The 41,388-nt window shown below is 36.1% G+C and carries 33 protein-coding genes and 1 pseudogene; 30 read left to right on the top strand and 4 right to left on the bottom strand.

Annotation, left to right across the window (positions count from 1 at the left end; genetic code table 11):
* The 3 genes and pseudogenes from RT261_RS16260 to RT261_RS16250 form a co-directional block, all read left to right on the top strand.
* Nucleotides 1–204: pseudogene (locus RT261_RS16260) on the top strand (carbohydrate ABC transporter permease); the annotation flags it as partial.
* Between the two features lie 228 nt (nucleotides 205–432).
* Entirely contained in the window at nucleotides 433–1,257 is an 825-nt protein-coding gene (locus RT261_RS16255; RefSeq protein ID WP_313134073.1) for a carbohydrate ABC transporter permease, read from the top strand.
* Nucleotides 1,258–1,607: 350 nt separating this feature from the next.
* Nucleotides 1,608–2,138, top strand: coding sequence for a peptidoglycan-binding protein (locus RT261_RS16250; protein ID WP_313134072.1), 531 nt, complete (start codon nucleotides 1,608–1,610; stop codon nucleotides 2,136–2,138).
* A 390-nt stretch (nucleotides 2,139–2,528) separates the two neighbouring features.
* Here the strand turns inward: RT261_RS16250 and RT261_RS16245 are convergent, their stop codons facing one another.
* Nucleotides 2,529–3,545: a LacI family DNA-binding transcriptional regulator gene (locus tag RT261_RS16245; RefSeq protein WP_313134070.1), complete on the bottom strand. Its 1,017-nt coding sequence runs from the start codon at nucleotides 3,543–3,545 to the stop codon at nucleotides 2,529–2,531.
* A 389-nt stretch (nucleotides 3,546–3,934) separates the two neighbouring features.
* On the opposite strand from RT261_RS16245, the gene RT261_RS16240 reads away from it, so the two are divergent.
* From RT261_RS16240 to RT261_RS16210, 7 genes are all read left to right on the top strand, one after another.
* Nucleotides 3,935–4,888, top strand: coding sequence for an ABC transporter permease (locus tag RT261_RS16240; protein WP_313134069.1), 954 nt, complete (start codon nucleotides 3,935–3,937; stop codon nucleotides 4,886–4,888).
* 16 nt (nucleotides 4,889–4,904) lie between these two features.
* Nucleotides 4,905–5,813 carry a carbohydrate ABC transporter permease gene (locus tag RT261_RS16235; protein ID WP_313134067.1) on the top strand — a complete coding sequence of 303 codons (909 nt, stop codon included), beginning with the start codon at nucleotides 4,905–4,907 and terminating at the stop codon, nucleotides 5,811–5,813.
* A 35-nt stretch (nucleotides 5,814–5,848) separates the two neighbouring features.
* Nucleotides 5,849–7,492: an extracellular solute-binding protein gene (locus tag RT261_RS16230; protein WP_313134066.1), complete on the top strand. Its 1,644-nt coding sequence runs from the start codon at nucleotides 5,849–5,851 to the stop codon at nucleotides 7,490–7,492.
* 81 nt (nucleotides 7,493–7,573) lie between these two features.
* On the top strand, nucleotides 7,574–9,610 hold the full coding sequence (locus tag RT261_RS16225; protein ID WP_313134065.1) for a glycoside hydrolase family 31 protein: 2,037 nt from the start codon (nucleotides 7,574–7,576) through the stop codon (nucleotides 9,608–9,610).
* A 37-nt stretch (nucleotides 9,611–9,647) separates the two neighbouring features.
* Nucleotides 9,648–9,902 carry a hypothetical protein gene (locus tag RT261_RS16220; protein ID WP_313134064.1) on the top strand — a complete coding sequence of 85 codons (255 nt, stop codon included), beginning with the start codon at nucleotides 9,648–9,650 and terminating at the stop codon, nucleotides 9,900–9,902.
* A 336-nt stretch (nucleotides 9,903–10,238) separates the two neighbouring features.
* Nucleotides 10,239–11,528: a LysM peptidoglycan-binding domain-containing protein gene (locus RT261_RS16215; protein ID WP_313134062.1), complete on the top strand. Its 1,290-nt coding sequence runs from the start codon at nucleotides 10,239–10,241 to the stop codon at nucleotides 11,526–11,528.
* A gap of 353 nt (nucleotides 11,529–11,881) precedes the next feature.
* Nucleotides 11,882–13,918, top strand: coding sequence for a methyl-accepting chemotaxis protein (locus tag RT261_RS16210; RefSeq protein ID WP_313134061.1), 2,037 nt, complete (start codon nucleotides 11,882–11,884; stop codon nucleotides 13,916–13,918).
* Here RT261_RS16210 and RT261_RS16205 read toward each other — a convergent pair.
* Together RT261_RS16205 and abc-f are read right to left on the bottom strand one after the other, a co-directional pair.
* On the bottom strand, nucleotides 13,886–14,518 hold the full coding sequence (locus RT261_RS16205) for an aspartate/glutamate racemase family protein (RefSeq protein ID WP_313134110.1): 633 nt from the start codon (nucleotides 14,516–14,518) through the stop codon (nucleotides 13,886–13,888). The genes RT261_RS16210 and RT261_RS16205 overlap by 33 nt on opposite strands.
* 140 nt (nucleotides 14,519–14,658) lie before the next feature.
* Entirely contained in the window at nucleotides 14,659–16,650 is a 1,992-nt protein-coding gene (gene abc-f, locus RT261_RS16200; RefSeq protein WP_313134109.1) for a ribosomal protection-like ABC-F family protein, read from the bottom strand.
* A gap of 234 nt (nucleotides 16,651–16,884) precedes the next feature.
* On the opposite strand from abc-f, the gene RT261_RS16195 reads away from it, so the two are divergent.
* From RT261_RS16195 to acpS, 3 genes are read left to right on the top strand one after another with little or no spacing between them, the layout of a single operon-like run.
* Entirely contained in the window at nucleotides 16,885–17,565 is a 681-nt protein-coding gene (locus RT261_RS16195) for a redox-sensing transcriptional repressor Rex (RefSeq protein WP_313134059.1), read from the top strand.
* A gap of 36 nt (nucleotides 17,566–17,601) precedes the next feature.
* Nucleotides 17,602–18,216, top strand: a complete 615-nt coding sequence (locus RT261_RS16190; RefSeq protein ID WP_313134058.1) for a hypothetical protein — start codon at nucleotides 17,602–17,604, stop codon at nucleotides 18,214–18,216.
* A gap of 11 nt (nucleotides 18,217–18,227) precedes the next feature.
* Nucleotides 18,228–18,596: a holo-ACP synthase gene (gene acpS / locus RT261_RS16185; RefSeq protein ID WP_313134056.1), complete on the top strand. Its 369-nt coding sequence runs from the start codon at nucleotides 18,228–18,230 to the stop codon at nucleotides 18,594–18,596.
* A gap of 174 nt (nucleotides 18,597–18,770) precedes the next feature.
* Here the strand turns inward: acpS and RT261_RS16180 are convergent, their stop codons facing one another.
* Nucleotides 18,771–20,969 carry an ABC transporter substrate-binding protein gene (locus RT261_RS16180; protein WP_313134054.1) on the bottom strand — a complete coding sequence of 733 codons (2,199 nt, stop codon included), beginning with the start codon at nucleotides 20,967–20,969 and terminating at the stop codon, nucleotides 18,771–18,773.
* Nucleotides 20,970–21,230: 261 nt separating this feature from the next.
* On the opposite strand from RT261_RS16180, the gene RT261_RS16175 reads away from it, so the two are divergent.
* The 17 genes from RT261_RS16175 (at nucleotide 21,231) to RT261_RS16095 (ending at nucleotide 40,951) form a co-directional block, all read left to right on the top strand.
* The gene (locus RT261_RS16175) at nucleotides 21,231–21,902 is read left to right on the top strand and encodes a response regulator transcription factor (protein WP_313134053.1); all 672 of its coding nucleotides are present in this window, start codon (nucleotides 21,231–21,233) and stop codon (nucleotides 21,900–21,902) included.
* Nucleotides 21,903–21,904: 2 nt separating this feature from the next.
* Nucleotides 21,905–23,203, top strand: coding sequence for a sensor histidine kinase (locus RT261_RS16170; RefSeq protein WP_313134051.1), 1,299 nt, complete (start codon nucleotides 21,905–21,907; stop codon nucleotides 23,201–23,203).
* Nucleotides 23,204–23,391: 188 nt separating this feature from the next.
* Nucleotides 23,392–24,273, top strand: a complete 882-nt coding sequence (locus tag RT261_RS16165) for a carbohydrate ABC transporter permease (protein ID WP_313134049.1) — start codon at nucleotides 23,392–23,394, stop codon at nucleotides 24,271–24,273.
* Complete coding sequence (locus tag RT261_RS16160) at nucleotides 24,270–25,115, top strand: carbohydrate ABC transporter permease (protein WP_313134047.1); 846 nt, start codon at nucleotides 24,270–24,272, stop codon at nucleotides 25,113–25,115. Before RT261_RS16165 ends, RT261_RS16160 begins: the two co-directional genes overlap by 4 nt.
* Nucleotides 25,116–25,144: 29 nt before the next feature.
* On the top strand, nucleotides 25,145–27,238 hold the full coding sequence (locus RT261_RS16155) for a hypothetical protein (RefSeq protein ID WP_313134045.1): 2,094 nt from the start codon (nucleotides 25,145–25,147) through the stop codon (nucleotides 27,236–27,238).
* Nucleotides 27,225–28,457, top strand: coding sequence for an ABC transporter permease (locus tag RT261_RS16150; protein ID WP_313134043.1), 1,233 nt, complete (start codon nucleotides 27,225–27,227; stop codon nucleotides 28,455–28,457). The genes RT261_RS16155 and RT261_RS16150 overlap by 14 nt, the downstream gene beginning before the upstream one ends.
* 87 nt (nucleotides 28,458–28,544) lie before the next feature.
* Nucleotides 28,545–30,086 carry an NAD(P)H-hydrate dehydratase gene (locus RT261_RS16145; protein ID WP_313134041.1) on the top strand — a complete coding sequence of 514 codons (1,542 nt, stop codon included), beginning with the start codon at nucleotides 28,545–28,547 and terminating at the stop codon, nucleotides 30,084–30,086.
* A gap of 97 nt (nucleotides 30,087–30,183) precedes the next feature.
* Nucleotides 30,184–31,380, top strand: coding sequence for an alanine racemase (alr, locus tag RT261_RS16140; RefSeq protein ID WP_313134039.1), 1,197 nt, complete (start codon nucleotides 30,184–30,186; stop codon nucleotides 31,378–31,380).
* A 98-nt stretch (nucleotides 31,381–31,478) separates the two neighbouring features.
* Nucleotides 31,479–31,832 carry a type II toxin-antitoxin system PemK/MazF family toxin gene (locus RT261_RS16135; protein WP_091689132.1) on the top strand — a complete coding sequence of 118 codons (354 nt, stop codon included), beginning with the start codon at nucleotides 31,479–31,481 and terminating at the stop codon, nucleotides 31,830–31,832.
* A gap of 512 nt (nucleotides 31,833–32,344) precedes the next feature.
* Nucleotides 32,345–33,229, top strand: coding sequence for a helix-turn-helix domain-containing protein (locus RT261_RS16130; RefSeq protein WP_313134013.1), 885 nt, complete (start codon nucleotides 32,345–32,347; stop codon nucleotides 33,227–33,229).
* 90 nt (nucleotides 33,230–33,319) lie between these two features.
* Nucleotides 33,320–34,354 carry an ABC transporter substrate-binding protein gene (locus RT261_RS16125; protein WP_313134012.1) on the top strand — a complete coding sequence of 345 codons (1,035 nt, stop codon included), beginning with the start codon at nucleotides 33,320–33,322 and terminating at the stop codon, nucleotides 34,352–34,354.
* An 84-nt stretch (nucleotides 34,355–34,438) separates the two neighbouring features.
* Nucleotides 34,439–35,470, top strand: a complete 1,032-nt coding sequence (locus tag RT261_RS16120; RefSeq protein WP_313134010.1) for a FecCD family ABC transporter permease — start codon at nucleotides 34,439–34,441, stop codon at nucleotides 35,468–35,470.
* A complete protein-coding gene (locus RT261_RS16115) occupies nucleotides 35,471–36,502 on the top strand; it encodes a FecCD family ABC transporter permease (protein ID WP_313134009.1) in 1,032 nt (343 codons plus the stop codon). It begins immediately after the preceding gene.
* A 16-nt stretch (nucleotides 36,503–36,518) separates the two neighbouring features.
* Complete coding sequence (locus tag RT261_RS16110; RefSeq protein WP_313134007.1) at nucleotides 36,519–37,334, top strand: ABC transporter ATP-binding protein; 816 nt, start codon at nucleotides 36,519–36,521, stop codon at nucleotides 37,332–37,334.
* 229 nt (nucleotides 37,335–37,563) lie between these two features.
* Nucleotides 37,564–38,307: a nitrogenase iron protein NifH gene (locus RT261_RS16105; protein ID WP_313134005.1), complete on the top strand. Its 744-nt coding sequence runs from the start codon at nucleotides 37,564–37,566 to the stop codon at nucleotides 38,305–38,307.
* 25 nt (nucleotides 38,308–38,332) lie between these two features.
* On the top strand, nucleotides 38,333–39,619 hold the full coding sequence (locus RT261_RS16100) for a nitrogenase component 1 (RefSeq protein WP_313134003.1): 1,287 nt from the start codon (nucleotides 38,333–38,335) through the stop codon (nucleotides 39,617–39,619).
* A 114-nt stretch (nucleotides 39,620–39,733) separates the two neighbouring features.
* The gene (locus RT261_RS16095) at nucleotides 39,734–40,951 is read left to right on the top strand and encodes a nitrogenase component 1 (RefSeq protein WP_313134002.1); all 1,218 of its coding nucleotides are present in this window, start codon (nucleotides 39,734–39,736) and stop codon (nucleotides 40,949–40,951) included.
* The last annotated feature ends 437 nt before the right edge of the window (nucleotides 40,952–41,388 follow it).

The following is a 41,388-nucleotide window of genomic DNA, read 5'->3' as shown; positions in this document are numbered from 1 at the left end:
GATTTAATCTACGTTATGACAGGGGGTGGCCCCAATCATGCAAGTGAAGTTCCCGGCACTTTGATGTACAGCAGTTTATTCCGGCGGGGGCTTTATGGTTATGGTAGTGCACAAGCTTTCTTCATTGTTATTGAATGTCTGGTATTTAGTTTTGTTATAAGCCGGATGTTTAAGAGGGCAGAAGAGAATGCTTCCGTGATATAGGAAGGTAGTGTGAATTATTGAAGAGCATAATTCCCGCACTGATTTGTGGTAATTCCTCATCTGCAAGCAGACGAGGCATGCGGTGGGAGCTAGTGTAAATTATTGAGAATACATAATTTTCACCCTATTTATGGCATGCAATGGAAGTAACGAATTGTGAAACAATTTGTTTTGCCAATATTGTTCTTGTGCTCAAGTTCGCAGGCATTGAAAGCATGGAGGATTAGTATGAAAAAAGTCAAAAAAAGAATACTATTTATTATTTTAATATTAATTGCAATTGCACAATTATTCCCGCTATACTGGCTAATTACATTTTCTTTAAAAAGCAATATAGAAATCTTTGGGGAAAATGTCCTTGGACTTCCCAAGGATTGGAGATGGATTAATTATGCAACAGCTTTATCCGATGGAGGAGTACTTAGATATTTTCTTAATTCCGTATTTTATTCCGGAACAACGGTAGCTGTAACAGGCATTATTACAGCTATGGCAGGATATGCAATAGCAAGAATGAAGTGGAAATTAAATAATTTTGTATTTGGTTTCTTTGCTTTGGGAATAATGATACCAACTCAGGCAGCCCTTCTTCCTTTATTTCAGGTTCTGGATAAACTTGGACTAAAAGGTGGATACATTGGATTGTTAATTCCTTACATATCATTTGCAATTCCCATGAGTTTAATGATTCTGGTAAGCTTTTACAAAGGAATACCTAAAGAGATGGAGGAAGCAGCATATATTGACGGCTGTGGGGTAATTCGTTGTTTCGGAACCATCATACTGCCAATTATAAAACCTGCTTTGGCAACTGCTTCCATTTTTACTTTCCTTGGTTCCTGGAATGAGCTCATGTTTGCCAATACATTGGTGGACAGCTCGGACTTTAGAACTTTACCGGTTGGTATTATGTCCTTCTCCGGTCAATATTCTACGGATTGGGGGCTAATTGGGGCGGCTATGGTAATTGCAACTTTGCCCACAATCATTGTTTATTTCTTCTTAAGTAATCAAGTGCAGGAGAGTTTAGTAATGGGGGCGGTAAAAGGTTGATGAGAAAATATTGTATTTATGAGAAATTTTATCCTTAATCTTAAAAAATCACCTTTTACATTCGTGGATTAAATGCACTATTTGTTAAGTAGAGATAAAATTATAAAACATGTAATAAGAATAGATTAGTGGAAAGGAACTTGATAAGTAATCAGGTTCCTTTTTGAATATATTGGAATCTCCATTGCTTTTAAGCTTCCAAAGTGTTACAATTATAGATATACTTTTTAAGTAATGTGAGACTTCTGAGATGGCTAATTGTAAAGAAGTATTTACAGAAAAACTTTTAGAGAAATAAAATGGATTACATTTTATTTAATATAACTAAAATAAAAGAAAGAGGGAACTGTATGAGTAAATTATTTAAAAAAATTATGATTTGTTTATTAGCATCAACTCTTTTGTTTAATACTGTTGATATGGTGTTTAGTACATCAATAGTATCTGTCACATCTGAGGCCCATTCCGGAAGAACGGATTCAAATGGTGGGCATAAGGATAATAAGAATAAAAGTGGACTAGGTTCATACCACTATCATTGTGGAGGATATCCCGCTCATTTACATAGCAATGGAGAGTGTCCGTATACAACGACCTCCAGTAAGATGACGACCTCCAGTAAGACCACAACTTCCAGTACGTCTACAACTTCTGGAAAAACCACAACATCTACGAAAAGCAAATCAAACAATAGTGCCAGTAAGTCTGTAATAAAGAAAGTTCAAAAGAAATTAAATGAATTAGGCTATGATTGTGGAACTCCGGATGGAATTATGGGGAAAAAGACAAAGAAAGCTTTAAAGGAATACCAGGAAGATTATGATTTAACGGTAGATGGTGTTATTGGTAAAGAAGTAAAAAAATCATTGGGTATAGATTAGGTACATATTAATAATTCGAAATATTTTAGACTTCAGATTTGAAGAAAAATCACTTTTATAATGTAAGTTTTAAAGGTGATTTTTTTATAAAGATCAATTTTAATAATCTTAGACCAGCAATAATAAACGGTAAGGATGGAACCTGCCGGAGATGGAAGTACATTCATAAAGCCGACAATAATATGAACAATATAAATCTATCCGATAGAGTATAAATCCATGTGAATGGAAACGAATTTCCTAAATAGTAGAGTACTCTGTACAGGCTTCGTCCATTCATAAGACCTTGTACAGAGTCAGATGCTTAAGCATTTTGAAATCTGTTATAGCGGATTCTATTCCAATAATAAATCTCAAGACGAAAATAGTCATGCAAATCAACGAATTACTTTATGAATTTACGGAATTTATTGAACTTCTCTTATCCAGCACGGATTCCCGCTTTATAAGTTCAACGTCCAGTACAATATTCTGGGTCGGTAAGGAGGGATTTTTTAAATGCTGGAATAAAGCATCCAATGCAAATTGTGCTTTCTGATTAATATCCTGCGAAATCGTGGTCAGCCTTGGGGACACATATTGGGATATCGGAAGATTATCAAAGCCGATAATGGAAAAATCCTCTGGGATCTGGTAGCCTCTGCGTTTTAATATGTCCATCAGCTCGATGGCACTGTTATCAGCGGCGATAAAGATGGCACTGACGGGTTTTTCAAAAGAGCAGAGTTCGGTTACGGTTTCCTCCATATTCAGCGGCTCTAAGATGTGTTCCGGAGCCAGGTTTAAACCAGCTGCTTCTATGGTATCTTTAAACCCCTCTAGCCGTTGTCTGATTAGCTGACTGACACTGGTATGTGGTGTAATAAAGGCAAAATCCCGATGCCCGTTCTCGATAAAATGCCTGGCAGCCAATGCGCCGCCCTTATAATCATCGATTCCGATATTGATCAATTGACGTATACTGCTATAGCTGTCTGTAAATACCAATGGAATTTTATTATCCGCCTGGATCTGCTGAATGTTTTTATCAAAGGTTCCAAGAAACAGGGCACCCTCCGCGTTCCAGGACTGGAGGTGTCTGGTAACATCGGAATATTCATTTATAAAATGCACCATAGCATTATAACCATACTCCTGAACGAGCTGTATGATATACCCCAGCATCGTAGCATTGTAAGGTGATTCAAGTACATTGTCTGAACCTTGTATGATGATGGAGATGATTTTAGAGGATTTGGAGGATAGACTCCGTGCTGATGAATTCGGAACATAACCAAGCCTTTCAATAATGGATTGTATCTTCGCTATATTCTCATCCGATACTTCGGAATATCGCTTATTCACAACGCGGGATACCGTCATTACACTTACCCCTGCCTCTTTTGCAATATCTTTTAATGTTACCATGTACCATATACACTCCTTCTTTTGATAACGATAACAGTATCGCCTCATTATAATAAACTTATTATAGCTAATCAAAGAGGATAATGCAATATAAATTGGTGAAAATATGTGGCAGCCTTCCGCAAATTCTTTAAAATTTCTTAATTTTAGTTAATTTATAGATAATTTTTCGAATAAAATGATAACGGTAACAACCATAAATCAATATGATAAAATAAACAAGCAATTTGTGTTGTGCATTTGGTATAGTTTTAAGCAAATAAAGCGAGGGATAATAGATAAAATTCTATATTTTCTATTGACATACTTGCCGACAAATGTTAATATTATTGTGTTAACGATAACAGTAAAATGCTTTTTAGGGAAACAATAACGAGATAAATTAAGAAATGAGGGAAAAGCAAATGAAGGCTTCCAAACAACAGAAATGCAATACAAAAAACTTGTGGCTCCGAATTCGCAGAAATTGGGGTTTGTACCTTTTGCTGCTGCCGGCGGTAATTCTTCTGATCTGTTTTACTTACCGGCCAATGTACGGCGTATTGATTGCGTTTAAGGAATATCGTCCGGCCAGCGGGATATGGGGCAGTGCATGGTCGACACCATGGTATAAGCATTTTAAGAAGTTTTTCAATTCGTATCAATTTGTAAATACGATTAAGAATACCTTGACCATCACAATCTACAGTATGCTTGTATTTCCAATTCCGATTATCCTTGCGCTAAGCATAAATCAGATGAAAAACAAAAGGTTTCGAAAGATTTTCCAAACAGTAACCTATATGCCACATTTTATATCGACAGTCGTAATGGTAGGGTTGATTACACTGCTGTTATCCCCGGGAAGCGGTGTGTTTGGAGCAATCTGTGACGTGATTGGTGTAGAAGCACCGAATCTAATGGGGAAAGCGGGAGCCTTTAAGCATCTGTATGTATGGAGCGATGTCTGGCAGCATGCAGGATGGGACAGCATTATATACATAGCTGCACTTTCCGGAATTGATCCCAGCCTCTATGAGGCGGCAACCGTAGACGGTGCAACGAAAATGCAAAAGATAAAATATATCGATATCCCAATGCTTATTCCTACGGCAGTGATTATGCTGATCCTGCGAATGGGCGGCTTATTAAGCCTGGGATTTGAGAAGGTTTATCTGATGCAGAACGATCTTAACCTGGTAAGCAGTGAGGTGATATCTACCTATGTATACAAGATCGGGGTAATTAATACACAGTACAGCTATTCAGCAGCCATCAACCTGTTCAGTACCATAGTTAACTTTATTCTTTTGATATCCGTCAATAAAATCTCAAAGAAAATAAGTAAGAATAGCTTATGGTAGAAAGGAGGAGATATACATGTCTGAGAATAGAAAAAAGGAAAGTAAGATAAAAAGCAGCCTTTCCGATAGAATCTTTCAGTTGATTCTATATGTAATGGCAGCGATTGTTTTGGTCATTGTTCTGTATCCGCTTTATTTTGTAGTGATTGCCTCTTTCAGTGATCCGTCTGCAGTTGCCGGTGGTAAGGTGTGGCTGCTTCCAAAAGAATTTACCTTAGATGGCTATAAGGAGTTGTTCCGGCACAGTGAAATCTGGACCGGCTATGCTAATACCATCCTTTATACTGTCGTTGGAACGTTGATTGGCTTAATTGTCAATTTATTTGCAGCCTATGCCCTGTCCAGAAAAGACCTGGTTGGAAGAAAGTTCTTTAACTTTTTGTTTATCTTTACCATGTTTTTTAACGGAGGGTTGATCCCCACCTTTTTAACAATCAAGGATTTTAACCTGTACAATACCTTTGCGGTCATGGTGCTTCCGTTTTCCGTTTCGGTTTATAACATTATCGTAGCGAGAACCTTTTTTCAAAATAATATACCTACGGATTTAAATGATGCGGCTAAGATTGATGGCTGCGGGAATTTAGGGTACTTTTTTAAAATCGTGCTGCCACTATCAAAAGCAATTATATCGGTGATTGCGCTGTGGACAGCGGTAGGTATGTGGAACTCCTATTTTAATGCTTTGATCTATTTGAAGGATGCTTCCAGGTATCCGCTGCAGTTGATACTAAGAAATATATTAATTACGAATAACCTGCAGATGTCCTTTGGAAGCGGGGAAGCAATGCAGATCGCACTCCGGTTGTCGAATCTAATGCGGTATTCAGTGATTATTGTTTCTACCGTTCCGATTATGTGTTTTTATCCATTCGTTCAGAAATATTTTAACAAAGGTGTTATGATTGGTGCCGTCAAAGGTTAGGCGTCAATGATTACATATAATGAAGGAGGATGATTATGAAAAAAGAAATGAAAGCAAGTCTGAAAAAAATCACAAGTTTGCTGCTGGTATTCGTAATGACCCTTTCCTTAGCCGGATGCGCTAAGGAAAAGCAGGATACCACCAGTACGAATCTGGATTCTGCAAAGACAGCAGAAGGAGAGAGTAACCTTAATGCCACCGGAATGCCCATCGTAAAAGAACCCATAACCCTGACAGTATTGACAACCCGCTGGGGCAACATGGGAGACAGCTTTACAAACAATGAATTTCTTAAGGAACTGGAAGAAAAGTCAAATGTTAAGATTATATGGCAGGTACAATCTTTAAACGATTGGGGCGAGCAAAAGGGTATTATGCTTGCCGGCGGTGAACTGCCGGATATCGTTATGGGATTTCAGACCTTTAATGATTCCGATATCATGAGTAACCTGGATCTGTTTTTACCGCTGGATGATCTGATTGAAAATTATATGCCGAATTACTACAAGGCAATGGAAGAAATACCGGATCTTAGAAAGATCACAACCTTCCCCGACGGGAAAATGTATTCCATGGGTAAGAACCTGCCCCTGCGTCCGATTTCCTGCAATCAGCCGATTATCAACAAGGTATGGCTGGATAACCTGGGTCTGGAAGTCCCTACCACGATTGATGAGTTGTATACCGTATTGAAGGCCTTTAAAGAGCAGGATGCGAATGGCAACGGGGATCCAAAAGATGAGATCCCGATCACTGGTGCAAAAGGGATTTCCATGGATTTTCTGAATCCGTTTGGCATTACGGACATTAACGGGTATAAGATCATGGTAAATGAGGATAAAACACTTACCTATTACCCAACCTCTGAGGCATACAAGGAAGGTATCAAATGGCTTCATAAATTATATTCCGAAGGAATTATTGATCCGGAAACTTTCACACAGGATGATTCCATGCTGTCGGCAAAGCGCCAGGATCCAAATGTGGCAAGAGTTGGCCTAGAATATGCGTGGACGCCGGATTCTAACTTTGGAAAATGGTCCCCGGAGTATGAAGTAATCGCGCCCATTAAAGGGTATGATGGAAAGCAATACACTGGGGGAGATCCCAACGGAGTATCAAGTATCATGCGTAATGAAGTGATGATTACGAAATTCTGTAAGAATCCGGAAGCTGCTGCAAGATGGATTGATGAATTCTATACCGGAGAGGCAAGTATTCAGAATTTCTGGGGAGGCATTGGAACGGTAATCACAAAGCATGAGGATAGTACCTATACATTGAATGATCCCCCGGAAGGCACGAGTGCGGATGCCTGGTACTGGGATTCCAGCTTACGTGATTTCGGACCGAAGTATATCGACAAGGAATTCGAGAAGAAAATTAAGCTGTCTCCTGTAAGCGGTGACGGATTAAAGGCAGAGCTGAGTAAAATCGCAGAAAGTACCGTGACCATCCCTTATCCGAATGTTATGTTTACAAACGAAGAGAACGAAGAACGTCCTGCTTTAACAACGGATATCGATAAGTACGTAGAGAGCACCCGTGCACTTTGGATTACGGAAGGCGGTATTGATGAGGGCTGGGAGGAATATGTAGAACAGTTAAATACTATGGGGCTTGAACGGCTGATGGAGATTTACACCACTGCCTATGAGCGATATATCAATAATAATTAATCATACAATGGGAACCGAATAATAAATAATCTAGATCATTAGAATTCATTTTTCGGTTCCCATTTCATAATTGGAGGTTTTATGGCAAAGGTATATGAATTTAATTTAAACGAAGAGCTTGCAATCGCAGCTTCAAAAATATATATTCAAAAGGATTGTTTATCGATTAGAAATGTCACGATAACGGAAGATGAGAATTCCTGTACCGTTGTTTTAGCCCATAGCTACGGGGCTGTGTATGGATTGGGAGAAAGATTTGACCGGATCAATCAGAAGAATTCTACGGTGAGAGCAGAGGTTATCGAGCAGTTTTGTAATCAGGGAAATATCAGCTATTGTCCGATTCCGTTCTTCTTTACGGATAACAAGTTGGGCGTGTTTATTGATACCTTTACCGTAACGGAATATAAATTTGGTGATACGATTGAAATTAAGATAACGAGAGACAGCAAAGGACAACTGCCTGTAATTTATTTTTTTCACGGAGAGCCCAAAGCGATTCTTACCGCTTTTTCGGAAGTATCCGGAAAACCGACGATGATACCGAAGTGGAGTTTTGGCCCATGGATGTCAGCCAATCGCTGGAGTACGGAGAAAGAAATAAAAAGGCAATTGGATTGTATGAAGAAATATAAAATGCCCCACAGCGTTATGGTAATCGAAGCATGGAGCGATGAAGCCACTTTTTATCGTTTTAACGAGAATGGAGAGTGGGAGGATCCGGAAGGACTTATAAAATTATTGTCGGAAAATGACGTGCATGTAATCCTTTGGCAGATACCAGTCCTTAAGCGAATGGAAAAGGATGAGAGGCATGGAGTATTAGAGCAGGACCGGGATTATGCCATCCAAAACAAGTTCTGTATTTTAAATGCAGACGGTACCCCCTATACCATACCGGAGGACCATTGGTTCGCTGGATCCCTTCTCTTGGATTTTACCAATCCGGAGGCGGAGGACTGGTGGTTTGCGAAAAGAAAATATCTCCTTACGATGGGAGTTGACGGATTTAAAACCGATGGCGGAGAATTTATATTAAGTGATGATGTTGTCGCGGCAAACGGCTGTACCGGGTTAGAAATGAGAAACGGATATGCAGCAAGCTATGTAAAAGCCTATAGCCGCTTTGTCGGAAAAGACCGGGTTTTATTCAGCAGAGCCGGATATAAGGGGCAGCAGAAGTACCCAATCCAATGGGCAGGGGATCAGATGTCGACCTGGGAGGAATTTCAGCATATACTTTCTGCAGGTTTAAGCATCGGCTTGAGCGGAGTACCCTTCTGGAGTTTTGATATTGCAGGATTTGCGGGTCCGATGCCAAGTCTTGAATTGTACGAGCGTGCTACGCAAATGGCGGTATTTGCACCGGTTATGCAATGGCATTCCGAGCCGGTAGGAGGCCAATATAGCGATATCCTCTCGACAAAGCAGGGAGTCAATGACCGAAGTCCTTGGAATATGAGTCTGTTGTACGGGGAGGAAGAAGTCTTAGACCGACTACGTTTTCATTATAATTTAAGAATGAACCTTTTGCCTTATCTGTATAATCTGGCTTTCGATTCTACGATGACCGGACTTCCTCTGATGAAGCATCTGATACTTGAATATCCGGAGGATGAACGGGTGCATAATATCGAAGACTGCTATATGCTTGGTGACATCCTGGTCGCTCCGATTTTAGAGGAAGGCAGGATGGAAAGAGAACTTTATCTTCCAGAGGGACACTGGATCGGGTTGTGGCCCATGGAGGCAGAATTATTAGAAGAAAAGGACCATGCATCAGCAGAGGAAGGACGGATACAGAAAAGAGAGGATGCATCTCTTCGATTAGAGGGAGGATCTTATTATAGAATCAAAAGCGGAAAGAATCGTATTCCTGCTTTTATCCGTGAAGGGGGATGTATTGCATTAAATCTCAACGATACCCTTCAGCTTGGTTCGGATGTCGGCAGCAAAACAAGGGGTTATAAGAACCTTTGCTTTTATATAACTGGTCTGGAGGGAGAGTATCATTTTCAGGATGAAGAGGAGAATGAAGTATTTATCCAGTGGGGAAATGGCTCCTATCAGGTAAAACAGATGGCAGGCAGACTAGACATAAAAATTATAGAGAAATAAGAAAGAAAACGGAGGAATAGTGTGAATTATTCCAGCATTGGGAAAAGCGGGAGCGATCCTGCCGACTGAGAAGGTTTCTATTGACAACGGAGTGATAATCCTAGAGATATGTAGCTGGTGCGTGTTTGCTGGAGCAAACGGAGAACAGGTAATGTATGAGGATGACGTAAGCAGTATGGAGTTTGAGGAGAGCTGCTATTCCGAGAACCAAATAAACAAGGGAGCTGTTGCAAGGCCGACGGGTAGTCGGTTATGCGAGAGCTCCCTTGTTTATGAAATTTTTTTATTATAATTTCATTTTTATGATAAAATAAGTAATAAAACTTAATATTGTGGTTATAGCAAGTATAGCAGCAATTATAGCCAAGATAATAATAACTAGAAAAAGTATTTTATTAGTAATTTGTAATTGATATCTCAATCGGCCAATAGCATAGGGTATTCCTCTGTCATAAATTATAACACAAAATAGCCTTTGTATTTTAAATTGTTGAATTTAGTGCAAAATGATTAGAAAAAACAATGAACTTTCTTTATTAATAACTAATCTTTATTTCAGATTGTAGTCTATCATTGTTACAAGCCAACATATAATTATTATAAATAAATCAATCATTCGAGGTCATATATGATTATACATGTTGTACAATCTGGAGATACCGTGAATTCCATTGCAGCTAAATATGGTATATCAGCAACGAGGTTAATTCAGGAAAATGAATTAAGAAGACCTTACGACTTAGTAGTAGGGGATGCTTTAGTGATTCTTTATCCGGAAGTAACCTATACGGTTGAAGAGGGGGATACACTGGAAGGAATAGCTGCAACACATGGGATTTCTTTAATGGAATTATTGCGTAATAATTTTTTCCTTTCAGATAGAGAATATATATACCCGGGAGAGGAATTAGTAATTCGATATAAAGATCAGAAGATAGGCGATATATCAACCAATGGGTATGCTTATCCTTTTATCAATAGAGATATATTAAGAAAGACACTGCCTTTTCTAACATATTTAACAATCTTTAATTATAGAATAACTTCACAAGGTGAATTAATTGATATAAATGATAGGGAAGTAATAGAAATAGCAAAAGCCTATGGTGTAGCACCTATAATGTTAATCTCCACCGTATCAGATCGAGGAGGACAACAACTATCAATTGAACAAAGTATATTGAATGATGAAGAAATACAGGAAAACCTAATTAATAATATTCTTTTTATGATGGACTCAAAGGGTTATTATGGATTAAATATTGACTTTCAATACATTCATCCTTCTAACAGAGAACGTTTTGTAGATTTTATAAAACGAATAACCAGGGAGTTAAATGAAAAAGGATATCAAGTGTATATAACCATCACACCTAGTTCCTTTGAAGTAGAAACAGGAATCCTTTATCAGGGTGTCGATTATAAAGGCCTTGGAGAAGCAGCAAATGGTGTTGTTCTACTATCCTATGCATGGGGATTTTCTTATGGATTGCCAATCGGTATTCTGCCATTTGTCACAGTAAGAAAGTTAATAGACTATGCAGCTGCTCAAATTCCTAATAATAAAATTACCATGGGAATACCAGTTATAGGATATATATGGCAGCTTCCTTATATTGAGGGTGAAACGATGGCTAACGCTATCAGCCACGAGAATGCGGTAGAGCTGGCAGCAGAGGTAGGTGCAACGATTCAATATGATGAAGTCTCCCAAACCTCTTTTTTCCATTTTGTAAATATATATGAATACATGGTATTATTTAAAGATGCCAGGGGTATTGAGGGCATGCTTAATTTAATGGATGAATACAAATTTAGTGGTATGGCAGCCTGGAATATCATGAGCTTTTTTGCACAAATGTGGTTAATAATTAACGCGAAGTACAACATTAATAAAATAGAGTTATTGGAAAAATAAGGATTTTTAATACAGCTTTTATAGACTATATTTAAGTGCCATAAAACTTACGAGGGGGGATTAATACCGAATGTTGCATTTTTCAAAATAAAATGTAAATATGGTTTCAGCTCTTGTTTTAGAAGGTTTATGGCACTTAAATTAATATATAATGAATTTTTTTATTGAAAAAATAAAAATTTCCATATATAATCTCATTATTATTAAACAGTAATGAATATTTAGTTACATGGTAAAAGAGCTACTCTAGATTTATTGCTTTACAGCAGTTCAAAATTTTTATAATTATTTTTATAATTATGCAATATTGCCTTGGGCTTAATGTAGCCGGCATAAAACTAAGGAGGAATACTATGCCAATGAAAAAGAAACCTTTAAAAAACAAGTTTGGATTAAAATCCATTCGTACAAAACTTATGGTAATTCTATCTTGTATGTCTATTTTATCCGTAGGAGCAGTGGGGATAGCTAATTACATAAATTCTTATAACATGTTGTACGAGGAATTAAAAATTACAAGCACTCAATCCATTGAACAAGTGGACAAGATAGTGAGTAATTATTTTATTGGGCTGGAAAGACAAGCAGGTATTCTTGCAAGCCTTCCAGTAGCAAGAGCAATATCATATAAAACCAATTTTGCAACCCAGGAGATAAATCCAGAAGACAATCTATTAGAATCATTGGAACAGGTAAAAGAACAAGATTCAGATATTTTGTCTGTATACTTTTCTACACCGGATAAAAGAACAATTACTTTTCCTGTGGAAGACTTGTCCGGATTTGATCCAACAACCAGACAATGGTATACTGCTGCTGCAGAAAATAAGGGCAAGGCAGTATGGTCAGAACCATATATTGATCAATCAACTAAAGATATGACAATAACTGTTTCAAAAGCAGTTGTTGATAATGATAATATTATTGGTATTTTTGGTATAGATATCAATCTGGGTCAATTTTCAGAAACTCTGGCCAATTTTCATATAGGAAATAATGGACATGTTTTTCTGGTTCATCCCAGTGGTACTGTAATAAGTCATCCGGATACTGCTTTTATAGGAACGGATACAATTACAAAACTTAGTATATGGGAGGATATTTCAACAAAGGAAAAAGGTTTTGCAGATTACATAGAAGATGGGGAGAGATATTTTGGCGTATTCCAGACAAACAATATAACAGGATGGAAAAGCATTGCATCTTTACCGGAAGACGAATTGCTGACCAATTTAAGAGATGTTAAGTATAGTACCATATCAATAGGACTAGCTATCATTATTCTTACAATAATGATTTCTTTTGCTATAAGCAAATATATTTCTAAAAATGTGAAAAAATTAGAAAATGGATTCAGTAAGGCATCAGATGGAGATTTAACTGCTAACATTATCATTACTTCTAAAGATGAATTTGGAGAATTAGCAAATAACTTTAATTTTATGATGAAAAAGATAAGTGAATTAATGAAAAAAGTAAAAGATTCTTCACTTATTATGGATGAAACCTCCGAATCCATCTTCCAGATGACAAAAGAAACAAGTAATGCGATAAATGAAATTGCAGCCACTGTACAAGAAGTAGCAAAGGGTAGTCAGGAGCAAGCTGTAGATATTGACAGCAATTCACAAAATATTGGTGAACTGGCCAATTTACTGGAAGCTGTTACAAATTCCACGGTAGAAGTAGGTAATTTATCAAATAGTACGAAAGAGCTAGGAAACCAAGGACTGGAACAGGTTAAGATTCTTGTTGATAAAACGGAAAGAACAGGTCAATCCTCTAATAAGGTAAATGAAATCATCTTTCATATGAAAGAATCTGCTGAGGAAATTAATATAATTACCGATACCATAAATCAAATTGCTTCCCAAACAAATCTTCTGGCATTAAATGCTGCCATTGAGGCTGCAAGAGCAGGGGAGGCTGGCAGAGGTTTTTCCGTTGTTGCAGATGAAATAAGAATACTGGCAGAGCAATCTTCCAAAGCAACACAAAATATTAGTAATCTAATATCCAATATGAACAATAAAACCAATGAAGCGGTTTCAGCAATGAATGATACAAGACAGGTAGTCGAGGAGCAGATTTTATCCGTTGGATCTACAAAAAATATTTTTGATGAAATTCTTAGTTCTCTAGGTAATTTAAATGATAGAGTTCAGGAAATTGAAGCATCTACAATGAAAATCAATCGTCAAAAAGATAGCATAGTAGACCATACACAGAATATATCCTCTGTTTCTGAAGAAATCAGTGCAAGCACTGAAGAAGTTTCGGCTTCTACCGAAGAGGTAACAGCAACGACTACTACATTTGTAGAATATTCTGAAAATTTAAAAGAACTCTCACAAGATCTAGTAAAACAAATTAATCAATTTAAATTTTAAAGAGAGACTGGAGTTTTTCAAGGATTTGGTGAAGTTAGTTTCTTTATATTGAGGATGTAGCCAGAGATTAATTCTAAATAAGAGGCTGCTGCAAAAGAGAATAGGATAATATTGTGATTCATATCCGAAACAATCATTTTGCAGCAGCCCCTGCTTATTTATTAAAACCTCTATACCTTTGGTAATTAACTTGGATTTGTAAAAGTCCTGCTCCACTGTATATTTAGTGCCCAGCAAAGCAGCCTTATGAATATTCTGTTTAATCAGTTCATCTGCTGTTACTTCTGCGATATGTAAAATGGGAATGTGAACCTCGACTTGAATCTGGTCGATTACCTTGTGCATAGTATTTGTACATATAATAATAAAATCTGCACCGGCTTTTGCTAAACTTTTTCCTGCTTCGGCTAGAATCCTGCCGCTTTTATCCCAATCATCTTTTGCTTGACATTCCCCTATTTCTGCAAAGTCTACACTGTATAACAAACATTTTGCAGAGTGTAACCCTCCAAGTTTCTCTTTGATAACCGTATTTATTATCTGATAATAAGTAGTGGTGCTTTCCCAGCTCATTCCACCAATTAGGCCTATTGTTTTCATCATACTTCCTCCAATCATTTGTATAGTTTACAATTATAATATATATAACCTTCCACCGGATAACATTTAATTAAAGCTTATGATCATATAGAATAAAGAACTGGAGGTGATTTTACGCTCCAGTTCCTTTATCATTAACTTTAATCCGCCAGTTCTTCCCATAGAACCAGCAATTCTTCCAGCCTGTTTTCAAGTTCTTTCTTTTCCTTATTCAATTCCATCAATTTTGATACATTAGTATAAACTTCTTCCTTGGTAAGAAGCACATCAATTTCTTCATTTCGTGTCTCTAACTGATGAATTTCATCTTCGGTTTTCTTTAATTCATTTTGACGTTTACGAATTCTAGCTTGTTCTTCCTTTTGCTGCTTCCAGTCTAATTTGCCTTCAGATTCTTCTGCAGCTGGGGGAGCAGCAGATGCCTTTGCACTCGTCAGATTGCCCTGTATTAAATCAATGCCACGGATATTGTTTGTTATAGTACTATTTAAGGAAGAATTGAAATTACCAAGTTGTGCTCTTTCAACTTCCTCTTTTTTCTCCAAATAATAATCGTAATTCCCGATATAGTTTAACAAGTTTTGTTTTGTTAAGTCTAAAATTCTTGTAGCTGTTTTATTAATGAAATAACGGTCATGGGACACATATAAAACAGTGCCGGTATAACTGTTAAGAGCATTCTCAAGTATTTCTTTTGACATAATATCCAGATGGTTAGTGGGCTCGTCCAGGATTAGGAAATTGGCTTCCGATAGCATAAGTTTTGCAAGAGATACACGCCCCCGCTCTCCGCCGCTTAAATCCTTAATACGCTTGAACACATCGTCATTGGTGAATAGGAAAGCAGCTAACACATTACGAATGGAGGTGTTATCCATATGGGGATAGGTATCCTGCAATTCATCGAATAAGGTCTTATCGGAATCTAATACATTATGTTCCTGGTCGTAGTAACCGATTCTTACTTTGGCGCCTAATTTAATTTCACCGGCATCTGGCCCAAGAAGACGATTGATTATTTTTAATATGGTTGTCTTTCCAGTACCGTTATTACCGATAATAGCAACCCTTTCACCACGTTTGACTTCAAAGTTAATATGTTCGAATAAAGTAAGGGTATCAAAGGATTTACTTAAATCCTCTACCGTTAATACATCATTTCCGCTAATAACCCGTGGTTCAAGGCGAATAGACATCTGGGATTCCTGAAGTATTGGCTTATCTATACGTTCAATTTTGTCCAGCATTTTTTCTCGGCTTTCCGCTCTACGTATGGATTTCTCACGATTAAAGGATCTTAATTTGGTAATAACTTCTTCTTGATGTTTAATTTCTCTTTGCTGATTTAGGTAATGCTTTAAAAGGGTTTCCCTTTGGAAAGCCTTCTTCTCTGCATAGGCAGAATAGTTCCCTTCGAAGGTGGTTGCTTTTGTATTCTCTATTTCTACGATTTTGGATACCACTTTATTCAGGAAGTAACGGTCATGGGCAATGACTACAACTGCGCCATTATAATTTAATAAGAAATTTTCCAACCAAGCAATGGACTCCATATCCAAATGATTGGTGGGTTCGTCTAATAGAATCAAGTCCGGTGTGCTTAATAATAATTTACCAAGTGCCACTCTGGTCTTTTGACCCCCTGACAGAGTGGAAACTTTTTTACTAAAGTCTTCTTCTGTAAAACCAAGACCTTTTAATACACCAATCACTTCACTTTTATAGGAATAACCATTTTTTAATTCAAATTCATGTGTTAGCCGGGTATATGTATTTAATAATTGATTCAACTCATCTCCGGTAACATTTTTCATTTCCAGTTCAATTTTACGGATGGAATCATCCAGGTCAATTACATCCTGCTTTACAGTTAGGATTTCATCATAAATGGTATTCTCCGATGAAAATGCCTGATGCTGGGCAAGGTATCCCACGGAACAGCCTTTTGCAAATATGACTTCTCCGCTATCGGCAGCGGATTCACCCATAATAATTTTAAACAGGGTTGACTTGCCGGCTCCATTTATGCCCACAATAGCGGCTTTTTCACGGTCATTTATATGAAAAGAAACACTGTCTAAAACCTGAGTGGTTCCAAAACTTTTACTAATGTTGTTGCATGCTAATATCATAATTACACCCATTCTTTGTTATACTAAAAACAAGGTATTCTTACATAAAGAATTACCTGACATAAGATATATTGTAACATATGAAAAATGTTTCGTAAAGCAACTTGACGACAAAAAGCTACATCTAAAAAGGGAAAGTGTTTTCAATTTGACAATTTTATATCAATCCAATATAATATAATTTAGTAAAGTGGGATAGATATAAGATTTACACAGGTTAAGGAGGAACTGGCGGTGCAAGAGAAGGAAATTTCATTAGCGGTAATAAAAAGATTACCAAGGTACTATAGATATTTGGGTGAATTACTAGAGAATGACGTGGTTCGAATTTCTTCCAAAGAATTAAGTGAAAGAATGAAAGTAACTGCTTCACAAATCAGACAGGATTTAAATAATTTTGGTGGATTCGGGCAGCAGGGTTATGGGTATAATGTAGAATATTTATATACTGAGATCGGTAAGATTCTTGGGTTAGATAGAAAATATAATATTATTATCATTGGTGCCGGTAACTTAGGTCAGGCCTTATCAAATTATACTGATTTTGAAAGACGTGGCTTCTATGTTACTGGAATTTTTGATATTAACCCCAGATTAGAAGGAATCTCCATTCGTGGAATTGAAATCCAGATGATAGAGAAACTGGAGGAGTTTGTTAAAAGCAATCCGGTTCATATTGCAGTATTAACCTTACCAAGATTAAAGGCTCCGCAAGTAGCAAAAGAAGTAGTAGGGTTAGGAATTAAAGCAATATGGAACTTTGCACCGGTTGACTTAAATCTTCCCCCTGATGTCATTGTTGAAAATGTACATTTAGCAGAAAGTTTGATGAGATTATCATATGATTTAAAAGCTAGTGAAGATAATACTAAACCTTTTGAAAAAGAAGCCGATAATAAAGACAAAGGCAATTAAATTACATTAAGTAGGCAAAAGGGAAGGAAGTATGGAATGCGTTTGCGTGAAGGACTTAATTTTCACAAAGTATTTAAAGGGAAAAAGATTCCTATTCTAACATTAGATGAAAGATGGCATGAATTATTTCCGCAGTATGAAAAACCCAGTCATATCAAAGAAATAGAATATCAACTAAATGAATTGCTAAAACGACAGGGAAAGTTAGTTACTGATATGAAAGAACTAAAGGGCCTGAAGTCACAGCTTATGAAAGAAATCCTTGATAACATGGAAACCAGTGAAGAGGTTTCCAAGAATATAAGTTATAAGGTTTTAAATAAAAACCCCAAATATATTAAAGAGATTAGTGAGAAGATGGAGGATATGGAGGAAGAACTGGCAAACATTCCATATCTTATTAAAGAGACCAATGAAAAACTAATTATAGAAAGTGCTAAGATCTGGTATTACCTTTTAGAAAAAAATAATAAGGAAATTAATGAAATCAGTCAATGGATTGAAAAGGTCCGCAATGAACTGAAAGAAAAGATTTTACAAAAGCAGGATATGGAAACAGAGAATAGCCAAATCTATTCTTATATGCATGATTTACTTGGACCGGATTTGACAGAGATTTTAGACGATGCATTTAAGCCTGGCAATAAATAGATGGGAGTCATATGATTGTTGGTATCGGTACAGATTTAATAGAGATAGACCGTGTAGTAAAAGTATGTGAAAAAGAGGCATTTCAAATAAAATATTTCACAGGAAATGAAATAAACCTTTGCAAAGCGGATCCTAAGAAGTTCGCGGATAACTTTGCAGTAAAAGAAGCAGTTGCCAAGGTATTTGGAACAGGTTTTGGGAAAATTGTTCCTATTGAAATAGAAGTTTTACGAGATCCTTTAGGAAAGCCATATGTAAATCTGTATGGAAATGCAAAAGAAATGGCTTGTTCTATGAAGATGAATAGAATATGGGTTTCTATAACCAATACTAATAAATATGTAAGCGCATTTGCCGTAGGTGAAAGTATTTCAAATTGAACTTCATTGGATTTTGAGTTCTATTTGAACTATCGTTAGATTATCATAAGTGGAATATAAAAAAGATAGATTATTATATAGAACCATGTAAAAAAGGACTGAATTCCGATTGTAATATCGGGTTCAGTCCTTTCCTTATGTTTAATGAATGAAGATAAAACTTAATTTTAAAGCTTATTCAGAGAGATAAACATTGGCCTTTTTTATAATAAAATCTGCGGTTTCCTCTGCCGACATGCTTCCCTGGAAGAATTCTTTGCTTTCTTCCTTCAAGGTTTGTAATATGGGTTCATATGTAACGATACGATTCGATGCCTTCAAGCAGTTTTGAACCAATTGTTCCGTCTGTTCTTTATTGAGTGCTTCAAAGGTATACACCACTTCTTTTCCGTCTTCGGTTGTAATACCGGTAGCCATGCTATAATCACTTCGGTCTTCCTGGGCATTTAAGACTAATGCATTTTTGTTAACTGAAAAACCATCATAAAAATCATCTTTTTGTATTTTTTCGGATAATACTAAAGAAATAAATTCTTTGCAAAGTTCCTGGTTTTTACTGGTCTGATTGATTCCTAATTCACAGGATGAGGTAAAGGAATTTTCGAAAACCGTATAACTGCCTTTTAATAATTCTACGATTCCTAACGGATATATTGCATCATAAAAACCTCCGCATTTTTCCAAATTAAGTTCAATTTTATCGGTAAGGTTCAGTACATGATTCATATATCTTTCATCACCCTGATACTCATCCAGGATACCAATACTGTCACCAATGGATTTTAATGTCTCTAATTCAGAAACCAGATTTTCCTTATTGATTTTTCCATCATCATTTAATATTTTATTTGTTATGTATGGAGCAAAAGTGGAAATAAAATCCTCCAGTGTCATGCTGCCAAATAAAGTATTATCCATATGGGCTGCTGTATAATCAGCTAAGTCCTCAAGTGTAGCTAGGTTTTGTGCGTCAGAAGTTTTGCCGCATAAAAGCTGAAGGATAAAACGGGCAGGTACATAGTAGATCTTATCCTCCTTTATGTAGTTTTTCATAATATCAGGATACAACTCACCGCTATCAATCATGGGCTGAATGATATCAGTGATATCGGTCAGAACTCCTTTTTCTACGAAAGAATCTGCAGGAAGTTCATTTAATACCAGAATGTCAGGACCATTACCAGCCAGAAGTTCTGTGTTCAGTGTACGGATATAATCCTCTTTGGCGGTCAGGTCTGCAGCTCTGTATTCATCATCAGTCATGGCGATAGTAAAGTTGATTTTTACATCCGGATGTGTTTTATGGAATATAGCAGCGGCCTGCCTTAAGGTAGCGTTCTCCTTTAAGGAATAGATGGCTAATTCTGTTGCTGGTACCGCATCAACGGATTCATCAAAGGTGTACTTCATAAGAGAAGAACCATTTTTTGAATTATACAGGATATAATAATTATTATCAGAACCTGATATAAAACCATTAGTCCACATAGTGGACATGGATAGTGAAGTCAGTGTTCCATCCACTATGGTCTGCCATGTAGAAGTACCTTCCTCCAGAACATGGATACCTCCCGTATCACACAGAGCCATTTCTTTCTTATCGCTTATATCAAAATAAGTATAAGTGTAGCCCTTAAAGTCAGATTGATAAGGATAACTAGTCTTATTATAAGTAGTTGAGTCATAAGTATCGATACTTACTAATTTTTCATTGTTATCTGTCTGGCCAACGATGAGTGATTTATCAGTACCGGTCAATATGGTTTCAGCATAGTATTGTCCGGTAATACTTTTTTGTTTTGCGAAACTATCTTTATCGTAAAAACATATTTCTCCATCAAAGAAAAGAGCAGCTATAGTACCATCTTCCAATACAGTAACCTTTCTGGGGGTGTTGTAAGATCTACTTTCCGGATATAATTCATTCCAGCCTTCCGGAGAAAGGGATTCATAAGCAGCACCGTCGGTACTGCGAAAGAGCTTCGCTTTGAAGTTGTCTTCCTCTATCATAAGATAATACAGGAATTGATTTCCGTTGCCGTCTTCAAAAATCTCAGGCATATAAAAGGATGCATCCAGAAGAGAGTCTGATTTTAACCATTCAGGGGTATCCTCGGTCCAGCTTCCATCATTATTCATCTGATAGCCGGTAATGGTTAAGTTGTCTTCTGGAAAAAAAGCATATAGAAATGGCATACCATTTTTTTTGGTTAGCTGTAAGGTTACTCTTTTATCAAACTCTTCAGGCAATGTTACATCCATTTCTATATAACGTCCTTTGATGTTTGAAGTTGAAACCTTTTTTTCATCTTTTGTACTGCAGCCAGTAAGTAGAAGTACAAATACTAATAAGCCAGCAAATACTTTTTTCATTTTTACCTCGATTCCGGCGCTCTAGCGCCATTTTAATAATAAGCACATTTGTGCAACAGCACAAATTGCCGGTTGAAAAACTTGTTTTTCGACCTAACCTCGATTCCGGCGCATTAGCGCCATTTTAATAATAATACAACTTTAAGGGGTGTTGTAATTAGTCTATGAATATGTTATAACGTCCTTATCTCTAAACAATCTTAAATAAATTATATTTTATTTATTGTTTATTGTATATATTAAAAAGAAAGGGTGTAGGTAATGCGTATTTTGGTTATTGAAGATGACAAAGAATTATGTTCCATTCTGGAATATCAATTAAAAAAGTCAGGCATGGAAGCAGATTTTTGCCATGATGGAGAGGAAGCATTATTATATGGTACAAAGCAAACTTATGATGTGATTATGTTAGACCGGATGCTTCCTGGAATGGAGGGTATTACCGTTTTAGAAAAGCTTCGGGAAAAAAAAGTTACAACTCCGGTAATTATGGTAACAGCCATGGATCAATTGAAAAATCGCATTGAAGGTTTGGATTCCGGTGCGGATGATTATCTGATAAAACCCTTTGAAATTGGAGAATTGCTGGCCAGAATCAGGGCTTTGGCAAGAAGACCGGCAAGAATTGAGAGTATAGATGAATTATATTTTTCTGATTTTTATCTGGATTTAGGAAAAATGAAACTGTTCCGGGGAGAAGAAAATTGTAGTTTATCCAAAAGAGAGGGAGATCTTCTGGCTTTCTTTATTAAAAATAAAGGGCAGATTTTAACAAGAGAACTAATCCTAACAAGGGTATGGGGAGCAGACAGCTTTGTAACAGACGGCAATTTGGATAATTTTATTTATTTCTTGCGTAAAAGATTAAAAACAGTACATAGCCATGCTGCTATAAAAACTGTACGGTCTGTTGGATACAAGCTGGAGGAGTAGGTATGTTTCGTAAACTTAAAAGGCGGCTGGTTCTTTTGTATGGCATTACCTCAAGTGTTATTCTGACAGTTATCATAATGGGGGTATACATAATAAACAATAAAAAGAATCAAGAACAGAACATGCTCCTGTTCCAAAAGAATGTGGAACAGGTTGTTGAGAAATTTCGTTCGGAAGATGTGATTAATAACACTTGGTTAGTCAGAATACAGGAGGATAATGGTTTATTTGTATACATAGAAAACAATGGGAAAAAACTTACCAAATGCAATCAGATGAGTAATCTGCCGTATTCTGAGAAACTTATTGAGAAGACAAAGGAATTGTCAATAAAGGATGGTATTAATCTAGATAGAAGACCCTTGTATTCTTCCTTGAAGAAAACACCTGTATACATAGTAAACCTAAGCGGTGGTAAAGCTTATTATAGTATGGCAGCTTTGATTTCAAAGAATGCAGGCTGGATGAATATAATGGTAATAAGTTGTGACAATCAGGGAACCGATATTTTACTAAAACAGATGATTTTATATGCCTTTATTGATTTCATTGGGGTGGCAGCATTATTTTTAATTAGTTCCCTATACATAGGAAAGGTAATAAAACCACTAGAGGAGGGGCAAAAAAAGCAGGTTGCTTTTGTGGCTGCGGCATCCCATGAACTTCGGACGCCTCTTACTGTAATTAAAGCCGGCTTATCTTCTATACGGGAGGATATATCAAAAGCAGATAATTTTCTCCCTCACATTGAAGGAGAGTGCGATCGGATGACAAGGCTAATAAGTGACCTGCTTCTATTAGCCTCTTCCGATGCCAGAACCTGGAGTCTTGTAAAAGAACTGGTAGAAATGGATACCTTTCTTATAGAAATCTATGATATGGTTTGTACTTGCTGTAACAAGAATAAGTATCAATTAACTCTTGATTTGCCGGAGGAAGAACTACATGTAATTTATGGAGACAGGGAACGGATAAAGCAGATATTTACTATATTAATCGAAAATGCCATGAGCCATACACCACCAGGGGGAGTCATCGCCCTTCGTGCTTATGATCAGAAAAATTATGTGGTAGTAGAAGTAGAAGATCATGGACATGGAATTTGTGATGAAGATAAAAAACAGGTATTTGAAAGATTCTATCGGGGTGACCAGTCAAGAAATGATAAGAAACATTTTGGACTAGGACTTAGTATTGCAAAAGAATTAATAGAACTTCATGAAGGAAGTATATTCATAAAGGATACTCCCGGAGGCGGTGCTACTTTTGTGTTGCGGCTGCCATGGCAGGAGAATAAATAATTGAATATTGCTATGAATAAATCTAGAAAGAGGATGTACTCTAAAGTCATTTGTTATGTAGAAACTGACTTTGAGGACATCCTCTCTTTTAAATTTAAAGATTCTTTAGAGATAAAGATAATATAATTATTCTTATAATCTAAAAGATTTAGCAGTAACTAAAAAAATGTTATGAAAGAAATGGTGTTATGACAGAGAAAAAGAAAAAAACAATTATGCAAAAAAGGGAGTCCATAGCGGCCTGGCTGTTTTTATTGCCAAGTTTAGCAGGTATCATATTTTTTATACTAATTCCTTTTGGAGATGTGGTAAGAAGATCTTTTTTTGAAGCAATGAGTGGAAAGTTTGTTGGTGTAAGTAATTACATATCTGTATTTGCCAATGAGGCATTTCAAATGGCGGCAAAAAATACCGGCCGGTTTATCCTGATTTGTATACCGTTATTACTGGTTATATCTTTAGTGTTATCCATTTTAGTTATGGGCCAAACGAAATTAGGTGATTTTTTTAAAAGTTCATTTTTGATACCCATGGCAATTCCGGTAGCATCTATTGTATTATTATGGGATGTATTTTTTAATAAGAATGGACTGTTAAACAATATGTTTTCCATACTGGGCTATCAGCAAATTGACTGGATGCATACATCAAAGGCATTTAATATACTAGTATTTAGTTATGTATGGAAAAATACCGGATACGACATGGTACTATGGCTGGCAGGGCTAAATGGAATCTCTTTGGCGCTATATGAGGCAGCTGCAATAGATGGTGCCGGGGCATGGGAAAAGTTCACGTATATTACACTGCCCGGATTATTGCCAACTGCATTTACTCTTTTTGTACTATCTCTTATTAATTCGTTTAAAGTTTTTAGGGAGGCCTACTTGATTGCAGGAAGTTATCCCGATAACAGCATCTATATGCTGCAGCATTTATTCAACAACTGGTTTGTTACCCTGGATATACAGAAAATGTGTGCTGCAGCCATTGTTGTTGCAGTTGTTTTACTTATTTTTATTTTAGTTGTTATGAAGCTAAGTAGTAGGGGAGAGGAGGATTCATATTGAAGAAAAAAAGATTTCTGTCACTGGGAATTCTTCTTATTGTTTCCCTATTCATATGGATTCCCCTTTGGATGATGATAACCGGTTCTTTTATGGGAACGCAGGAAATCAATGAAATGATCGGTCCGGTATTCAGTAATGAAAATAAGCTCGCAACCTGGTATCTTATACCTGGTTTTCCGACTTTAAAACCATATGTGGAATTATTACTGGATTCACCTAACTTTTTTGTAATGTTCTGGAACTCATGCAGACAAGTGATTCCTGGACTAATTGGACAGCTGTTTATTGCAGTTCCTGCGGCCTGGAGCTTCGCCAGATATAACTTTAGAGGGAAGAAACCATTGTTTGTTCTATACATCGTCTTAATGATTATGCCATTTCAGGTAACTATGGTGTCAAGTTATCTGGTTTTAGATAAGTTTCATCTGCTGAATACCCACTTTGCATTGATTTTACCGAATATATTTTCAACATTTCCGGTATTTATTATGGAGAAATTCTTTAAATCCATACCCAAGTCCTTAATTGAGGCGGCCAAAATAGACGGAGCAGGCGAATTCCGGATATTCCTTTATATTGGAATACCTATGGGTGCTTCCGGGATTATATCAGCAATGGTTCTTGGTTTCTTAGAAGCATGGAATGGAATTGAACAACCATTAACCTTTTTAAAAGATAAATCTTTGTGGCCTTTATCTCTATATTTGCCGGATATTTCTAAAGAAAAATTGGGAGTTGCAATGGTAGCTTCTGTGATTGCCATGATTCCTGCAATTTTAATCTTTTTATTTGGTCAAAGGTATATAGAACAGGGCATAGCTGCATCTGGTATAAAAGAATAAAAATGGATAGGAGAGGTTTTGTCGGAATTATGAGAAAGATAAAAGAAAAATTATTGTATGAATTACAAAGAGAGCCGGAAGAAAAGAAGGTGACCCTTCAGGACCGTGCAGGAAGATTATTCATTGGATTCCTTATTATGATGTTACTATTAACATTTGTATCAAGAGCAGCAGCTTCAGTTACAGTTGCAAAAGTGGATGTAACATCTCCCAAAAAAGGAACACTTAAATTTGAGGTAACTGGCGTGGGTACCTTAGGGGCGAAGGCAGAAAAGTATCTGGATCTTTATGAGGGGGTACGGATCGCAGGCATTTTTGTAAATCAAGGAGAAAATGTTGAGAAAGGAGATTTACTATATCAATATGACATAAATGATTTAGAAGATATTTTGGATAGTATGGAAGATGAAATAGTAAAGGCAGAACTGAATCTGCAAAAAGAAAGATTAAATTATAAGACCGGAAATGAAGATTCTGACGAGGAAACAGCAGAACTTACATTAGAACGGGCTAAACTGGATTTAAAAGCTGCAAAAGAAGATTTAAAGATAGCAAAAAAGAATATTGGTAAAGAAAAGAAATATGCATATGAGAAAGCAGAAAAAGATTATTCCGATGCCTTAGAAGTTTATCAAGATCAGGAAGATAATAAACAGAAAGCAATTAAGGAAGCAGATAAGAAAGTTGAAGAAGCAAAAGACGCCTTGGATGAATTGTATAAGGATAAAGATAAAACAGATGCAGAAACTGTTATAGTTATTTTTAGAGCTTCCGTTGAGAGTAATAATTTTGAAGCAATTAGTGATGCAGAAAAAAATATATTTAAAAAATATTATGGTGAGACAGAGTATGAGAAACATAAAAGTGAGGTCGAGAAAGCCAGAAAAGCCGTATCAAGGGCTAATGAGGATTACTGGAATGGGATAGCAGAATTAGAGGAGGGAGAAAAACTTTCTTCTTCTGAATATGCCAGGTATAAACGGGCAATTGAGGATGCCGAAGATGCCTTAGCAGAACTTACTAAGAAAGACAACGAACTTACTATGGCAATGTGGAACTATCGTAATGCAATCCAATATAATAAGGCGGATATAGAGAAGACCTATGGGGCTTTATACTCAATGCTGTATACAGAGGATAAGGATAAAGAAAAACTAATTAAATCAGCCGATAAAGCAATTATTTCCGCAGAGGATTCATTGACAGACACTATCGCAGAGTGGGAGAAGTTAATGGGCAAGGCAGAAAAGGCTGTTTCTGAAGCAGAAGCAGCAAGGGATAAGGCAAAGGCGTTGTATGATCAAATATTGGATAAGACTTATGACTATTCTCAGGATGTGAAAGCAGAAGAGATACAACTGTTGACTGCGAAAAGGAAATTTGAAGATGCAAGGATTGGAATAAAAGAAGCAAGGAAAAGTGATGCAGGTACTGTGAAAAATAATAGCATCAGTAAACAGTCCCAGAATATAGATCTGGAATTAAGTGAAATAGATATTAAAAACAAGGAGGAAGCTGCTGCGGAAATAAAAGGCATATTAAAGAATGAGGGAAAGGTAACTTCTCCGGCAACCGGGGTTCTAGTTGAATTTGGAGTTGCAATAGGAAACCGTATAACAGGAGCTGAGAGAATATGTTTTGCATTGACTAATTATGGCTTTGAAGCTAAAGTCTCCAAGGATGAAGTAAAACATCTTTCTGTAGGAGATGAAATGACCGTACAGGTAGGGGATAGCAAAGAGGAACTATCTATAACACTGGAAAGTATTGGTTCGGAAGATGCAGAAGGAAAGATTACCATAACAGGAATTATGCCAAAAGGTAATTATACCGTAGGAGCACCCGCTTCCTTTAAAGTAAGCAAGCAATCAAAACAGTATAGAAATACAATCCCCATACAGGCACTAAGGATGGATGCCAATAGAAAAACTTATGTTTTGATTACAGAAGAAACCAATACTATATTAGGCAATGAATTAACTGCAATACGTATGGATGTTACTGTTTTAGAGAAAGACTATACCACAGTCGCTATTGAAAATAGTTTTTCAGACAATATCATTGTCAGCAGTAATAAGAATATCAAAGAGGGGGACCGGGTCCGATTAAATGACAATAATTAAAAAGGTAAAAAAAAGGCTGTTCTTTATACTGCTCTCTTTAGCGGCACTGATTATATGGGGCAGTGGAATATATTACGGACAGTATATAAATGAACATTATCAATCGGTTAGTATACGAATGAAAGAAGAGAAGGTTTCCGAACAGGCACTTAGAACGGCATTAAAATATGAGGAGATTAAAAATCCTGAAAATATTCCTCATATAAGTGCCTGGAATCACTTAGAAGAACAAATTATTGAGAATAAAGTGTTAGCAGTCTCTTATAAGGCCCGGCTAATTGAAGTATATGGTGATATTAAACAAGTATATCCAATGAAATTGACCAAAGGAAATTTGCTTACTCCCGATGATTATGAAGGCTGTATGATAGATCAGGGAGCAGCCTATAAATTATTTGGAAGCATAGATCCGGTGGGAAATGTTATTACCTATAAGAATAAGCAATACTACATCCGGGGAATCATAAAGTCCCCGGAGCCGGTTTTCTTCATTCAGATTAATGATATAAGACATACCTATGCCAACATAGAGTTGGTATATGTAGATAAAGAAAATGGGCAGGAGCTGGCAGATGCATTTGTGACACAAAATAATTTAGCCAGTTCCTATACCATTTTAGAAGGCTGCTTCTATGCAGGGATTTTAGCCAGATTTTATAAAATTCCTGTATGGTTTCTGGGACTCTATATGATGTATCAAATATTGAGAGTTATATGGAAAAGAAGAACTTTGCCATTACAGGTATTTGTTCTTTTACTGGGTCTCATATCTGTCTGGATGGGGGTAAAATGGCTTTTGGAATTTCAGCTTTATATACCGGAACGACTGATTCCTACCAAATGGTCTGATTTTTCATTTTGGGTAGAAAGATATAAAGAATTTCAAAATCAAATAAAACAAATGGCATATTTAACACCCACAATAAAAGACAGTACTTTTATAAACTATTCCAAAAAATGTATATATTATACCCTGATTTCACTTGGGGGAATATGGGTATTTGCAACACATATCAGATTCATTTTGAGTAAAAGCAGCGGTTTCTCTCTGTCTATTTTTTCAGTCATATTGGAATGTGGGGCTATCTTTATCCTATATACAACCGGGAAAATGTTTTCTCCCGGTAATGGCTATTTTTATATGATTCCCATTTTTATTATAACAGTGGATTTTGCAAATAAGGGGAAGGATTATATTAAAAATTATACTAAATTGTAATGTAATATAAATTATCTATACCATTCTTTTTTACAAAGTGGTATGATTGTAAATGAAAATTTCGAATAAGAAAGGCGTGGCAGAATTATGCAAAAAGTAGTTACTTCTAACCAAATGAAGGCAATAGATTCTTATACTATAGAGAAAATTGGAATTCCATCTATGGTATTAATGGAACGTGCTGCTTTACAGGTTGTTAATGTGGTGAAACAACACATTGGTCCTAAAGACAGGATTCTGGCAGTATGTGGCACCGGTAACAATGGCGGTGACGGTATTGCAGTAGCGCGTATCTTAAAGTGTGATGGTTATGAAGCCGAAGTACTTTTAGTTGGTGATGAAGGCAAAGCATCGGAGCAGACAAAAGAGCAGCTTAAAATTGCCAGAAATTTAGGCATATCCATACTTAACAATATAAACATCAATGAATATACTATAATAGTAGATGGGTTATTTGGAATTGGACTGAATAAACCGGTTACCGGTATTTATGAAGAAACTATACAAACAATTAATTCAGGTAACCATCTGGTATTTGCCGTTGATATTCCTTCCGGTTTGTCAGCAGACTTGGCAAGACCTTTGAATGTAGCTGTAAAAGCTGATTATACAATTACATTTGGATACCAAAAGGCAGGTTTAATCCTATACCCCGGATGCGAATATGCGGGTGAAGTGGTTGTGGCTGATATTGGATTTCCACAGATTGCCTTTGATGCTGTGAACAAAATGACAAGGATGGATTGCTCTGTATATGATGAATCCGATAAAAGGAAGTTACCAATAAGGCATACCTATTCTAATAAAGGGACCTATGGGAAAGTACTGATTATTGCAGGTTCAAAGAATATGAGCGGAGCCTGCTATCTTTCTGCAAAAGCAGCTTATAGATGCGGAGCCGGTTTAGTGAAGATAATGACAGTGGAAGAAAATAGAGTCATTATGCAGCAGCAGCTGCCAGAAGCCTTGTTATATACCTATACCTCAGAGGCACTTGAAGAACCCAGTAAACTTGGAGAGATAATTGAACAAATACATTGGGCAACTTCTATTGTTATAGGACCGGGCATTGGTATAAATCCTGATTCTGAGAAGTTATTAAATTTAGTCATAACTCATGCAAAGGCACCGCTGCTTATTGATGCAGACGGGTTAAATATATTGGCATCCATGAATCATAAGAAAGAGGAAGCGGTACTTATACAAGATAATATTGTTAATATGTTACCGAAAGATACAATATTGACTCCTCATATAAAAGAACTATCCAGGCTGATTAACATCCCGGTAGAAGAAATTACTTCTAATCTGCTTGAAATAGCTGATAAATGTACCGATAACAATAAACTTATATTTGTCATTAAAGATCCGAGAACTGTTGCAGCATATAAAGAAGAGAGATATATTAATATTTCAGGAAATAACGGTATGGCCACCGGAGGTTCCGGAGATGTTTTAACCGGTATAATAGGAGGTTTTATTGCAGGTGGCTTATCACCTTGGGAGGCAGCAAAGTTAGGTGTTTATATACATGGGCTGGCTGGTGATAAAGCTTCAGAAAAAAAAGGTTGTTACAGTATGATGGCCGGTGATATAATTGAGGCATTGCCGGATGTATTAGAACAATAAGATTGTTGGAAACATATTACTTTTTCAACCGGCGATTTGTACTGAAACACAAATTTTTAAAAGTTATTAGGCGTTAAAGGCCGGAATCGAGGATGTTATGACAAAAGACTACAAGATACTGTCATTAAAAGAAGTAGAACAACAACGTTATTACAGAGTTACCGCAAATATAGATTTAGATGCTATTTGTGATAACATTTCAAATATAAAGAATCTGGCAGGGGAAAAAACAAAAATAATGGCAATCATGAAAGCGGATGGTTACGGACACGGTGCTATTCCTATTGCACAGCTACTGGATCATATTGGCGTAGATGCATTTGGCATTGCTATTATCGAAGAAGGAATTCAGCTTAGAAATGCAGGAATTGATAAAACAATACTAATTCTTGGATATACCCCAAAGGAGCAATATAAAGAATTGGTAGAATATAATATTAGCCAGACAATTTTTCAGTATGATTTGGCCAAAGAACTGTCAGAGGAAGCCTTAAGACAGAAAAAAATAGCTCCTATTCACATTAAAGTGGATACCGGTATGACCAGATTAGGATTTCGTGATACAGAAGAAAGTGTTGAAGAAATTAAGAAAATTTCATTGTTAAAAGGTGTAAAAATAGAAGGTATATTTTCACATTTTGCATGTGCAGATGAAGCTGATAAAAATTCTGCCTATAATCAATTGGATCGTTTTATGAAATTTGTAAACCGATTGGAAGAGGAAGGTATTGTATTACCCATTAAACATATCGCCAATAGTGCAGGGATTATTGATTTACCGGAGGCGAAGCTGGATATGGTAAGAGGTGGTATAGCTACCTATGGTCTGTATCCTTCAGAAGAAGTAAATAAGAAACAATTAAAACTAAGGCCTGCCCTTGAACTTAAATCACACGTAAGTTTTGTAAAGGATGTAGAGCCGGGGGTTGGCATAAGCTATGGCAGTACTTATGTAACAAAAGATAAAATCAGAATCGCTACCATTCCTGTTGGTTACGGAGATGGATATCCAAGGCAGTTGTCCTCCGTGGGCAGAGTATTAATACATGGTAAATCAGCTCCGATTCTGGGAAGAATCTGTATGGATCAATTTATGGTAGATGTTACTCACATCCACAATGTAGAACAGGGTGATGCTGTAACTTTAATTGGAAGAGACGGGGACCAGTTCATCTCGGCAGAAGAAATAGGTTCTTTAGTAAATTCTTTTAACTACGAAGTCATATGTAATATAGGAAAGCGAATCCCACGCATATACAGTTACCAGAATAAGGTATATAAAATAAACGAATAATTTTTATAAATGTCACTGAAAAGAAAACATTTTATGGAATACACATTACAAAATTGGAGATAATAAGACTAAAGCCATAAAATGGAGTGTGAAAAATAGTGAATATAAAACGAGGAGATATCTTTTATGCGGATTTAAGACCTGTAATTGGTTCAGAGCAAGGTGGAGTCAGACCGGTTCTGATTATTCAAAACGATACAGGTAATAAACATAGTCCCACAGTAATATGTGCAGCAATTACATCAAAAATGAATAAATCAAAGCTTCCAACCCATGTTGAAATAGACGCGGACAAATATGGGATTATAAAAGATTCAGTAATTCTTTTAGAACAAATTCGAACCATTGATAAATCGAGGTTAAAAGAAAAGGTATGTCATCTAGATCAGGACGTATTAAGAAAGATTAATCGTGCATTAATTATTAGTTTTGCATTAGATACATACATTTAATTTAATTTTGTTATATTCATTTGGAGACTTTGATAAGCTTACATGCTAAATATAAGGGGGCATGCTGATAGATTAAATATTGGCATGTCTTTTTTTGTTTTGTATATTTTAAGAATGAGTTCCGATGGATAATAAAAACAGAAAAAGAAGCCAGCGGGGTCTGCCGGCTTCTCTACTTGGTATCTAGATTTATATAGTACCATGCGTATAATAGGGTGGGAGTAGAAAGTGATATATTATTCACCATCTACTGATAGTATAATTTATAAATGTGTCTACAATGTGTTTAAAAAATAAAAAAAATATGAAAAAAATGAAAATTAGCAGTACAAAAAATGAGATTATTAAGAAATTCGAACAAGAATATAAGATTTCAGAATGTTAAAAAGTAGGAGATAAAAATAAATATCTTTTAAAATGAGAATAATTATCAAATTCATTCTTGTTTCTTTACGAAAATACTGATAAGATAAATATGTTTCCCGCAATGACGGCTGCAAGAGGAGGATACTATGATGTCAGTTGCCAAGAAAAGTCAGCTATATTTAACAGATGAAGACCAAACTATTGATATTAATAATTTAGTAATTCAATATGGAAAAGCCAATATTGAATTAGATGGAATATATGAAATTGTAATACCAGCCGGAACAAAATCCAAGGATCAAACCACTATGAAAGGTGTCTGCGGATTTGTAATACCTATACGTGGAAAAGCTTGCTTTACCTTATGCGGATATAAATATGAGTTAGAACCGGGTATGATTTTGCATGCAGGTTCCGGTATGGATTTGGAAAAAGAAGTAATTGGAGATTCCGAATGGCGATATATCTTAATGCATTACAAAATACCTGGTAGTGAGGAGGTAAAGTTAGCATTAGAAAGCACACACTACATGGTAAAAATACCCCAAGTTAATATGGTAGAGATTCAGAAACTATTACAGCGGCTTTTGGTTAATCAGAAAAGCTCCAGCGTTGATAGTACTATAAAAAATAAGGCATTGTTATACCTGTTTATTGATTTGGTATTACAGTCGGCAAGACAATCAACGATTGGAGAGGAAGAGGAGCGGATACAATACATAGTTGATTATATTCATAATAATTTGGATAAGAATATTGCAATCACTGAATTGGCTGAAAAAATAGGCATGAATAGTAAAAAGTTTTATTATTTATTTCTTAAAACCATTGGAATATGTCCCAAAAAATATATAACAAAATGCAGAATTAAGTATGCAAAAGAATTATTAATAAAGGAGCAATATACCATTATTGATGTTGCAAATATGACAGGATACGAAGATGTCTTTCACTTTAGCCGAATGTTTAAAAAGGCTACCGGTGTGGCACCCAGTAAGTTTCGTGAGACTATAGAAAAAAATCCATGGTGATTTTGAAAAAATGCTATGTCAAAATGAACTTTCCTATGGTATATTTTATGCGTTATATGATAATGAATATCAAAATCAAAGGAGAGTTTTATGAAACGAATATTGAGATTAATAACAGTAACATCCTTAATGGCCTTAATGGTAACAGGATGTGGTAAAAATAACAGCAAATCTGTGAACACCGATTCGAAGACATCAGAAGCTTCAGAATCTGCCAATGAAAATGCAAAAGACATCAAAAACGGCGAAAATCCCAAAGGGGTAGAAACTGGTGGAGCTGAATCAATATTTCCTTTTACCTATACAGATGCAGCTAATAGAGAAGTATTAATAGAGAAAGAACCTCTTAAAGTAGCTATTAGTTATTTACCTCATTGGGAATCTTTAATTATGTTGGATGCAATGCCCATAGCTACTACCGCTGCAGAACATTACAGGGTTACCTGGGATCCTTTTATGGATATGGACTTAAGTTCTGTGGTTGATTTGGGTGATTCTGAAATTAATCTGGAATTGTTAGCAGAACTGGAACCGGACATTATATTAGAGCAGGTACAGGATGTTAGCAATGTTAATGTTGAGAACCTTGAAAAGATCGCTCCAGTAGTGGTATTTGGTGATAAAGTAAAGATGGATTGGAGATATAGTTTAAGGGAAATAGGAAAAGTTATCGGAAGGGCAGAGAAAGCGGAAGAAGTAATTGCAGAGATAGATGGGAAACTGGCAAGTGCAAGAACTCAATTACAGGAAAGATACGCAGATCAAACAGTGATGCTAATGTCGTTTATGGGCGAGGACAGATATTTTTGTGCTTATAGGCCGGATCTTTATGACAAAGAAACCGGATTAGGCTTAACACTGCCGGAGGGTTTTACTACTTCAGAGACTTATGAGCAGGTATCCATGGAAGCACTTGTTGAAATGGATCCGGATTATCTTTTTGTTAATGTATTTGACGGAAGTGAAGCTCTGTTTAAAGAACTTTATGAAAATTCAGTTTGGAATTCTTTAACGGCTGTAAAAGAAGGACATGTATTTATGCTTGATGGTTCAGGTCATGCTGCCAGTGCATTATCAACTGTACATACAGTAGATTTTATTGTTGAAACCCTATTAGAAAATTAATTTTTGTAAGAGGCAGATACAAAAATAATACTTTTGTATTTGCTTTTTCTTACTGTCTGATATGCATAGGGGGAAAAGAGCAGTATGAAGACTGAAATAGAGATAAGAAAGAAAGGCGGAAATCGGACTTATATTGCCGCTGCTATTCTTCTAATTGGAATTGGAGCACTCCTGCTCTTAATGTTATTAGCCATTACACAAGGAGCAGCGACCATACCAATATCCACCGTTGTGGATGCGTTTATTAAATTTAATCCGGATAATTCAAAGCATTTATTAGTAATTGATATGAGACTGCCAAGGGTTATTGCTGCGGCTCTAGTAGAAAGTGCATTAGCGGTTTCAGGTGCTTTAATGCAGGGAATGACAAGAAATCCTTTGGCTGACTCCGGATTAATGGGACTTAATTCCGGAGCAGGTCTTGCACTAGCTATATGTTTTGCATATATAAGTAATGCTACTTATTCACAAATTGTTTTTATGTCATTTTTAGGAGCCGGATTAGGAGCTTGCACTGTTTATATAATCAGCAGCTTGGTAAGTGGGGGTAATAGTGCAATGAAACTTGTATTGGCAGGTGCCACGGTGAGCACTCTGCTATCTGCATTAAGTCAAGGAATTGCTATAATTTCAAAAGTTTCACAAAGTATAACTTTTTGGACTATGGGAAGCGTATCAGGAACAAGTTGGAAACAAATCGGTATTGCTTCTCCGGTTATTCTGATATCTATTTTTATGGCAATTGTAATGTCCCATAATATTTCAATTTTGAGTATGGGAGAAGAAGTAGCTTTAGGACTTGGACTAAAAATAAAACATGTTAAATTTATAGGTACTTTTTTAGTTGTATTATTAGCAGGAACTTCAGTTGCACTGGCAGGTACTATTACCTTTGTTGGAATGCTGATTCCGCATTTTGCAAGATATTTAGTGGGCCCGGATTATCGTCTGATTATTCCTTGTAGTGCGGTTATGGGAGCGTTGCTGTTAGTTGCATCTGATATAGGCGCTAAAACCTTTAATCCTCCTTCCGAACTTCCTATAGGAGCTATTATAGCATTGCTTGGGGTGCCAGTCTTTTTATATTTTGCAAAGAAGCAAAAGGGAGGTTTCTAAATGAAGGAGATGAAAAAGAACAAACAGACAATGGTATTATTCATCCTTTGTTTATTAATTCCTATCGCATTTTTCATAAGTATAAATGCAGGTTATACATCAATAGGTTTAAAAGATATCATACGAATTATTACTGGCGGAGGTACATTAAAAGAAAATCTGATTATTATGGAATTTCGAATGCCCAGAATTATAATCGCTATGTTAGTTGGGGCTGGATTTTCTTTATCAGGTTGTGTTTTGCAAGGTATTACAAAGAATCCATTGGCAGATCCAGGCTTAATGGGTATTAATGCTGGAGCGGGAATTGTTGTAATTGTATTTATTATGTTAAGCGGAACATTATCTTTTACTTCTATATTCGCATTGCCAATTATGTCCATGATAGGTGCGGTTATTACCGGGACAATCATTTATAAATTATCCCTCCAAAAAAATATAGGAATTCGGCCAATATCATTGGTCTTAAATGGTGTTGCCATACAGGCCGGCATTAATGCTGTCATGACTTTGATCGTAATAAAATTGGATGAAAGTCAGCATGAATTCTTAGTAAAATGGCAGGCGGGAAGTATTTGGAGTTCTAACTGGAAATTTGTTATTGCTTTGTTTCCCTGGATTATTCTTGGCTTTATTGTACTTATGCTGATGGCTGATAAGATGGATGTTCTTATCATGGGTGATGAAATATCTACCGGATTAGGTATTGCAGTTGTAAAAGAAAAACGTAGATTGCTTTTTACGGCAATTGCATTGGCTGCATCTTCAGTTGCAATTAGTGGAAGTATTAGTTTTGTGGGATTAATTGCTCCCCATTTGTCCAGAAAACTAGTTGGGGCAAAACATACCGTTTTAATTCCGACCTGTGCCATGGTAGGAGCGCTGCTTGTTTTAGCTGCTGATACCATTGCCAGAACGATTATCGAACCATCAGAGATACCAACCGGTATAGTCGTATCTATTTTGGGTTCACCCTACTTCTTGTTTCTTATGCTTAAGACTCGTAAAGTAAGTAACAATTCTAATTCATGAAAGGATGAATCATAAAATGGCAGATATTAAAATTAAAAATATTGATGTAGCATATAGCGATAAAATTATAATCAATAATCTGGATTTAGATATTCCGATGGGAAATATAACTACCATTATTGGACCAAACGGATGCGGTAAGTCTACTCTTCTAAAAGCAATCGGGCGAATTCTGGCAATAAAAAAAGGTGCCATATATCTGGACTGTCAGGAAATACATGAATTGCAAACAAAGGAATTGGCAAAGAAAATGGCAATTTTGCCTCAATCACCTACTGCACCGGAAGGCGTTACAGTAGAAGAACTGGTTTCCTATGGAAGATTTCCATATAAAAAGGGATTCAATAAATTAAGTGGAAATGATAAGAAAATAATTAATTGGGCTATCCAGGCCACTAACCTGGAAGAATTAAAATTCCAATACGTTGATAGGTTATCCGGAGGACAAAGACAGAGGGCATGGATTGCAATGGCTTTGGCCCAGGAAACGGATGTTATCTTGTTAGATGAACCAACAACCTATTTGGACATGGCTTATCAACTAGAAATATTGGAATTACTGGATGAACTGAATAAACAACATGGTTGCACCATTGTAATGGTCCTGCATGATTTGAATCTGGCAGCAAGATTTGCTGATTATATGGTGGCTTTAAGAAATGGCCGTATTGTTAGTTCTGGATCACCTCACAAGGTAATGACTGGTTCTGTATTAAGAGAAGTTTATGAAATTGAAGCTAATATTGTTATGGATGGCGGCAATTGCCCTATTTGTTTATCCTATCAATTGCTAAATAGTAAAAAGAAAGAAAAAAAGCAAAGAGGTGCATAATGAATTATTGAAATGCATAATTCACACCCTGCTCTGTGGCAGTGCCTCATCTGCAAGCAGATGGGCATGCAATGAGCCCAGGGATTGATAAAAGTGTAAGGTGAAAGAAAAATATAAAGAAAGGGTGCCACAAAATAAGCTTCCAACCTATTTATTTGTGGCAGTATTACATCTGTAAAAACGGAGTACTTATCTGAGAGCAGATGCGATATAAGTATTTGGTGTAAATATGAAAAAACTAGCTATATACGGAAAGGGAGGAATCGGTAAATCAACAACGGTATCCAATATATCTGCAGCACTTGCTAAAAGAGGATTAAAAGTGATGCAGATAGGTTGTGATCCAAAAGCCGATTCCACCAGAAACTTAACCAATGGAGAAAAAATAACTACGGTATTGGATATGCTTCGTCAAAAAGATAAAGTGGAACTTCAGGATATTGTAATAGAAGGCGATTTAGGTGTTTTATGCGTGGAAGCAGGAGGACCGGTTCCGGGAGTTGGTTGTGCAGGACGAGGTATTATAACGGCATTTGAAAAATTGGAAGAGTTAAATGCCTATGAAATATATAAGCCGGACGTTGTCTTATATGATGTGCTAGGTGACGTAGTATGCGGCGGATTCGCTATGCCAATTCGAGGGGGTTATGCGGATGAAGTGTGCATTGTAACCTCAGGTGAAATGATGTCTTTATATGCAGCCGGCAATATTGCTCATGCTGTAAAGAGTTTTGGAAAAAGAGGATATGCATCTTTAAAAGGACTTATTTATAATGGCAAAAACATAGACAATGAAGATCAATTAGTAGAAACTGCGGCAAAAGAAATGGAAACAAATGTGTTATACAAAATTGGAAGAAATCCATTGGTTCAAAAGGCAGAAGACCAGGGAAAAACAGTTGTTTATGCATATCCGGACAGTGAAATGGCGTCAGAGTATGACTTGCTGTCTCATATTTTGCTGGATTCATAATTGTAATAGTTAAGGAGTATAACTTATGGAAATGATACAATGGAAGCACCTTAATCGTTTGTCTGAGGTGAACAGCAATCAGGGAATTAAATTTCTGCATAGAGCAGCGGCACCAGGATCTCATTGTCCTATGCACACTGCATTGGCCGCTTTATTAAGAATAGAGGGAGTCTCCAGTTTAGTCGTAGGGATGGCAGAGTGCGGCTATTATAGCAGGTATGTAATGAATACCCCTTATGGTAAACAGGGAGAACTTCATTATGTTTATGAATTGGATTCCAATGAAGTGGTGTTTGGCTGCAGAGAAGGTGTAAAAAAGGCAATCAAGCTGATGGATAAAGAGGGCGCTAAAATCATAATGATGATAATCACTTGTATTCCCGCTTTAATTGGTGAAGATGCAAAGGCTATTATTACTGAGTTAGAAGAAGAAATTACTGCTAAAGTATTATATGTTGATGCAGCTCATTTTAAAAGGAATGGCTACATGTCAGGGTATTATCAAACCTTAGTACAATTAGCGGATGTACTTAACGATAATTCAGAAAAGCCGGAAAAGACCATAAATCTTTTAGGACCCTCGGATAGTGAAGAGCTGATTATGTTAAAGGATATCATAAGTAAGAATCATATTGCAATAAATGAAATTGACGGAAACTTATCAATAGAAAAATTAAATAAGGTTACTGGCGGAACCATTAATATTGTATTGACGAATAAGATGTTAAAATATGCAAAACGTATAAAAGAAAAGTTTGGAATTCCTTTTATCTGTCTTCACGATATTTATGATGTTGATGAGATTTCGGCCGCCTATGAAAAAATTTTTAAGGCATTAGAGATTCCATCTGAAATTCGATATAATAAGGAGTTTAATGCTTATAAAAATGAAGTAATCAGCCTGATAGAACAGTATAAGCCTGCATTTGAAAATATTAGTTATATTTGCGCCAGTGCAGAATTGGATGTATTGCCTATGAGTGTTTACTTAAGTACATTGGGAATTAAGCCAATATTATTGCATATTGAGGAATTTGATGAAGATTCTATACCCTGGAGAGATAAGTTAACCGCAAGGGGAATGGATCCTTATGTTACATATATTACAGATAAAAGCAGGAATGTGGATTTTGACATGGAAGCCAGTATGGCGGATAAAGATATTCTCTCTTTTGGTTATTATAAGGGGTTAAAATCCGTTTCTATTATTTCAGATAAGGATATTAATGCAATGATTTCTTTAAATGGATACCAACGTACCATGCTGCTACTTAAATTAATTATTCAATGCATCAATCAGAAACAATATTAATTAGAAACAATATTAGTCACAAATAGTATTAATCAGAAATAGTGTTATTTAGAAAAATAGAGAATGCAGAATTGAGAATAAAGTAAATAAAGGTTAGAATAGGAGAGAATTAGTATGGGACTCTATAAATATTCTCCGGAGCCATCCGGTAGGATGGGATTATTATGGACTGTTGGAACCGTATCAGAAGCAGTATTGTTAGAATTTGGTTCTATGGGACATATGATTTATGGCAGTAAGTGGATGCAGCAAACCGGAGTTGTGAATAAAAGTAAGCTATACTCAACCCATATAGATGAGAAAGATATTGCACTGGGTATCACAAAAAGAGTAAATCAAGCTTTTATGGAGATTATGGAAAAAGATCATCCAAAAGCTATATTTGTATTACCATCAACTATACCGGAAACCATAGGTACAGACATGGAAGCAATCTGTGAAGAACTTTCTATGGAATATGAAGATATACCAATTATAACATTTAAAAGTGGCGGCTTTAATCAAAAACAAAATAAAGGAATGGAAGAGGGAATGTATAAATTAGTAAGGCACCTTCCTAAATCCTTTAAGACAACAGCAAGAGTGACTTATAATATTCTTGGTTCTTGTCCTGATCTGTCTAAATTCCAACCGGATGTATATGAGTTAAAAAGAATATTACAAGGTGCTTTCGATATAGAACCAATTTGTATTCTGCCTTCCCATGCATCAGTAAGTCAGATTGAAGAGATGGGTTCTGCTCATATAAATCTGGTTTTACGAGAGGAAGGCAAAAAGGCAGCAAAAGAGTTAGAAAAACATTTTGGGACACCTTATTTACAAGGAAGGCCTTATGGATATAAAGGAACTATGGATTGGCTTAAGAGAATATCAGAAACTTTGCAGATAGATATGAATCAAGAGTTTATCAATAAAGAATTAGAAGAAGGAAAGTATGCCTTTAATTTTTGTAAGCAAATTGTTGCACATAATAAGGTAAGAGGAAGTATATCCGTTGGCGGTAATATTGATGTAGTGAATGGAATTTTACAATTTGCCTGTGATGAATTGGGAATGAATAAGAAACTTGCATGGTGTGATTGTAAAGAATATGGTATTGATGAGATTCCATATTGGGATGAAGATACTTGGATAGAAAAAATTTCACCTAATATGGAAGGAATTTTAATGAGCAGCAAGAAAGTGTTCAACAGAGCCGGACGAAAGTCCAATATGACAATTAACCGTGGTTTAAATGAATGGAATCTTAATATATACGACTCGCCTTATGTAGGATTTCGAGGCGCTATGAATCTTTGCTCGTTATGGGCGGAAACTTTGATGGAAAATTAGAAGAAGAGAATAACTTTTAAGTTAAGTATGGAGATAAAGCAGTTTATCAAAAATATCAAGTTAATCAAAAATAGAATATAAGAAATGAAATAAAAAATAGAAAATGAAATAAAAACATAAAATAAGAGATGAAATAAAAAACATAAAAATAAGAAATGAAATAAAAAAACATATTGACAAAAGCTTTTGTTGAATATATAATTAAAATCCGTTGCCGATGGTTTCAGGTACAATTACTGAAGTCAACACAGAAGTTGATGTAATATATTTGATATTTTAAGAATGCTGCATCTAAATTTGTTGAAAATAATAAAAAAAAGGTGTTGACAAAACCTATCGGACATGGTAAGATATAAAAGTTGCCGGCAACGACAACACAAACAAGAACATTGATAACTGAACAGTGAAACAACCCTGAAAATTCTAATAAAATTTTC

The organism is Anaerocolumna sp. (assembly GCF_032079385.1).
Taxonomy (GTDB): domain Bacteria; phylum Bacillota; class Clostridia; order Lachnospirales; family Lachnospiraceae; genus Anaerocolumna.
This window is presented reverse-complemented; position numbering and strand designations above follow the sequence as displayed.

Coding starts and splice junctions, on each gene's coding strand:
- RT261_RS16125 (WP_313134012.1), top strand. CDS start 33,320: ATGAAACGAATATTGAGATTAATAACAGTAACATCCTTAATGGCCTTA.
- RT261_RS16250 (WP_313134072.1), top strand. CDS start 1,608: ATGAGTAAATTATTTAAAAAAATTATGATTTGTTTATTAGCATCAACT.
- RT261_RS16150 (WP_313134043.1), top strand. CDS start 27,225: ATGACAATAATTAAAAAGGTAAAAAAAAGGCTGTTCTTTATACTGCTC.
- RT261_RS16205 (WP_313134110.1), bottom strand. CDS start 14,518: ATGAAAACAATAGGCCTAATTGGTGGAATGAGCTGGGAAAGCACCACT.
- RT261_RS16245 (WP_313134070.1), bottom strand. CDS start 3,545: ATGGTAACATTAAAAGATATTGCAAAAGAGGCAGGGGTAAGTGTAATG.
- RT261_RS16210 (WP_313134061.1), top strand. CDS start 11,882: ATGCCAATGAAAAAGAAACCTTTAAAAAACAAGTTTGGATTAAAATCC.
- RT261_RS16155 (WP_313134045.1), top strand. CDS start 25,145: ATGAGAAAGATAAAAGAAAAATTATTGTATGAATTACAAAGAGAGCCG.
- RT261_RS16180 (WP_313134054.1), bottom strand. CDS start 20,969: ATGAAAAAAGTATTTGCTGGCTTATTAGTATTTGTACTTCTACTTACT.
- RT261_RS16105 (WP_313134005.1), top strand. CDS start 37,564: ATGAAAAAACTAGCTATATACGGAAAGGGAGGAATCGGTAAATCAACA.
- alr (WP_313134039.1), top strand. CDS start 30,184: ATGACAAAAGACTACAAGATACTGTCATTAAAAGAAGTAGAACAACAA.
- RT261_RS16100 (WP_313134003.1), top strand. CDS start 38,333: ATGGAAATGATACAATGGAAGCACCTTAATCGTTTGTCTGAGGTGAAC.
- RT261_RS16095 (WP_313134002.1), top strand. CDS start 39,734: ATGGGACTCTATAAATATTCTCCGGAGCCATCCGGTAGGATGGGATTA.
- acpS (WP_313134056.1), top strand. CDS start 18,228: ATGATTGTTGGTATCGGTACAGATTTAATAGAGATAGACCGTGTAGTA.
- RT261_RS16120 (WP_313134010.1), top strand. CDS start 34,439: ATGAAGACTGAAATAGAGATAAGAAAGAAAGGCGGAAATCGGACTTAT.
- RT261_RS16115 (WP_313134009.1), top strand. CDS start 35,471: ATGAAGGAGATGAAAAAGAACAAACAGACAATGGTATTATTCATCCTT.
- RT261_RS16165 (WP_313134049.1), top strand. CDS start 23,392: ATGACAGAGAAAAAGAAAAAAACAATTATGCAAAAAAGGGAGTCCATA.
- RT261_RS16225 (WP_313134065.1), top strand. CDS start 7,574: ATGGCAAAGGTATATGAATTTAATTTAAACGAAGAGCTTGCAATCGCA.
- RT261_RS16130 (WP_313134013.1), top strand. CDS start 32,345: ATGATGTCAGTTGCCAAGAAAAGTCAGCTATATTTAACAGATGAAGAC.
- RT261_RS16235 (WP_313134067.1), top strand. CDS start 4,905: ATGTCTGAGAATAGAAAAAAGGAAAGTAAGATAAAAAGCAGCCTTTCC.
- RT261_RS16190 (WP_313134058.1), top strand. CDS start 17,602: ATGCGTTTGCGTGAAGGACTTAATTTTCACAAAGTATTTAAAGGGAAA.
- RT261_RS16175 (WP_313134053.1), top strand. CDS start 21,231: ATGCGTATTTTGGTTATTGAAGATGACAAAGAATTATGTTCCATTCTG.
- RT261_RS16255 (WP_313134073.1), top strand. CDS start 433: ATGAAAAAAGTCAAAAAAAGAATACTATTTATTATTTTAATATTAATT.
- RT261_RS16170 (WP_313134051.1), top strand. CDS start 21,905: ATGTTTCGTAAACTTAAAAGGCGGCTGGTTCTTTTGTATGGCATTACC.
- RT261_RS16230 (WP_313134066.1), top strand. CDS start 5,849: ATGAAAAAAGAAATGAAAGCAAGTCTGAAAAAAATCACAAGTTTGCTG.
- RT261_RS16145 (WP_313134041.1), top strand. CDS start 28,545: ATGCAAAAAGTAGTTACTTCTAACCAAATGAAGGCAATAGATTCTTAT.
- RT261_RS16240 (WP_313134069.1), top strand. CDS start 3,935: ATGAGGGAAAAGCAAATGAAGGCTTCCAAACAACAGAAATGCAATACA.
- RT261_RS16110 (WP_313134007.1), top strand. CDS start 36,519: ATGGCAGATATTAAAATTAAAAATATTGATGTAGCATATAGCGATAAA.
- RT261_RS16215 (WP_313134062.1), top strand. CDS start 10,239: ATGATTATACATGTTGTACAATCTGGAGATACCGTGAATTCCATTGCA.
- abc-f (WP_313134109.1), bottom strand. CDS start 16,650: ATGATATTAGCATGCAACAACATTAGTAAAAGTTTTGGAACCACTCAG.